Source organism: Antarctobacter heliothermus (assembly GCF_900188425.1).
GTDB classification, from domain to species: Bacteria; Pseudomonadota; Alphaproteobacteria; order Rhodobacterales; family Rhodobacteraceae; genus Antarctobacter; species Antarctobacter heliothermus.
Window position 1 is genome coordinate 54818 of the sequence record NZ_FZON01000001.1, and the last position, 57671, is coordinate 112488.

At 63.0% G+C, this 57671-nt stretch carries 48 protein-coding genes and 1 pseudogene (2 of these 49 running past the window's edge); 28 read left to right on the forward strand and 21 right to left on the reverse strand.

Annotated features, from left to right (window positions below):
• The 6 genes and pseudogenes from CHB90_RS00300 to CHB90_RS00320 all read left to right on the forward strand — a co-directional run.
• Positions 1-482 carry the final stretch of a glycosyltransferase gene (locus CHB90_RS00300; RefSeq protein WP_089275821.1) on the forward strand. Its footprint begins 655 nt before the window's first position, so the window shows 482 of its 1137 coding nt (coding positions 656-1137); the start codon falls outside the window, past its left edge; it ends in the stop codon at positions 480-482.
• Between the two features lie 142 nt (positions 483-624).
• Positions 625-1764: an acyl-CoA dehydrogenase family protein gene (locus CHB90_RS00305; protein WP_089275822.1), complete on the forward strand. Its 1140-nt coding sequence runs from the start codon at positions 625-627 to the stop codon at positions 1762-1764.
• A gap of 119 nt (positions 1765-1883) precedes the next feature.
• Positions 1884-2891: pseudogene (locus tag CHB90_RS27425) on the forward strand (enoyl-CoA hydratase/isomerase family protein); the annotation flags it as partial.
• A gap of 30 nt (positions 2892-2921) precedes the next feature.
• The gene (mmsB, locus tag CHB90_RS27430; RefSeq protein ID WP_342744931.1) at positions 2922-3794 is read left to right on the forward strand and encodes a 3-hydroxyisobutyrate dehydrogenase; all 873 of its coding nucleotides are present in this window, start codon (positions 2922-2924) and stop codon (positions 3792-3794) included.
• A 101-nt stretch (positions 3795-3895) separates the two neighbouring features.
• The gene (locus CHB90_RS26065; protein WP_141135777.1) at positions 3896-4282 is read left to right on the forward strand and encodes a hypothetical protein; all 387 of its coding nucleotides are present in this window, start codon (positions 3896-3898) and stop codon (positions 4280-4282) included.
• Between the two features lie 87 nt (positions 4283-4369).
• Positions 4370-4573 carry a YgaP family membrane protein gene (locus tag CHB90_RS00320; RefSeq protein WP_089275825.1) on the forward strand — a complete coding sequence of 68 codons (204 nt, stop codon included), beginning with the start codon at positions 4370-4372 and terminating at the stop codon, positions 4571-4573.
• A gap of 50 nt (positions 4574-4623) precedes the next feature.
• Here the strand turns inward: CHB90_RS00320 and uvrA are convergent, their stop codons facing one another.
• Entirely contained in the window at positions 4624-7488 is a 2865-nt protein-coding gene (gene uvrA / locus CHB90_RS00325; protein WP_089275826.1) for an excinuclease ABC subunit UvrA, read from the reverse strand.
• Positions 7489-7713: 225 nt separating this feature from the next.
• Here uvrA and CHB90_RS00330 point away from each other — a divergent pair, with 225 nt between their 5' ends.
• Positions 7714-9909 (forward strand): VWA domain-containing protein, encoded by a 2196-nt coding sequence (locus CHB90_RS00330; protein ID WP_170940946.1) that lies wholly within the window; start codon positions 7714-7716, stop codon positions 9907-9909.
• A 144-nt stretch (positions 9910-10053) separates the two neighbouring features.
• A complete protein-coding gene (gene aac(6') / locus CHB90_RS00335) occupies positions 10054-10500 on the forward strand; it encodes an aminoglycoside 6'-N-acetyltransferase (protein WP_089275828.1) in 447 nt (148 codons plus the stop codon).
• A 289-nt stretch (positions 10501-10789) separates the two neighbouring features.
• Here the strand turns inward: aac(6') and CHB90_RS00345 are convergent, their stop codons facing one another.
• From CHB90_RS00345 to CHB90_RS00365, 5 genes are all read right to left on the reverse strand, one after another.
• Entirely contained in the window at positions 10790-11878 is a 1089-nt protein-coding gene (locus CHB90_RS00345) for an ABC transporter ATP-binding protein (protein WP_089275830.1), read from the reverse strand.
• 19 nt (positions 11879-11897) lie between these two features.
• A complete protein-coding gene (gene bglA / locus CHB90_RS00350; RefSeq protein ID WP_089275831.1) occupies positions 11898-13553 on the reverse strand; it encodes a beta-galactosidase BglA in 1656 nt (551 codons plus the stop codon).
• Between the two features lie 107 nt (positions 13554-13660).
• Positions 13661-14995: a carbohydrate ABC transporter permease gene (locus CHB90_RS26900; protein WP_245823096.1), complete on the reverse strand. Its 1335-nt coding sequence runs from the start codon at positions 14993-14995 to the stop codon at positions 13661-13663.
• A gap of 13 nt (positions 14996-15008) precedes the next feature.
• Positions 15009-16028 (reverse strand): carbohydrate ABC transporter permease, encoded by a 1020-nt coding sequence (locus CHB90_RS00360; RefSeq protein WP_089275832.1) that lies wholly within the window; start codon positions 16026-16028, stop codon positions 15009-15011.
• 93 nt (positions 16029-16121) lie between these two features.
• Positions 16122-17387: an ABC transporter substrate-binding protein gene (locus CHB90_RS00365; protein WP_089275833.1), complete on the reverse strand. Its 1266-nt coding sequence runs from the start codon at positions 17385-17387 to the stop codon at positions 16122-16124.
• A 250-nt stretch (positions 17388-17637) separates the two neighbouring features.
• Here CHB90_RS00365 and CHB90_RS00370 point away from each other — a divergent pair, with 250 nt between their 5' ends.
• The 6 genes from CHB90_RS00370 (at position 17638) to CHB90_RS00395 (ending at position 24899) form a co-directional block, all read left to right on the forward strand.
• On the forward strand, positions 17638-18666 hold the full coding sequence (locus tag CHB90_RS00370; protein WP_089275998.1) for a substrate-binding domain-containing protein: 1029 nt from the start codon (positions 17638-17640) through the stop codon (positions 18664-18666).
• A gap of 4 nt (positions 18667-18670) precedes the next feature.
• Positions 18671-19993: a GH1 family beta-glucosidase gene (locus CHB90_RS00375; RefSeq protein ID WP_089275834.1), complete on the forward strand. Its 1323-nt coding sequence runs from the start codon at positions 18671-18673 to the stop codon at positions 19991-19993.
• Between the two features lie 19 nt (positions 19994-20012).
• Positions 20013-20972 (forward strand): glucokinase, encoded by a 960-nt coding sequence (locus CHB90_RS00380; protein WP_089275835.1) that lies wholly within the window; start codon positions 20013-20015, stop codon positions 20970-20972.
• A 111-nt stretch (positions 20973-21083) separates the two neighbouring features.
• Positions 21084-21956 carry a DMT family transporter gene (locus CHB90_RS00385; RefSeq protein WP_089275836.1) on the forward strand — a complete coding sequence of 291 codons (873 nt, stop codon included), beginning with the start codon at positions 21084-21086 and terminating at the stop codon, positions 21954-21956.
• A gap of 171 nt (positions 21957-22127) precedes the next feature.
• Complete coding sequence (eno, locus tag CHB90_RS00390) at positions 22128-23402, forward strand: phosphopyruvate hydratase (protein ID WP_089275837.1); 1275 nt, start codon at positions 22128-22130, stop codon at positions 23400-23402.
• A gap of 177 nt (positions 23403-23579) precedes the next feature.
• On the forward strand, positions 23580-24899 hold the full coding sequence (locus tag CHB90_RS00395) for a sensor histidine kinase (RefSeq protein ID WP_089275838.1): 1320 nt from the start codon (positions 23580-23582) through the stop codon (positions 24897-24899).
• A 3-nt stretch (positions 24900-24902) separates the two neighbouring features.
• On the opposite strand, the gene ccmE is transcribed toward CHB90_RS00395, so the two are convergent.
• Both ccmE and argC read right to left on the reverse strand, forming a co-directional pair.
• Positions 24903-25346, reverse strand: coding sequence for a cytochrome c maturation protein CcmE (ccmE, locus tag CHB90_RS00400; RefSeq protein WP_170940956.1), 444 nt, complete (start codon positions 25344-25346; stop codon positions 24903-24905).
• Between the two features lie 222 nt (positions 25347-25568).
• Positions 25569-26597: an N-acetyl-gamma-glutamyl-phosphate reductase gene (argC, locus tag CHB90_RS00405; protein ID WP_089275840.1), complete on the reverse strand. Its 1029-nt coding sequence runs from the start codon at positions 26595-26597 to the stop codon at positions 25569-25571.
• On the opposite strand from argC, the gene CHB90_RS26070 reads away from it, so the two are divergent.
• Genes CHB90_RS26070 through CHB90_RS00415 form a run of 3 tightly spaced genes read left to right on the forward strand, consistent with a single transcriptional unit; the run spans position 26575 to position 28227 of the window.
• Positions 26575-26805, forward strand: coding sequence for a hypothetical protein (locus CHB90_RS26070; RefSeq protein WP_141135778.1), 231 nt, complete (start codon positions 26575-26577; stop codon positions 26803-26805). The genes argC and CHB90_RS26070 overlap by 23 nt on opposite strands.
• A 31-nt stretch (positions 26806-26836) precedes the next feature.
• The gene (locus tag CHB90_RS00410; RefSeq protein WP_089275841.1) at positions 26837-27580 is read left to right on the forward strand and encodes a DUF3592 domain-containing protein; all 744 of its coding nucleotides are present in this window, start codon (positions 26837-26839) and stop codon (positions 27578-27580) included.
• A gap of 5 nt (positions 27581-27585) precedes the next feature.
• Positions 27586-28227, forward strand: coding sequence for a hypothetical protein (locus CHB90_RS00415; RefSeq protein WP_089275842.1), 642 nt, complete (start codon positions 27586-27588; stop codon positions 28225-28227).
• A 115-nt stretch (positions 28228-28342) separates the two neighbouring features.
• Here the strand turns inward: CHB90_RS00415 and murI are convergent, their stop codons facing one another.
• The 3 genes from murI to CHB90_RS00430 all read right to left on the reverse strand — a co-directional run bounded on the left by murI (position 28343) and on the right by CHB90_RS00430 (position 33611).
• On the reverse strand, positions 28343-29155 hold the full coding sequence (gene murI / locus CHB90_RS00420) for a glutamate racemase (protein ID WP_089275843.1): 813 nt from the start codon (positions 29153-29155) through the stop codon (positions 28343-28345).
• A 32-nt stretch (positions 29156-29187) separates the two neighbouring features.
• Positions 29188-30084 (reverse strand): lysophospholipid acyltransferase family protein, encoded by an 897-nt coding sequence (locus CHB90_RS00425; protein WP_089275844.1) that lies wholly within the window; start codon positions 30082-30084, stop codon positions 29188-29190.
• A gap of 110 nt (positions 30085-30194) precedes the next feature.
• Positions 30195-33611 (reverse strand): indolepyruvate ferredoxin oxidoreductase family protein, encoded by a 3417-nt coding sequence (locus CHB90_RS00430; RefSeq protein WP_089275845.1) that lies wholly within the window; start codon positions 33609-33611, stop codon positions 30195-30197.
• Positions 33612-33776: 165 nt separating this feature from the next.
• On the opposite strand from CHB90_RS00430, the gene CHB90_RS00435 reads away from it, so the two are divergent.
• Positions 33777-34682: a LysR family transcriptional regulator gene (locus CHB90_RS00435; protein ID WP_089275846.1), complete on the forward strand. Its 906-nt coding sequence runs from the start codon at positions 33777-33779 to the stop codon at positions 34680-34682.
• Between the two features lie 218 nt (positions 34683-34900).
• Here CHB90_RS00435 and CHB90_RS27290 read toward each other — a convergent pair whose 3' ends face one another.
• The gene (locus CHB90_RS27290; protein ID WP_281256059.1) at positions 34901-35026 is read right to left on the reverse strand and encodes a hypothetical protein; all 126 of its coding nucleotides are present in this window, start codon (positions 35024-35026) and stop codon (positions 34901-34903) included.
• A 302-nt stretch (positions 35027-35328) separates the two neighbouring features.
• On the opposite strand from CHB90_RS27290, the gene purL reads away from it, so the two are divergent.
• Complete coding sequence (gene purL, locus CHB90_RS00440; RefSeq protein ID WP_089275847.1) at positions 35329-37488, forward strand: phosphoribosylformylglycinamidine synthase subunit PurL; 2160 nt, start codon at positions 35329-35331, stop codon at positions 37486-37488.
• 243 nt (positions 37489-37731) lie between these two features.
• Positions 37732-38418 (forward strand): M48 family metalloprotease, encoded by a 687-nt coding sequence (locus CHB90_RS00445; protein ID WP_089275848.1) that lies wholly within the window; start codon positions 37732-37734, stop codon positions 38416-38418.
• A 4-nt stretch (positions 38419-38422) separates the two neighbouring features.
• Here the strand turns inward: CHB90_RS00445 and CHB90_RS00450 are convergent, their stop codons facing one another.
• A complete protein-coding gene (locus tag CHB90_RS00450) occupies positions 38423-39571 on the reverse strand; it encodes a hypothetical protein (RefSeq protein ID WP_089275849.1) in 1149 nt (382 codons plus the stop codon).
• A gap of 4 nt (positions 39572-39575) precedes the next feature.
• Positions 39576-40355, reverse strand: coding sequence for an SDR family oxidoreductase (locus tag CHB90_RS00455; protein ID WP_089275850.1), 780 nt, complete (start codon positions 40353-40355; stop codon positions 39576-39578).
• A gap of 134 nt (positions 40356-40489) precedes the next feature.
• Between CHB90_RS00455 and CHB90_RS00460 the strand changes: the two genes are divergently transcribed.
• Positions 40490-41500, forward strand: coding sequence for a Hint domain-containing protein (locus tag CHB90_RS00460; protein ID WP_089276000.1), 1011 nt, complete (start codon positions 40490-40492; stop codon positions 41498-41500).
• A gap of 37 nt (positions 41501-41537) precedes the next feature.
• Here CHB90_RS00460 and CHB90_RS00465 read toward each other — a convergent pair whose 3' ends face one another.
• From CHB90_RS00465 to CHB90_RS00475, 3 genes are all read right to left on the reverse strand, one after another.
• Entirely contained in the window at positions 41538-41924 is a 387-nt protein-coding gene (locus tag CHB90_RS00465; protein ID WP_089275851.1) for a nuclear transport factor 2 family protein, read from the reverse strand.
• Positions 41925-42008: 84 nt separating this feature from the next.
• A complete protein-coding gene (locus CHB90_RS00470) occupies positions 42009-42932 on the reverse strand; it encodes an agmatine deiminase family protein (RefSeq protein WP_170940947.1) in 924 nt (307 codons plus the stop codon).
• 13 nt (positions 42933-42945) lie between these two features.
• A complete protein-coding gene (locus CHB90_RS00475; protein WP_089275853.1) occupies positions 42946-43230 on the reverse strand; it encodes a hypothetical protein in 285 nt (94 codons plus the stop codon).
• Between the two features lie 332 nt (positions 43231-43562).
• On the opposite strand from CHB90_RS00475, the gene CHB90_RS00480 reads away from it, so the two are divergent.
• Both CHB90_RS00480 and CHB90_RS00485 read left to right on the forward strand, forming a co-directional pair.
• A complete protein-coding gene (locus CHB90_RS00480; protein ID WP_089275854.1) occupies positions 43563-45161 on the forward strand; it encodes a peptide chain release factor 3 in 1599 nt (532 codons plus the stop codon).
• A gap of 329 nt (positions 45162-45490) precedes the next feature.
• Positions 45491-45907: a hypothetical protein gene (locus tag CHB90_RS00485; RefSeq protein ID WP_089275855.1), complete on the forward strand. Its 417-nt coding sequence runs from the start codon at positions 45491-45493 to the stop codon at positions 45905-45907.
• 67 nt (positions 45908-45974) lie between these two features.
• On the opposite strand, the gene CHB90_RS00490 is transcribed toward CHB90_RS00485, so the two are convergent.
• The 4 genes from CHB90_RS00490 to CHB90_RS00505 all read right to left on the reverse strand — a co-directional run bounded on the left by CHB90_RS00490 (position 45975) and on the right by CHB90_RS00505 (position 51915).
• On the reverse strand, positions 45975-47609 hold the full coding sequence (locus CHB90_RS00490; protein WP_089275856.1) for an OmpA family protein: 1635 nt from the start codon (positions 47607-47609) through the stop codon (positions 45975-45977).
• 234 nt (positions 47610-47843) lie between these two features.
• Positions 47844-49469 (reverse strand): OmpA family protein, encoded by a 1626-nt coding sequence (locus CHB90_RS00495; RefSeq protein ID WP_089275857.1) that lies wholly within the window; start codon positions 49467-49469, stop codon positions 47844-47846.
• A 99-nt stretch (positions 49470-49568) separates the two neighbouring features.
• Positions 49569-50819 (reverse strand): vWA domain-containing protein, encoded by a 1251-nt coding sequence (locus CHB90_RS00500; protein ID WP_089275858.1) that lies wholly within the window; start codon positions 50817-50819, stop codon positions 49569-49571.
• Between the two features lie 187 nt (positions 50820-51006).
• On the reverse strand, positions 51007-51915 hold the full coding sequence (locus CHB90_RS00505) for an AAA family ATPase (protein ID WP_089275859.1): 909 nt from the start codon (positions 51913-51915) through the stop codon (positions 51007-51009).
• A gap of 170 nt (positions 51916-52085) precedes the next feature.
• Between CHB90_RS00505 and CHB90_RS00510 the strand changes: the two genes are divergently transcribed.
• The 5 genes in view from CHB90_RS00510 to CHB90_RS00530 are tightly spaced (at most 52 nt apart) and all read left to right on the forward strand, a layout consistent with a single transcriptional unit that may run on beyond the window.
• Entirely contained in the window at positions 52086-53153 is a 1068-nt protein-coding gene (locus CHB90_RS00510; RefSeq protein ID WP_245823097.1) for a glycosyltransferase family 2 protein, read from the forward strand.
• Positions 53150-53827 carry a sulfotransferase family protein gene (locus tag CHB90_RS00515; protein WP_245823098.1) on the forward strand — a complete coding sequence of 226 codons (678 nt, stop codon included), beginning with the start codon at positions 53150-53152 and terminating at the stop codon, positions 53825-53827. The genes CHB90_RS00510 and CHB90_RS00515 overlap by 4 nt, the downstream gene beginning before the upstream one ends.
• Positions 53827-56184, forward strand: coding sequence for a glycosyltransferase family 2 protein (locus CHB90_RS00520; protein WP_089275861.1), 2358 nt, complete (start codon positions 53827-53829; stop codon positions 56182-56184). The genes CHB90_RS00515 and CHB90_RS00520 overlap by 1 nt, the downstream gene beginning before the upstream one ends.
• A gap of 2 nt (positions 56185-56186) precedes the next feature.
• Complete coding sequence (locus CHB90_RS00525) at positions 56187-56888, forward strand: FkbM family methyltransferase (RefSeq protein ID WP_089275862.1); 702 nt, start codon at positions 56187-56189, stop codon at positions 56886-56888.
• A 52-nt stretch (positions 56889-56940) separates the two neighbouring features.
• On the forward strand, positions 56941-57671 hold the 5' portion of the coding sequence (locus CHB90_RS00530) for a glycosyltransferase family 2 protein (RefSeq protein WP_089275863.1). The gene runs 325 nt beyond the window's last position; 731 of the gene's 1056 nt are visible here — the first part of the coding sequence; the start codon lies at positions 56941-56943; its stop codon lies beyond the right edge, outside the window.

A 57671-nucleotide genomic window follows, 5' to 3' on the forward strand; every position in this document is an offset into this window, starting at 1 on the left:
CCAAAACCCGCGACGCGCACCTGACCTTCATCGGCGACGGCCCCCTGCTGGACGACTGCCGCACGCTGGCCGCCACTTTGGGCGTGGCCGATCAGGTCACCTTCACCGGCGCCCTGCCCCATGACCAGGTCCGCGAGCACTTGTTGACGACCGAAGTCTTTCTACAGCATTCCGTCACCGCCAACGACGGCAACACAGAGGGCCTGCCCACCGCCATACAAGAGGCGCTGGCCTGCGGCTGCATCACAATCTCCACCCGCCACGCCGGTATCCCCGAGGCGGTCGAGGACGGTGTGAACGGCCTGCTGGTCGATGAATGGGACGAAGACGGCTTTGCCGCGCGCATCGCGCAGATCCTCGACACCCCCGACCGCAGCGCCCTGTCCGCCGCCGCCCGCGCCACCGCCGAGGCCAAGTTCGACAATGACGTGGGCCTTGCGCGGGTCGAACAGATCATCCGCGAAACCTGCGCCAACACCTGAGTTACCGCAAACACCGACCGCCATTTCACTGGCCCGCTTTGCAGAATTGCAAAGCGGGCCTGCATCCGCCCCTGTTGCATTACACGCGCCTTCGCGCGACAATCTGAACGAGTGTTCATTTCAGCCGAGGGAGGAGGCCGCGATGGATTTTGCGCTTTCAGAGGAACAGACAGCCATCTTCGACATGGCCCATGCCTTCGGGCAAGAGCGCATCGCGCCCTTCGCCCGCGAATGGGAGGCCGCAGGCACCATCCCCAAGGAACTCTGGCCCGAAATCGCGCAACTGGGATTCGGCGGACTCTACGTCTCCGAAGAAAGCGGCGGCTCCGGCCTGTCACGTCTCGACGCGGCGCTGGTGTTCGAGGCACTCAGCATGGCCTGCCCGTCGGTCGCGGCCTTCCTGTCGATCCACAACATGTGTGCACGCATGATCGACAGCTTTGCCAGCGACGACTTCAAGGCCCGTGTGTTGCCAAAGGTTCTGACCATGGAAACCGTGCTCAGCTACTGCCTGACCGAACCGGGCAGCGGCTCTGACGCCGCCGCCCTGCGCACCCGCGCCACCCGCACCAACGCGGGCTACAGTCTGTCGGGCACCAAGGCGTTCATCTCCGGCGGTGGCTATTCGGACGCCTATGTCGTCATGTGCCGCACCGGCGAAGACGGCCCCAAAGGCATCTCCACCTTCTATGTCGAGGACGGCGCAGAGGGTCTCAGCTTTGGCGCGCTGGAACAAAAGATGGGCTGGAAATCCTCGCCCACGGCACAGGTCCAGTTCGACGATTGCCCGGTTCCGGCAGAAAACATCATCGGCGAAGAGGGCCGCGGCTTTTCCTACGCCATGGCAGGCCTCGACGGCGGCCGCCTCAACATCTCGGCCAGCGCATTGGGTGCGGCGCAAAACGCGCTCGACCTGACGCTGCAATACATGTCCGAACGCAAGGCCTTCGGCAAAACCATCGACCAGTTCCAGGCGCTGCAATTCCGCCTCGCGGAATACGAAACCAAACTGCAAGCCTCGCGCATCTTCCTGCGCCAAGCCGCGTGGAAACTGGACAACAAGGCGCCCGACGCCACCAAATTCTGCGCCATGGCCAAGCTCATGGTCACCGACAATGCCTTTGACGTGGCCAACGGATGTTTGCAGATGTTCGGCGGCTACGGCTACCTCGCCGACTACGGCGTCGAAAAGATCGTCCGCGACCTGCGGGTCCACCAGATCCTCGAAGGCACCAATGAGATCATGCGCCTGATCATCTCGCGCCAGATGCTTGCGTCCTGACCACAACCTGGGGCACCGCGCCCCCCGGTTTCTTCTGGCCAAAAATATCCTCGGGGGTGAATGGACCAAAGGTCCAGAGGGGGCAGACAGCCCCCTGACCCCCTCAAGACAGGCACAACATGACCGATATCCAGATCCGCACTCAAGGCCACGCCGGCCACATCACGCTGACCCGCCCCAAGGCGCTGAACGCGCTGACCTGGGACATGTGTCTCGCGGCGGAAAAGGCGCTGGACGCCTGGGCCAACGATGACGACATCGCGCTGGTGATCATAGATGCAGACGGCGACCGCGCCTTTTGCGCGGGCGGCGACATCGCCGAGATGTACCGCATCGGCATCTCGGGCGACCTCGACTATGGCCGCCGCTTTTGGCGCGACGAATACCGCATGAACGCCAAGCTGGCGGAATACTCCAAACCCATCGTCAGCTTCCTGCACGGCTTTGTCATGGGCGGCGGCGTCGGTCTGGGCGGGCATTGCTCCCATCGGATCGTCTGCGAGAGCACCCAGATCTCCATGCCCGAGGTCGGAATCGGCTTTGTCCCCGACGTGGGCGGCACCTATGTCCTGTCCCGCGCGCCGGGCCGGCTTGGCGAATACCTTGGCCTCACCGCCGCGCGCATGGGGCCGGGCGATGCGATCCACGCCGGCTTTGCCGACCGCTATCACCCGCAGGACGACTGGCCCGCGCTGAAACAGGCACTGATCGACAGTGGCGACATCACGGCCCTGGGCGAGGCCCCCACACCGCCCGACAGCCCGCTGGCCGCGCAACAACCCGAAATCGATACGCTTTTCGGCGGTGAGGCGCTGCGCGATGTGCTCAACACCCTGCGCGCCAGCGACAGCGCCGTGGCCCAGGACGCGCACAAACGCATGTCGCGCAACGCGCCCTTGTCCATGGCCCTGACGCTGGAGATGATCCACCGGCTGCGCACGCCCTCCCTCACCATTCGCAAGGCGCTGGAGCTGGAATACCGCGTCAGCCACCGGATCATGGCACACGGGGACTTCCTCGAAGGCATCCGCGCCGCCATTATCGACAAGGACAAATCGCCCAAATGGCGTCACCCGCTGGATCAGGTGCCCCTGATCGACGTGGCCAAGATGCTGATGCCGCTGGGCAAGGACAGCCTCGATTTCAAGGAGAATACCATGCAGATCGGCTTTATCGGACTGGGCAACATGGGCGCGCCCATGGCCGCCAACCTCGCCAAGGCAGGCCACACCGTCACGGGCTTTGACGTGGCTGGCGCGCAGGCAGAGGGCGTGACACAGGCCAACAGCGCCGCAGAGGCCGCGCAAGGGGCCGAGATCGTCATCACCATGCTCCCCAATGGCGAGATCCTCAAATCCGTCGCGGCAGAGATCCTGCCGGTGATGGACAAGGGCGCCATCCACCTTGACTGCTCCACCGTCGATGTCGCCTCCGCCCGCGCGGTCGCCGAAGAGGCCGCCACCAAGGGCGTCGAGGCGCTGGATGCGCCGGTCTCCGGCGGTGTCGGCGGCGCGTCGGGTGGCACGCTGACCTTCATGGTGGGCGGATCGGACGCCGCCTTTGCCCGCGCCCTGCCCCTGTTCGACATCATGGGACAAAAGGCGGTGCATTGCGGTCCGTCCGGCAACGGTCAGGCGGCCAAGATCTGCAACAACATGATCCTCGGCGTGACCATGATCGCCACCTGTGAGGCCTTTGCCCTCGCCGACAAACTGGGGCTGAGCCGCGAGGCGATGTTTGACGTGGTTTCGACCTCATCGGGTTACAGCTGGTCGATGAACGCCTATTGCCCCGCCCCCGGCGTCGGCCCGCAAAGCCCCGCCGACAACGACTATCAGCCCGGTTTCGCCGCCGACCTGATGCTCAAGGACCTGCGCCTCAGCCAGCAGGCCGCAACCGACGCCGACGCCGACACGCCCTTGGGCGCGGCCGCGATGGAGCTATACAAACAGTTCGTCGAAGACGAAGACGGCAAAGGCCGGGATTTCTCTGCCATGCTGCCGCGTTTCGAAAAACGCGGGCGCGGCTGACACGTCCTTGGCGGCTTTCCGCCCGAACCATGCAGTATTTTCGACGGAACTCCGGGCTGGTGCGTTTCATATAGACAACGCACACATCCCGGAGATTCACGATGAACCGCTCTACCCTCACTTTGCTCCTCAGCGCCGGTCTGCTGTCTGCTTCCCTTGCCAGCCCCGCAATGGCAGACCGTTGCACACCCGGACAATCAAAGAATTCTCGCGCCTGTGCTGCAACCATCCAGCACAAAAAATCCGTTCAGAAGCAGCACCAAAAACAAGTGCAAAAGCAGGTACAAAAGCAAGTCCACAAACAGACCGTGAAATTTCGCAAAGGGCAACGCATTGCGAGCCATCACGCTCAACTGAAAAATCCCGGACGCTACGGCCTGCGAGACGACCGCACCTATGTGGTGGTCGAAAAACAGGTTTACCGGATCGACCCCGACACGCGGGCGGTTCTCAGCATCATCGGGGCCCTCGCACAACTCAGCAACTGAGCCGGGGTGGTTGATCCAGATCATATGCAAAGATGAATATGCGATGATAGTTCACCGTAGGATCAACCATTTCCCTCGGAGGCAACCATGTTTGCAAAAAACGTCGGTCAATCGGACCGCATCATCCGCGCCATTGTCGGCATCGTGGCGATCATCGCCTTTTTCATGATCTCGGGCGGCTGGTCATGGCTGCTGCTGGTCGTGGGCATCGTGATGCTGGCCACCGCCGCACTGGGCACCTGCCCGCCCTATGCCCTGCTGGGCATCAACACCTGCAAACTCAAATCCTGAGCTTGACAACAGCGGGGCCCTCGCCGGGCCCCGCACGCCAACGTCAGACGCTATTCCGCCGCCACCTTGCGCGGCTGCAACATCGGCTTGAGATAATGGCCGGTGTGCGATTCCTCTACCTCGGCCACCTGTTCCGGCGTGCCTTCGGCCACGATCCGCCCGCCACCATCGCCGCCCTCAGGGCCGATGTCGATGATCCAGTCGGCGGTTTTCACCACGTCCAGATTGTGTTCGATCACCACAACCGTATTGCCGCCCTCAACCAGTTCGTGCAGCACTTCCAACAGCTTGCGCACGTCTTCAAAGTGCAGGCCGGTGGTCGGTTCATCCAGGATATACAGCGTGCGCCCGGTGGACCGCTTGGCCAGTTCCTTGGACAGTTTGACGCGCTGCGCCTCGCCACCTGACAGGGTCGTCGCCTGCTGGCCGACCTTGATATAGCCAAGGCCGACACGGGCCAGCGCATCCATCTTGTCCCGGATCGACGGCACCGCCTTGAAAAACTCCTGCGCGTCTTCAACCGTCATGTCAAGAACGCCAGCTATGCTCTTGCCCTTGAACAGAATTTCCAATGTCTCGCGGTTATAGCGCGCGCCTTTGCAGGTCTCACAGGTGACATAGACATCCGGCAGAAAATGCATCTCGATCTTGATGACACCGTCGCCCTGACAGGCCTCACAGCGCCCGCCCTTGACGTTGAACGAAAACCGCCCCGGCTTGTAGCCGCGCGCCTTGGCCTCTGGCAGACCGGCAAACCAGTCGCGGATCGGGGTAAAGGCCCCGGTGTACGTCGCTGGATTCGAACGCGGAGTCCGCCCGATGGGCCGCTGGTCAATGTCGATCACCTTGTCCAGATGTTCCAGCCCCTTGATCGTCTCACAGGGGGCCGGTGTCTGGCGCGCACCGTTCAGCGCCATGCTCGCGGTCTTGAACAGGGTTTCAATGGTCAGGGTGGACTTGCCGCCGCCGGACACCCCGGTCACGCAGACGAATTTGCCCAGCGGGAACTCTGCCGTGACCTCTTTGAGGTTGTTGCCCGTGGCCTTCACCACCTTGAGTTTCTTGCGGTTTCCCTTGCGCCGCTCCGCAGGCACCGCAATCTCTCGCGCGCCGGACAGATATTGCCCGGTCAGGCTGGCCGGGTCGTTCTGGATCTCTTCGGGCGTGCCCTTGGCCACTACCTGCCCGCCATGCACCCCGGCACCGGGGCCAATGTCAAAGACGTAATCCGCCTCGCGGATCGCCTCTTCGTCGTGTTCGACGACGATCACCGTGTTGCCCTGATCGCGCAGGTTTTTCAGCGTATCCAGTAGCCGCGAGTTATCGCGCTGGTGCAGACCAATCGACGGCTCATCCAGCACATACAACACCCCGGTCAGGCCAGAGCCAATCTGGCTGGCCAGTCGGATACGCTGACTCTCACCGCCGGAAAGCGTTCCAGATGAACGACTTAGCGTCAGATATTCCAGTCCGACATTGTTCAGGAACCCCAGTCGTTCACGGATTTCCTTTAGAATGGCCTTTGCGATTTCGTTCTTCTGCTTGGTCAGGCTGGCGGGCACGGTTTCGCACCAGTCAAACGCCTGCTTGATCGACATCTCAACCACCTGACCCACATGCAGATCGGCGATCTTGACCGCCAGCGCCTCTTCCCGCAGGCGGTAGCCGCCGCAGGTGCCGCAGGGCCGGTTGTTCTGATAGCGTTCAAACTCTTCGCGGATCCAGTTGCTGTCGGTCTCGCGATAGCGGCGTTCCATGTTGGGGATCACCCCCTCAAACACGCGGCTGACCTGGTAGATGCGCCCGCCCTCGTCATAGCGGAACTGGATTTCCTCGTCGCCCGAACCGTACAAAAACACCTGCTGCACATGGGCGGGCAGGTCTTTCCAGCGGGCCTTTTTGTCAAACTCGTAATGTTTGGCAATGGCTTCGATGGTTTGCAGGAAATAGGGCGATTTACCCTTGCGCCATGGCGCCAGCGCGCCATCGCTGATCTTCAGCGTCTGGTCCGGCACCACAAGGCGTTCGTCAAAGAACAGCTCCTTGCCCAGACCATCACAGACCGGACAGGCCCCGAAAGGCGCGTTGAAGGAAAACAGCCGGGGTTCGATTTCCGGGATGGTAAAGCCGCTGACCGGACAGGCGAAATTCTCGGAAAAGGTGATCCGCTCCGGCTCGCCCTCATCCTCGCGCGGCGCGGTTTCCAACACGGCAATGCCGTCGGCCAGATCCAGCGCGGTGCGGAACGAATCCGCCAGCCGGGTTCCCATGCCCTCGCGCACCACGATCCGGTCGACAACGACGTCGATGTCATGGCGAAACTTCTTGTCCAGCGTCGGCGGGCTGTCCAGCTCGTGGAATTCCCCGTCCACCTTGACGCGCTGGAACCCCTGCTTGCGCAGCTCCAGGAACTCCTTGCGGTATTCGCCTTTGCGGTCGCGCACGATGGGGGCCAGCAAATAGCCGCGCGTCCCGTCCTGCATGGTCATGACCCGGTCGACCATGTCCTGCACCTGCTGCGCCTCGATGGGCAGGCCGGTGGCCGGACTGTAGGGGGTGCCGACCCGCGCAAACAGCAGACGCATGTAGTCGTAAATCTCTGTCACCGTGCCAACGGTGGACCGCGGGTTCTTGGACGTGGTCTTTTGCTCGATGGAGATCGCCGGCGACAGACCGCTGATATGGTCCACATCCGGCTTTTCCATCATGTCGAGGAACTGCCGCGCGTAGGCGCTCAGCGACTCGACATAGCGGCGCTGGCCCTCGGCGTAGATGGTGTCAAAGGCGAGGCTGGACTTGCCCGACCCGGAAAGCCCGGTGATCACAACCAGTTGATCGCGCGGGATGTCCACGTCGATGGATTTCAGGTTGTGCTCGCGCGCGCCGCGCACCTCGATTTTCTTGAGTTCCGGCATCTCTGACCCCCGGTATTGCAACCCGGCAGTACATAGTCGGATTCCCCGCTGTCGCCAATCGAAAAGCGTGAACGAAATGTGAACATGCCCCGACCGCAACAGAAAACGGCCATCTCCCGCCGCCGCGCCCGCCGAATACCCGCTGCACCAGTCAGGGAAACCTTTCCTTGCCCCGACGCCACACAGGGTGCAGGCTTTGGCCATTACCGCCAAAGGGGGATTTCCATGACACGGTTTCGCCGCGCCGCATTGGCGCTTTGTGTACTGCCCGGCCTTGCCGCCGCGCAGGAGGACGTGAACTCCATCCTGGTGCTGGATGCGTCCGGGTCCATGTGGGGACAGATCGACGGGGTCACCAAGATCGAAATCGCGCAGGGCGTGGTCGGCGATCTGCTGCGCACCCTGCCCCAGACGCAAGCCATCGGCCTGACGGCCTATGGCCACCGCACCAAGGGCGACTGCACCGACATCGAAACGCTGGTGATGCCCGGCGCCGCCAGCCGCGACGCCATCAGCGCCGCCGTGAACAAGCTGCGCCCGCGTGGCAAGACACCGATGACCGATGCCGTCGTCGCCGCCGCCACAGCGCTGAAATACACCGAAGACCCCGCCACCGTGATCCTCGTGTCCGACGGGATCGAGACCTGCAACCCCGACCCCTGCGCCGCCGCCCGCGCGCTGGAAGAGGCGGGCGCACAACTGACCGTACATGTGGTCGGCTTTGACGTCAGCGACCCTGAGGCGCGCCGCCAGATGCAATGCCTTGCGGATGAAACCGGCGGGCAATTCCTGCTGGCCGCCAACGCCAGCGAGTTGGGCGAGGCGCTGGGTCAGGTCACGCAGGCACAGCCGGTCTATCCCACGCTCTTTGTCGCCACCGATGGCGCGGACGGGGGCCGGATCGAGACGCCGCTGATCTGGGACGTGGTCCAGGGTGAGGAACGCGTCGTCGATCTAGAACGCAACGCCAGCTTTTCCAAGGATCTGATGGCGGGCACCTATACCGTGTCCGTGCTGCGCCCCGATGATGAGGCCAGCGTCGAGAAAACCTTTACCGTGGTGGATGCGGGCCAGACCGTGACGCTGGAACTGCCCAGCTCGCTGCCCGATGCCTCTGTCAGCGGACCCGCCTCTGCCGTGGCCGGGGCCACCATCCAGATCGACTGGACCGGACCGGATGCCAAGGGCGATTACCTCTCCGTCGCCAAGGTCGATGTCCGGGGCTATGTCAACTACGTCTACACCCGCGACGGCACCCCCGGCGCGCTGCTGATGCCGCCACAGCCCGGCCCCTATGAACTGCGCTACATCATGGCCGACGGCAAGGTTACGCTGGCCTCACAGCCGATCACCGTGACAGAGGCACAGGCCACGCTGGACGCTGCCGACACCGTGCCGGTCGGCGCAACCCTGCCCGTGACATGGACCGGACCGGACTACAAAGGCGACTATGTCGCCGTCTCCAAACTGGATGAGTCCGGCTACGTCAATTACCGCTACACCCGCGACGGCGACCCGGCAGAGCTGCAAATGCCGCCGGAGGCAGGCCGCTATGAATTGCGCTACTACATGGCGCAGGCCAAGACGGTGCTGGCCACCCGCGCCATCACCGTCAGCGATGTGGCGGCCACACTGGATGTGCCAGACACCGCCCCCGCAGGCGCCGCCATCCCCATCGGCTGGACCGGACCGGACTACAAGGGCGACTATCTCAGCGTCTCCAAACCGGACGACACGGGGTATGAGACCTATACCTACACCCGTGAGGGCACACCGCTGGACCTGACCATGCCCGCCGACCCCGGCACCTATGAGGTCCGCTATGTAATGGCGCAGGGCAAGACGGTTCTGGCCTCGACCACGCTGGAGGTCAGCAGCGTCAGCGCCACGCTGGACGTGGTATCCGAGGCCCGCGCCGGGGCGCCGGTTCTGGTGACATGGGACGGACCGGGGTATCAGCCCGACTTCATCTCCGTGGCCGACGCCGACATGCCCGCCAACAAGTACCACGCCTATACCTATGTGCGTGAGGGCACGCCGCTGCTGCTTCAGATGCCACCAGAGCCCGGCACCTATGAGATCCGATATGTGGCCGCCAGCGAAGGCAGGTCGATCCTTGGCACGACACAGATCACTCTGACAGAAGTCCCCGCCAGCATCGACGCCCCGGACAAGGTTCCAGCTGGTGCGGTTCTGGGCGTCAACTGGGACGGTCCCGACTACAAGGGCGACTTCATCAGCCTCGCCCGTGAGGGAGACCCGGACAAGGACTACAGCGTCTACAAATACACGTCCGAGGACAGCCCGATGGTGCTGAAACTGCCAGAGGGTCCGGGCAAGTACGAACTGCGCTACGTCATGGCCAAGGACAAAAAGGTGCTGGCGCGCAGGCCGATCGAACTGACCTACGAGCCGCAATAAGGCTCCGGTCACGACAATAGGCGGGCAGCTTCCGCATTGGCCTTCGGCGGCCAATGCGGAGGTTGCCGCTGTTTGCAGGGGTCGCTGACGCTGGCGCCTGCATTGCCAATTTGGGCCGCAGGGAACCTTGCCAAGGATCAGGCCATGCCAATTCGGATCGCAACGCAGTTGGATTTACTAAGCTGGGTAGCGCTGCGCGCCCGGCTTTGGAGCGATACGTCGCGCGATCAACACAGGGCCGAAGCCAGAGAGATGCTCGCCAAATCTCCTGCCGACTGCATCGTCTTTCTGGATGTCGGGGATCAAGGCGGTCTCCGTGCCTTTGCCGAGGCGGCGCTGCGCCATGATCACGTCAACGGATGCGAGACCTCACCGGTCGCTTTTCTCGAAGGCATCTTTGTATGCCCGAACTATCAGGGGTCGGGAATTGGCAGAGACTTGCTGGCGTCGGTCCAGACTTGGGCACGCGAACGGGGCTGTTCGGAACTTGCCTCCGACGCCCATATTGCCAATGTGGCAAGTCAGGCGTTTCACCGTGCGTCGGGCTTCGAGGAAACCGACCGCGTCGTCTATTTTCGTAAATTGTTATAGGCGGGTCGCCTTAAATCTCATCGCCCCGGTGGCAAGCGCCGCCTTCAACAAGACCGGTGGATTGCTGCCTTGCCACGGCGCGGTTGGGCAAACCAGTCTGCGCCGTGAAAAACCCGCCTAGGCGGAAGATGTCACAGGCATAACATTCCCGGAACGCGACCGAAACGGCCAAGGCAATTGGGGTTTGCAAAGGGGTATTTTCCTGTCCCCTTTCCTAACGAAAGGTAAAACCGCCTCTGTAACCCATTGATTTTCAATACCCGTCCGGCTGTCCACGCGTGGACACCCCTCATCGATACAGCAGCGACACCCCGTCCGCGAACAGATGCACCTTTTCCGGGGCCGCCCCCAAAGAGATGGTCTTGCCGCGCATCTCATGGTGGATGCCGGGCAGCTTGGCGATCACCGGATCACCTCCCTGCTGCGCCTCGAAATACAGCAGCGTCACCTCTCCCAAAGCCTCGATGATGTTGACCTTGCCGGAGAACACAGCCTCGCCCTTGGCGGCGACAAAATCCTCTGGCCGGATGCCGATGTTGACCTTCAATCCCATGTCCGCCCCGGTGGTCGGATAGTCAGACAGCGCCGTGCCGCCGCCCTCCAGCCGCACGGTTGTCTGCGCCCCCGTGGCGATCACCTCGCCCGGCAGCAGGTTCATCGACGGAGAGCCGATGAACTGCGCCACAAACTCGCTGTTGGGCCGCTCATACAGATCCAGCGGCGCGCCGACCTGCGCGATCCCCTTGTTCGCCAGCACCACGATGCGGGTCGCCAGCGTCATCGCCTCGACCTGATCGTGGGTGACGTAAATCATCGTCCGGTCGGGCATCTGCTCCTTGAGCTGGGCAATCTCGATCCGCGTCGCCACACGCAGCGCGGCGTCCAGGTTCGACAGCGGCTCATCGAACAGATAGACCTTGGGGTCGCGCACGATGGACCGCCCGATGGCTACCCGCTGACGCTGCCCGCCGGACAGCGCCTTCGGCAGACGATCCAGATAGGGGTCCAGTTGCAGCATCTTGGCCGCGCGGTTCACCGCCTCTTCGATTTCTGCCGGGGTTTTCTTGGCCAGCTTGAGCGCAAAGCTCATGTTCTCGCGCACGGTCATGTGCGGGTACAAGGCGTAGCTCTGGAACACCATGGCGATGCCGCGTTGCGCGGGCGGCACGTCATTGACCACCTGACCGTCGATTTCCAGCGTGCCGCCGGTGATCTTTTCCAGCCCGGCAATCATCCGCAACAAGGTGGACTTGCCACACCCCGACGGGCCAACAAAAACGATCAGCTCGCCCTGTTTGATATCAAGGTTGATGTCACGCAGCACTTGTACGGCGCCGCCATACGTCTTTTCGACATCGGTCAGTTTCAGAGTGGCCATGCCCGCTCCCCCGTTTGCTTCATGTGTTCGCGCGCCGCGCCAGCGCGGGCTGCCAAGGTCCAAGATGCAGCTTGCCATCGGGGGCCGCATGGGCGCTGCCCAGCTCCTGCCCGATTTGCTGCCAATCGCCGGAAGGCATATCCATCACCGCCGGATCACCGCTGAGGTTGACCGCGACAAAGACCTCCTCGCCGTCATGGCTGCGGGTGAAATGCACGATGCTGTCGGTGGATTTCACCCGGTCATGTGCGCCCTTGACCAGCGCGGGATGCGCCGTGCGGAACTGGATCGCCTTGCGATAGTGATGCAACAGCGCGCCGGGATCCTTTTCCTGCGCGGACACCGCGTGCGGCAGATGCGCGTGGCTGACCGGCAACCACGGCGTCGCCTCGGAAAAGCCGCCGTTCTGGTTGGAGGGTTCCCAGACCATCGGCGTGCGACAACCATCGCGGCCCTTGAACTCGGGCCAGAACTCGATCCCGTAGGGGTCCTGCAGATCCTCAAACGGCACATCCGCCTCTGGCAGGCCCAGTTCCTCGCCCTGATACAGGCAGACCGACCCGCGCAGGCACATCATCAGCGTGGCAAAGGCCTTTTGCGCCGAGGGCGTCAAGTTCCAGCGTGAGGCATGGCGCATCACGTCATGATTTGAGAACGCCCAGCAAGCCCAGCCATCTGTGACCACGTCATCCACCCGGCCCATGACATGGGCAATGCGTGCCGCGTCGGGTTGGTCGCCGGACAGGAATTCGAACGAATAACACATGTGAACGCGGTCATCGCCAGAGGTGTACTGACCCATGATCTCCAGCCCGCTTTGGGCATCGCCCACCTCGCCCACGGCGGTTGTGTCGGGGTATTCATCCAACAGCGCGCGAAAGCGTTCAAGAAAACCCAGGTTCTCCGGCTGGTTCTTGTCATACAGATGCAGCTGGTGGTTATAGGGGTTCACCCGTGGCGCGATGGAGGCATCGCGCTGGTCGACTGGCAAAGGTGGGTTGTCGCGCAACTGCTGATCATGGAAGTAGAAGTTGATCGTGTCCAGCCGGAACCCGTCCACCCCCCGGTCCAGCCAGAACCGCACGCTGTCCAGCAACGCGTCCTGCACGTCGGGATTGTGAAAGTTCAGATCGGGTTGCGAGGTCAGGAAGTTATGCAGGTAATACTGCTCGCGCCGGGCGTCCCATTGCCAGGCCGACCCGCCAAAGATCGACAGCCAGTTGGTGGGGGGCGTGCCGTCCGGCTTGGGGTCGGCCCAGACGTACCAGTCTGCCTTGGGGTTGTCGCGGCTGGACCGGCTCTCGACAAACCAGGGGTGCTGGTCCGCGGTGTGCGACAGCACCTGATCGATCATCACCCGGACACCCAGTTTATGCGCCGTGTCCACCAGCACGTCGAAATCGGACAAAGTGCCGAACATCGGGTCAACGTCGCAATAATCGCTGACGTCATAGCCGAAATCCTTCATCGGCGAGGTGAAGAAGGGAGAGATCCAGATCGCATCGACGCCAAGGCTGGCGACATAGGGCAGCCGGGCGGTGATGCCGTTGAGATCTCCGACGCCGTCGCCGTTGCTGTCCTGATAGCTGCGCGGATAGATCTGATAGATCACCGCGCCGCGCCACCAATCCTTGTTAGCGGTGAGGGACGTGTGTGTGTTTTCATGCAGGGTCATGGGGTCCGTTTCCCGTCCCGGGCCTGACCCGGGACCTATTGGCCCCGGCGCCCGTTGTCGTTGCGTTATCGTTTTCAGAGGCCCCGGGTCAGGCCCGGGGCGCGTTGTCATTTCACCGAGCCAGCCAGCAGGCCGCGCACGAGGTAGCGTTGCATGGCGAAGAACACGACCAGCGGCACCGCAATCGACACAAAGGCCGCCGTGGCAAGGATTTCCCAGTTGCCGCCACGGGTGCCCAACAGCTCGACGATCTGGTTGGTCATCACGGTCGTCTGCCCGGAGGCATCGATCAGGAACACCTTGGCGACCAGCAGATCGTTCCAGGTCCACAGGAACTGGAAGATCGCAAAGCTGGCCAAAGCGGGAAACGACAGCGGCAGGATGATCTTTGTAAAGATCTGGAACTCTGTCGCGCCGTCCACGCGGGCGTTTTCGATGATGTCGCGCGGCAAGCCGACCATGTAGTTGCGCAGCAGGTAGACCGCCAGCGGCAGGCCAAAGCCGGTATGCGCCAGCCAGACGCCAAGGTAGCCCTTGCCGATGCCAAAGCTGAGGTGCAGCTTGAGCAGCGGGATCAACGCCAATTGCAGTGGCACCACCAGCAGCCCGACGACAAAGGCGATCAGCAGCGCACGACCGGGAAAATCCATCCAGGCCAGCGCATAGGCGGCAAAGGCCGCGACGACGATCGGAATGATGGTGGCCGGGATTGTCACTGTCAGCGTGCTGAGGAACGCCCGACCCATGTCATCGGTGGTCTGCGCACCTTCGGCGGCACCGCTGGACAGGCCAAACCCTACGGCAAGCGCCACGACCAACGCCAGACCCGCCACAACAGGCAGTCCCAGCGCGACGACCGGCGGCTGCGCCGACAGAACAAAGCGCGCAACGCCCCACAGCACCAGACCCGCGCCGACAAACATAAGCAGGCGTTGCACCACGTCCTGCCCCAGAACGGTGTCATAGTTGCGCAGGGTGAATTCGGGCGGGATCTCGGCGCTGACAAAGACGCGGGTGCCGCGGCTGCCGGTTATCTCTTCGGCGCTTTCCAGACGGTAATCGCCATTGGCCTGAATTGTGATCGCGCCGCCGCCGCGCAGTTCTGCGGTGTCGCCGGGTTGAAACGCCGACACGTCCCGCGACGAGATGCCAAAGGTCGAGACCGGCGCAGGCTCTCGCCCCTCGACGGCAAAGAGATTGCCCTCGATCACATAGATACCGCCCTGCTGGACCTGCGCGTCAGGGTCGGCGGTGCGCAGTGTCAGGCTTTGTTCCGTGGGGAACATGGCGTTCCACCAGCCAGAACTGGCAATCTGGTCCGCCGTCCGAAACGACGACACGAACAACCCAACGGTCGGAAACAGCCAGAGCGCCACCAGCAGAACGACCGAAATGTGAACCGCCCAGGTGAGCGAGGATTTATGGCCTGCGATATTGTCCATGTCGTCGCCTCCCTCAGCGCATTTCCTTGCGGGCCTGCCGCACGTTCCAGACAAGGATCGGCGTCACCAGCAACATGATTACCATGGCCGAGGCCGATCCGACGCCCCAGTCCCGCGTCACGAACAGCTGGTTGAACATGTAGTTGGCCAGCACCTGCGTGCCCCATTGGCCGTTGGTCATCGCAAAGACGATGTCAAAGATCTTGAGCACCACCAGCGTGATCGTGGTCCAGACCACCATGATCGTGGGCATGATCTGCGGCACCTTGATCTTGAAGAAAATCTGGAACGGGTTGGCGCCATCGACAATGGCCGCCTCGATGGTTTCCTCTGGAATTCCGCGCAGAGCCGCCGACAGGATCACCATGGCGAACCCGGTCTGAATCCAGACCAGTACCACCATCAGCAGAAAGTTGTTCCAGAACGGCACCGTCAGCCATTGTTGCGGGTCATTGCCGGTCAGCGACACATAGATCGCGTTCAGCACGCCGATCTGTGCGGCATCGGGTGGGCGGGCGTCATAGATCAGCTTCCAGATCACCGCCGCGCCGACAAACGAGATCGCCATCGGCATAAAGATCAGCGATTTCGCAAGATTGCCCCACGATATGCGATCCGTCAGTTGCGCCGCCAGCAGGCCAAAGGCGGTGGACATCGCCGGCACCACGATCAACCACAACATGTTGTTCCACAGCGCCTCCCAAAACTTGGGGTCGCCGGACATCTGGATGTAGTTCCCCAGACCGACGAAATGATAGACCGTCGTCCCGTCCGGCTGTGTCACCCGGTCCGTCAGGGACAGGCGGATGGTCTCGAACACCGGATAGGCCAGATACAGCGACAGCGCGAAAAGCGCGGGGAACAAGAACAACCAGGGCCGGATCATGTTGGCGCGGTTGATGTTGCGACCCGCGTTGGGCCCCTTGGCTGGAAACAGCACCCGGTCAAGGAATTGGTTCGACGCCCAGAAATAGCTCAGACAGGCGCCTACGCCGATCACGATTGTCAAAAGCCCCTGCAATGCCGGATGCATGGCGCCCTCCCCCCATGTGTGCTGCGGTGTCGACCGTTTGGTCTTGGGGCTGTCCCGCAAAGGCGGAACAGCCCGGGATATGCGACTGCGCTGTTACTTCAGCGCGTCCCAGCTGTTCTGGATCGCCTTGGCCACGTCGGCGGCGGGTTTGCCGCCCGCGTAGTCGACCATCCCGGTCCAGAAGCTGCCCGCCCCGACACCGCCCGGCATCAGGTCGGACCCGTCAAACCGAAAGGTGGTGGCGTCCAGCAGAATGCCGTTCATCTTTGCGGTCGGCTCATCCGAGAACTTGGAGGTGTCCACGGTCTTGAGCGGGGTCAGGAAACCGCCAAGCTCCATCCAGATTTCATGCGCCTCGTTGGTTTGCAGAAAGGCGATCAGATCATGGGCGGCCTGACTTTCGTTGGTGATGGCCCAGAGCGTCCCTGCCCCCAACACCGGCTGGCCCAGGTCCTTGCCCTCATAAGCGGGGAAGTAGAAGAAATCGGCGTCCAGCCCCACTTCGGTGCCTTCGGGGAAGAAGGCCGGGATGAACGACGCCTGATGGTGCATCATGCATTGCGGCGGCGCATCGAACAGACCCTTGGGGCTGTCACGGAAATCGGTCGAGGCAACCGCGCCACGACCTCCCGCCACCTTGCCGTCCTCGATGAAAGCGCCGAATGCCTCGATCGCGCCGACGACGGCGGGATCATCAAAAGCGATGTCATTGGCGACCCATTGGTCATAGACCTCGGGCGGTTGGGTGCGCAACATCATGTCCTCGACCCAGTCGGTCGCCGGCCATCCAGTCGCGCCGCCCGATCCCAGACCGATACACCACGGCGTCTCACCGTCCTCGATCATCTGCGCCTCAAGCGCCTTCAGCTCTTCCATGGTGGTCGGGACGTCGTAGCCGAAGTCTTCAAAATTCTCAGGACTGTACCAGACCAGCGATTTCACATCGACCTTGTAGAAAAACCCGAACAGCTTTTCCGCGCCGCCTGCGTCCGCATAGGATCCCAGGCTGACCCAGCTGTCGCCCGCGGCATAGTTTTCGCGGATCCAGTCGGCAGTGCCATCCTTGAGCGGTGTCAGGAACCCGCGCGACGCCATGTCGGACGCCAATCCCGGCTGCGGAAAGACGGCAACATGCGGGGCCGAACCGGCCTCGGCATCGACGACGATCTGCTGCTCAAAGCTGTCAGAGCCGACGTAAGACACATCATGGCCGGACTGCTCTGCAAACGCGCCCAACACAGTTTGGACCGCTTCCTGATCAGGGCCAAGCCAGGGGCCGAAGACGGTCAGCTTTTCGGCGTGGGCAATGCCCGCGCTCAGGGCCAGGGCCGCGACGCTCAGGTAAAACGATGACTTCATTTGTGATCCTCCCAATCCCACGCCATCCCACGCGGGTCATTTCAGTCAGCCGGCGCCTGTCCACTTGATGGATATTCAAAGCGCTTTGGGTGTCAGCACTATCCCCGAGTCGCCCCAAGCTGTCAACATTTCACCCTCTCGTGTCAAAGAAAACAAATGCTGCGGCGCAGCTAGAAAGCCGCCCTTGCCGTCGGATCGGATCGACCTCGCCTCTTGACAAAACCGAAGCGCTTTGGGCGATATGGACGTCATGAACCTCAAACAGCTTTCCCAGCACCTCAACCTGTCGCAGACCACCGTCAGCCGCGCGCTGAACGGCTTTCCCGAGGTCAGCGAAAAGACCCGGGAACGGGTGTTGCAGGCGGCGAAAAAGCTGAATTACAGTCCGAATGCGCGGGCCAAGGGGCTGGCCACGGGGCGCGCGCAGGCGATTGGCCATGTGCTGCCGATCAGCGATCAGCATGAGATGGTGAACCCGATCTTTGGCGACTTCATCGCCGGAGCGGGACAGACGTATGCCAAGGAAGGCTATGAGGTTGTCATCAGCCTTGTCCGCGACACCGAGCAAGAGCAGGCTTATCGGTCGATCCGCAGCCGGGGCAGTGTTGACGGGATCATCGTACACGGGCCGCGCATGGCCGACAGCCGCATCCCGCTGCTGAGCGAATTGGGGATGCCGTTTGTGGTGCATGGCCGTGCATCCGATGTGACCCTGCCCTATTCCTGGCTCGACACCAACAACAGCCGCGCCTTTCGGCGGGCCACCGAATTCCTGCTGGATCTTGGCCATCGCCGCATCGCGCTGATCAACGGGCTGGAGTTCATGGACTTCGCCTTTCGCCGCCGCGAAGCCTATGTCAGTGCGCTGACCGATCGTGGCATCGCCGCCGACCCGGCGCTGATGCGCTCTGACGAAATGACCGAGGTGTTCGGCTATCGCTGCGCCCGCGACATGCTGCGCGATCCCGCCCCCCCGACCGCCTTTCTGGTGTCGTCGATGATCACCGCCATCGGCGTGCGCCGCGCCATCCACGAGGCCGGTTTGCAGATGGGCCGCGACGTGTCCGTGATCACCCATGACGATGATCTGGGATATCTCAAGAACGGCCATGACGTGCCGATCTTTACCGCCACGCGGTCCTCTGTCCGCAGTGCCGGGGCACGGGCGGCGGAAATGCTGCTGCACCTGATCCGCACCCCCGGTGCGCCGCCCCAGACCCAGTTGATGGAGGCCGAATTGATCATCGGCAGCTCCACCGGCCCCGCGATACAAAGGTAGACCCATGCGACACACACGTCCCGATTTCCCTGATGGTTTCCTGTTTGGGGCGGCCACATCCAGCTACCAGATCGAGGGTCACGGCGTTGGCGGCGCGGGCCGCACCCAATGGGATGATTTCGCCGCAACCCCCGGCAATGTTGTCCGGTTCGAGGATGGCGCCCGCGCCTGCGACCACTATCACCGCTACGCCGAGGATCTGGATCTGGTCGCCGCAGCCGGGTTCGACTGTTACCGCTTTTCGCTGAGCTGGGCGCGGGTGATGCCCGAGGGGCGCGGCCCGGTCAACGCAGAGGGGCTGGATTTCTACGACCGGCTGACCGACGCCATGCTGGAACGCGGCATCAAGCCCTGCGCCACGCTGTACCACTGGGAACTGCCCTCTCCCCTGTTGGACTCGGGCGGCTGGCGCAACCGCGACATCGCCGAATGGTTCGCCGATTACACAGAGGTCGTTATGTCCCGCATCGGTGACAGGATGTTCTCTGTCGCCCCGATCAATGAGCCGTGGTGCGTGGCCTGGCTCAGCCATTTTGAGGGCCACCATGCCCCCGGCGTGCGTGACATCCGTGCCGCCGCGCGCGCCATGCATCACGTCCTGCTGGCACATGGCCGCGCGATTGAGACGATGCGCGGTCTGGGCATGGGCAATCTTGGTGGCGTCTTCAACCATGAATGGACCGACCCGGCCGACGACAGCCCCGAGGCGCGCAGCGCCGCCGACCGCTATGACGCGATCTACAACCGCTGGTTTCTTGGCGGCGTCTTCAAGGGGGAATACCCGACGCTGGCGCTGGAGGGGTTGGAGCCGCATTTGCCCACCGGCTGGCAGGACGATTTCAGCACCATACAGGCACCGCTGGACTGGTGCGGGCTGAACTACTACACCCGCAAGCTGATCGCGCCGGCGGGTCAGCCCTGGCCAAACTACCGCGACGTCGAAGGCCCGCTGCCCAAGACCTTTATGGATTGGGAGATCTATCCCGACGGGCTGTACAACTTCCTGACCCGCGCCGCGCGCGAGTATACCGGCGATCTGCCACTGTTTGTCACCGAAAACGGCATGGCCTCACCGGATGTTCTCAAGGGGACCAGCGTCGAAGACCCGGACCGCACCGCCTATCTGGACGCGCATCTGGCCAGCGCCAAACGGGCCATCGCAGAGGGTGTGCCGCTGAATGGCTATTTCATCTGGTCGCTGCTGGACAATTACGAATGGGCCTTGGGATACGAAAAACGGTTTGGGCTGGTTCATGTGGACTTTGACACGCTGGTGCGCACGCCCAAGGCATCGTATCACGCGCTGGCCCACGCCCTGAAGTCCTGATCCCCGAAAGGCCGCCGCCATGACGCAAGAGCTTTCTGTTGTCGCCGACATCGGCGGCACTAACACGCGGGTCGCCCTTTGCCTGAACGGCAAAATCCTTGAGGACACGATCCGCCGCTATCGCAATGCCGAGAACGCGGGCATCGGCCCGATCCTTGACGACTACCTTGGCGCGCAACAGGTGACGCCGGTGGCGGTCTGCGTCGACATGGCCGGTCCGGTGCATGACGGGGTCGGCACGCTGACAAACCTGGATTGGAAGGTCGACGCCGCGTCCCTGAGATCTGATACCGGCGCGGCGCGGGTCGCGGTGCTGAACGACCTTCAGGCGCAGGGCTTTGCGGTGGCGCATCTAGGGCACGACAGCCTGTTGCCGGTCCTGACCGGGCGCGAACCCGCCAAGGACGCAGTGCGGCTGGTGGTCAATGTCGGCACCGGGTTGAACGCGGTGCCGGTCTATTCCCAAGGCGGCCGCACCATGGTGCCTCCGGCGGAGGCGGGTCATATCTCTTTGCTGGCGCGCACCACCGAAGAACTGCGCCTGATTGACTGGATCGCCGAGCGGCACGGTCAGCCGGGTGTCGAGGACATTCTGTCGGGCCGCGGTCTGGAACGGCTGTATGCCTGGGTCTGCCACGACGAAGGCGACGGCGAGCCGCTGGCCGCCGCAGAGATCATGGCCGGGTTTGAGGCGGGTCAGCTGCGGGCGCAGCGCGCCGCCCGCCTGTTCGTCCATTTTCTGGGGCGCTATTCTGGTGATCTTGCCCTTATCACCCTGCCCTTTGGCGGCATCTATCTGGTTGGCGGCGTCACCCGGCACCTTGGCCCGCACCTGCGCGCACTTGGTTTCGCCAAGGCGTTTGCCGACAAGGGCCGGTTCAACGCTTACATGACGCAATTCCCGGTGGATCTGGTAACAGACGACTACGCGGCGCTCAGGGGCTGTGCCGCGCATCTGGCGGAACTGACGACGACGTAAATCCCGGACCGGCCCTTTCCGCTTGCCCACGTTTGACGCGCGGGCGATACCCATGCGGACCTGCCACTCACCGAAAGCTGCCCAGATGCCCCGCTCCGCGCCGGTGCCCGCATGATTTTGCGCGCCATTTCCCTGATGATCCTCTCTATGGCGCTGCTGGCCGGGGCGGATGCGTTTTTCAAGCTTGCCACCCATGCCGCCCCCATCGGGCAGGTCATGACACTGGTCAGCATCGGCGGCACGGCGCTGTTCATCGGGTTGGCCCGGATCATGGGCGTGGCACTGTGGACCCGCGCGGCGCTGCACCCGATGGTGCTGCTGCGCAACCTGTTCGAGATCATTGGCGCAATCGGCATGGTAGTCGGGCTGAAACATATCCCGCTGCCGGTCTTTGCCGCGATCATCCAGGCCGGCCCGCTGGTGGTGACGCTGGGCGCGGCGCTGTTTCTGAAGGAACAGGTGGGCTGGCGGCGCTGGCTGGCGGTCGGCGTCGGCATCGTAGGCATGCTGATGGTGATCCGACCTTTTGGAACCAGCTTTTCCGGGTGGGAGCTGTTTGCGGTCATGGGCATCACCGCCCTGTCGGCGCGCGATCTTGTCACCCGCATGTCACCGCCAGAGATTCCGGCGCTGGCGATTTCCACTTGGGGATTCGGCGCGACGGTGCTGCCCGGTCTGGCGCTCTGGATGCTGGCCACCACCCCCTCCAGCTTTGGGGCCGCCGCGCTCTGGCCGATCTTGGGCGCGGTGCTGGTGACCACCTCGGGCTATCTGGCGATCACCACGGCGATGCGGATGGCGCCTGCGTCCATCGTGGCGCCCTTCCGCTATTCTCGTCTGGTGTTTACCACCGGGCTGGGGATGCTGATCTTTGGCGACCGCCCGGATTTCTGGACCATTGCCGGATCGGCGCTGATCCTTGTGGCCGGGCTGTATACCTTCTTGCGCGAAAGACGACTGGCACGGGCGGCGGCACTGGCCTGATAGCTTGCGGCAGGTCAGTCGTGTCAGCAACAGTCCCGACGGCCCCCAGCCCGTTGCGCTGATAGCGCCACCTTTGGTCACAAAGATTCGTTAGCGCTATCAGTCACGTTTACTTTCCCTCTGCTGCTGCTAAGAGATGGCCAGGACCCACAGCCACGAGGGACAAAACCCATGAGCACCATCATCGATATTCACGCGCGCGAGATCCTTGACAGCCGCGGCAACCCCACCGTCGAAGTGGACGTCACGCTTGAGGACGGCTCGGTCGGCCGCGCCGCTGTGCCCTCAGGCGCCTCCACTGGCGTGCATGAGGCCGTCGAAAAGCGCGATGGCGACAAGGCCCGCTACAAGGGCAAAGGCGTGCTGGAGGCCGTAGCCGCCGTCAACGGTGAGATCGCCGAAGCGATCCTTGGCTTTGACGCCACTGAACAGGTCGCCATCGACCTTGCCATGATCGAACTGGACGGCACCGAGAACAAGGGCCGCCTGGGGGCAAACGCCATTCTGGGCGTCAGCCTGGCCGTGGCCCATGCCGCCGCCGATTTCACCCAGCAACCGTTGTTCCGCTACATCGGCGGCACCTCGGCGCGCACCCTGCCCGTACCGATGATGAACATCATCAACGGCGGCGAGCACGCCGACAACCCGATCGACATTCAGGAATTCATGATCATGCCGGTCGCGGCACAGAACATCCGCGAAGCGGTCCGCATGGGATCCGAGGTGTTCCACACCCTGAAGGGCGAACTGTCGGCGGCGGGCATGTCCACCGGCCTTGGCGACGAAGGCGGCTTTGCCCCGGAACTGAAATCGACCCGTGACGCGTTGGATTTCATCCTGAAGTCCATCGAAAAGGCTGGCTACAAACCGGGTGAGGACATCTATCTGGCCCTCGACTGCGCCGCGACCGAATACTTCAAGGACGGCAAGTACGAGATGAAGGGCGAAGGCAAATCGCTCAGCATCGCGGAAAACGTCGATTATCTGGCCGCCCTCTGCGCCGATTACCCGATCATCTCGATCGAAGACGGCTGTTCCGAGGACGACTGGGAAGGCTGGAAACTGCTGACTGACAAGATCGGCAACAAGATCCAGTTGGTGGGCGACGATCTGTTTGTCACCAACCCCGCGCGCCTTGCCATGGGCATCGAAAAGGGCTGTGCCAACTCCATGTTGGTCAAGGTCAACCAGATCGGCACCCTGACCGAAACGCTGCAGGCGGTCGAGATGGCGCACCGTGCGCGCATGACCAACGTCATGTCGCACCGCTCGGGCGAAACCGAGGATGCGACCATTGCGGACCTCGCCGTTGCCACCAATTGCGGGCAGATCAAGACCGGCTCTCTGGCCCGTTCTGACCGGCTGGCAAAGTACAATCAATTGATCCGAATCGAAGAGATGCTGGAAGACACCGCAACCTATGCGGGCAAGTCAATCCTGCGCTAACTCCTTTTAGTTTCAACACGTTGCAGGAACCGCCCTTTTTTCGGGGCGGTTCTATTCTTTTGGGTAGACGTTTGGCAATCCAAGTGACTGCCTCTCTGAAAACCCGTAGTTTGGCGTGTGTTTTATGAACTGGCGGCTGCCCGTGCAGCCGTCGCAAAAGGTAACGCGCAGAACAATATGGCCCGATCCTTGCCTCAGGACAGTTTCGCAACCCGACTTGCCGACATGCGGCGGGCGGAATACGGCGCAAGCGCAGAGACGGTCGTGCGCTATGGCATCATGCTTGTGGCCGTCGCAGTTCTGGCCCTGAACATGGACGGTCACCTTGCCCTGGCCTGGGGCGCGCTGTACGCGCTGCTGGAAAGCAGTCTGGCGGTGTTGCTCACCCGATCCGAGACAGGCCCGGCATCGTTGCGCTACATGGCCGCGCTGACAGTCTATGGCCTTTCGGGGCTCTGCTTCATGTCCATGCCGCTCTACCTTTTGGCGGCGGATTTCTCGCCCGGGCTGAACTTCACCGGCGCTGTGGGGCTGGTGGGTCTGGCGCTCTATACGCTGCAGCGTCCGCATCGGGAACTTGGGCTGGTCGTCGTAGATTGCTGTACGATCTCGATCCTGGCGCTTGCCCTGGTCATGATCCTGACCCCCCGGCTGCAAAGCGGACTTGAGGTATTCACTGTCGGGTTCATGGCGCTGGCGGTTCTGTTCTACTACATCGGCTCACAGATCTCAGGCTGGAGACTCCAGACAGAGTTGCGCACAGCCCGGCAACGGGCGGCTGCGGCACAACAAGCGCGCACCCTGGGCCAGTTTGTCGGTGGCGTGGCGCATGAATTCAACAACGACCTGACGGTGATCCTTGGCAACCTCGACCTGTTCGAGACACTGCAAAACCCCGACGATCGCGCCGTGGCCATCCGGGAAAGCCGAACTGCGGCGGCGCGTGCGGCGCAGACCGTGCAACACCTCTTGGCCGCCAGCGGACGGACAAGGCTGGTGCCGCTGGACCTGCCGATGGACAGCGCCCTGTTTGATTTTGGAGAGGCGCTGACGGATGTGCTGAAGCCCGACATGACGGTAGAGGTCGTTCCGTCCGCAGATCCGCTGGTGGTGCGGGTGGACAGCGATGCCTTGCGCGCCTGCGTGATCCAACTGGGTCTGAACGCGCAAGAGGCCACCTCCGGGTCGGGCCTGATCCGCATCCGTGCAGAGCGACGCGCCACCGCAGGTGAGCTGGATCCGCCGCCCGATACCTTGCCGCCCTATGTTGCACTGATCATAGAGGATGACGGTCCGGGCGTCAGCGATGAGGCGCTTTCCCTGCTGGCAGAGCCGTTCTATTCGACCAAACCACCGAACGAGGGCCGCGGGTTGGGCCTGTCCGCCGTGGCGGGATTCACCCGCCAGTCCGGAGGCGGGCTGAAACTGGAACACGGCCCGGGCGGCGGATTGCGGGTTGTGCTTTACCTTGCAGAGGCGCGTGGTGACGGCGTCTAGCGCCTAGCTGTCGGGTTCCTGATAGACACCCTGCGCCTTCAGCGCGTCGACAACCTCTTTGGGCATGTAGGTTTCATCGTGCTTGGCAAGGATCTCGGACGCCTCGAACACGCCATCGACATAGCGCCCGGTGCCGACCATACCTTGGTTTTCCTCGAACAGGTCTGGCAACACGCCGGTATAGACCACCGGCACCGTCGCACCGCCATCGGTCACGCTGAACCGGATCTGTTCACCGTCCCCCCGGATCAATGTCCCCTCTTCGACCAGTCCGCCAATGCGGAACACCTCTGCCGGCGAGGGCGGCTCTTCCATGACCTGACTGGGGGAGCGAAAGAAATTGATCCCGTCGCGCATCGCATAGCCGATCAAACCGGTAGAGACGATCAATGCGGCGACGGCCAGAGCAATGATCTGGATCCGGCGTTGTTTCTTGAGGGATTTCATGGCCATGGAGGACCTCTTTCAGAGCGCCGAAAAACTATTCCGACAATATAGGCCCGGCTGCGCCTCTTGGGGAGGGGGGTTGCACAATTTGCCGCGCCCCGGTGGGGTTTGGATGTCCCCGGACCGCAGCCACCCGGTGGGGTTTTCAGGGGCACCGCCCCCTGAAGGCCTGCGTGGCCTGAACGCAAATCGACCTGTGCGCGCAGTACGCGTGCCGCTGGATCAGGGGAAACAGGGGGCCAGCATCAGACCGGCAGTTTCATCCTCACCCAGCATCAGGTTGGCATTCTGCAAGGCCTGACCCGAACTGCCCTTGGTCAGGTTGTCCAGCGCCGCCACCACCAGCGCCCGCCCCGGCCGCCGGTCCCCGGCCACGCCGATGTGGCAGAAATTGGAGCCGCGCACATGGTGGGTCGAGGGCGTCTCGCCAAACGGCAACACCTGGATGAATGGCTCATCCGCATAGGCAGCCGTTAGCGTGGCGTGAATGGCCTGCGGGTCGCCGCGCAGATAGCCGGTGGCCAGAATGCCGCGATTGAACGGGCCAAGGTGCGGGGTGAACTGGATCTGCACCGGGCGCCCGGCAAGGGCCGAAAACTCTTGATCGAACTCCCCCAGATGGCGGTGGGTGCTGCCCACTGCATAGGCGTTGGTGCCTTCGCTCAGTTCCGCGTGCAGCAGGTTTTCCTTCAGCGACCGACCGGCCCCGCTGACGCCGCATTGCAGATCAAGGATGATCTCGTCCAGGTCGATCACTCCGGCGGTGATCAGCGGGCGCAGGATGTATTGCCCCGTCGCCGCGTTGCAGCCGGTTCCGGCCACCAGTCTCGCGGCGCGGATGTCGTCGCGGTAGAATTCGGTCAGGCCATAGACCGCCTCTTTCTGGGTCTCCACCGCCGCATGCGGGTTACCATACCATTTTTCATAGTCCGCCGGATCGCGCAGCCGGAAGTCCGCCGACAGATCGACGATTTTCACCGTTTTCGGCAATTGCGAGATCACCTCCTGGCTGGTCTTGTGCGGCAACGCGCAAAAACACAGGTCGATCTGCGAAAAGTCGATCTGTTCCCATGTCACCAGATCGGGCAGTTCCAGGTGGCGCAGATGCGGAAAGACTTGTGCCATGCTCAGTCCTGCCTTGGAATTGGCGGCCAGCGCCGTGATCTGGCAAGAGGGATGGGTGGCAATCAGCCGGATCAACTCGGCCCCGGTATAGCCGGAGGCGCCGATGATGGCGATGGAATGGGTCATGGGGTCACCTGAAGGGGATGGCGCCCAAGTCAATGGGGGCGCGGATTTTGGTGGAACAGCAAGAGCGGCCGCCGGTCACGGGCGGCAGATGGATCATCGTCGCAGGCGCAAGGCGGGATACGCGATCATGAACAGGCTCCTTTGGGTTTTCGATATAGCGGGCCAGTTTCTTTCGATCAATGAGGAATACCGATGGGCTTTGGCTTGATCGCAGGGGCCGTCCTCGCCAATATGCCGCCATGGCAAAGGTGGCAGACGACAAACCCGTTCCCCTCTGGCGGCTCTTCTGGCGGATGGGCGGCTGGATAACGCTGATCTTTCTCGTGTTTCTTGGCTTCTTGACGCTGTTCAGCGTCCTGTCCCTGAACCTTGCCCACCGCTTTGACACCGAAGGCCGTGAGGCAGAGGCGCTTGTGCTGGACAAGTACCAGACCGTCACCACCGACAGCGATGGCGACCGCGAAATCACCTATTACTTTGTGCTGCAATTCGAAACGAACCGGAACCTGCCGGTAGAGCTGGACCGCTCTGTCGGCTCTGGCATTTACCACAAGACCGCCATCAACACGCGCATTCCCATCTGGTATCTGGAAAGTGAGCCCGACAGGATCGAGGTCAGCCGGGGCGAAAACCGCACCGCTTCGGTCGTGACCCGGTGGATCGCCCTGATCTTTGGCATCGCGGCGCTGGTGGCGATGTGGTTCCCGGCGCGTTGGGCCGTCGCGGCGGTGCGCGCGCGGCGCTATGGCCTGCGGGAAACCGCAACTGTCACCGGGACCAAAGCCACCAACTACCGCGTCAACAACCGCTACCGCTATCGCCTGACATGGGAGGAACCCAGCGGACGGGCGGGCGAAAGCCTGGCCTACAAGGAAGAGCAGCTGGACGGTTTTCGTTCGGGCGACAAGATTACCGTCTATCAAGGCATCAAGCGCGCCTGGTGGTCAGGAGACGTGGGCGAACGCCCCGGAGCGCGGGACTGACCGGCGTGTCCTGGCTGCAATCGCTGTTTGCGGGCGACACCCGCAGTATCACCGGTGCGCTGCTGGTGCTGGCGATCACCTCTCTGGTGGGTGTTCTGGGCTGGCTCAGCAAGATCGTTCTGCAAACCGTGGCGGACTGGCGTCAGCGGCGGCGCGACAGCGACGACCGGCAAGAACACCTCGAAGAGGTTCTGGTCGACATCCTGATCCACGCCGATTTCGACGACCGCAGCGTGGCGGGTATCATCGACACACGCCGCATCACCGCGCTGAAGGACCAGATCGCTTCCGGCCCCTCGGACTATCGCCCCTTTGTGCCGCCAGAAGCCCCCGACCCCACCTTTGCCGACTATCGCGGCGTGCGTCGGCGGCTGGAAATCGAGCTGATGGTGGCCTGCGACCGGTTCTTTGACAATTCGCAGCTGTTCCACGGCTATTACGCGCATCTGGCGAGCGATGAATTTGCCGCCCTCAGTTCAGAGCGCAAGAAACAGGCGTTGGATACGCTGGTGGCCTTGGGAGAAAAGGTGCAGGCCGACTATCAGCGCCTGTCACAGGCGATGGAAACCGCACCAGAGGCACAGCCGATCTACAGCAAGGTCATGGGTGCGTTGCCGCCCCGGCAGGACATCTGGCCCAATGCCTAGGCGGACATCGGGTCAGACGATCGGGGGAAGTGGTCCGTTCATAGACATGGTCTGATCTCCCTCGTCTTTGGATATAGGCCAAACGACCGCAAAAATCAATCCGGGCCGTCCCGGCTCAGGCCGCGTCAAAGCTGATCTTGTGGCGCAGAAACTGCGTCGCATGTTGTGATACCTTCAACGGATTTCCGGTGGTCAGGAACCCGCTTTCGCCGCCACTGCCCAACATACCGGGATGCCGCACAAGGTAGTCCGCCAGCGCGTCGGCCACCAGATTTGCCTGCGAATAGACCGTGACACCGGCCCCCAGCGCATCCTGAAAGATCTCTTGCATCAGCGGGTAATGGGTACAGCCAAGGATGGCGGCCTCTGGCTCTGGCATCTTGCGTTTCAGCGCGTCCACATGGCTGCGCACCAGCGCCTCGGCCAGGATCATGTCGCCCTCTTCGATGGCATCCACCAACCCGCCGCAAGCCTGCGCCTCGACATCGACGCCAATGGCGCGAAAGGCCAGCTCGCGTTGAAATGCGCGGCTGCGCACCGTGGCAGGCGTGGCAAACAACGCCACATGTTTCACAGCCACCTCACGCGGAGGGCTGTTGTCGCCCCACTGGCGTTCTGTCAGCGCCTCAATCAATGGCACAAACACGCCCAGCACGCGCTTGTCCGATGGGATCCAGCTTTCCTGCATCCGGCGCAGCGCGGCGGCGCTGGCGGTGTTGCAGGCAAGGATCACCAGATCACAGCCCGCATCCCACAACCGTTCGGTGGCGGCGCAGGTCAGGTTGTAGACGTCATCCGCATCGCGCACCCCGTAAGGCGCGTGCTTGTTGTCGCCGTAATAGACAAACGGCACGTCCGGCAGACGCTTTGACACCGCGTCAAGAACCGTCAGCCCGCCAAGCCCGCTGTCAAAGATACCCACTGCCATCTGCGCCCTACTCAAACCCTGCGGCGCGTCTGTCAGTGGCGCGCCTTCAGCTTGTCCCTGTGCCTCTCTTCGAACTCGAACCCGTAGTCGTATGACGTCAGGGGAGTCGGAGACAGCTCATACGTCGCTTTGCGCAGGAAATCCATCATCGCCCGCGCGTCTTTTGCGCGCGCGTCGATGTCCGCGCGCGGGATGGGCGCACCGATGCTGACCCGGACTGGTGTGTCCACGCGTTTGCGAAATTCCTTGATCAGCAGCCCCATACGCAGGGTGGTGTGCAGATGGCTGGCCAATTGGAACAGCCGCGAGGTGTGCCCGTCAAAGTAGATAGGAACCACTGTCGCATTGGATTTGGCAATCAGCCGGGCGGTAAACGTCCGCCAGCCCGGATCCATCGGTTTGCCAAAGGGGCGTTCCGCCGTGGCGACAGTGCCGCCGGGGAAGATGCCGATGCACCCGCCCTCCCCCAGATAGCTCATCGCCTCTTTGCGGGTGGCAATGTTCTGCTGCATCGCCTCTTTCGACTCATCGAAATTGACTGGCAGGATGATCTTGTTCAGCTCTTCGGCCTTGCGGAACACGCTGTTGGCCAGAATGCGGAAATCGCCCCGGACGACCGACAGGATGTGCCCCATGATCAACCCGTCAAGGATGCCATAAGGGTGGTTGGCGATCACGATCAGCGGGCCGTCCTTGGGGATGTTGTCCAGCGATCCGCCGATCACATCCAGACCCAGACCGTAGCGCTCAACGATCACTTCCCAGAAATCGCGGCCCCTGGCGACTTCATCTTCATAGCCTTTGGCACGCTTGATCAGGCCGAAACGCCCAGTGGCGTTTTCCATCAGCCTGATCATGGCGCGGCCGCCGCGTGTGCTGGCCGAATAACTGTACGAGATGTCACGGGCAATATGACGCCGATTGGGCATCTGGATTGAATCCTTTCTGGAACTTTCGGGCATTTTACTGCGGTTCGCCCGGTCTGACCAGATTTTGTGACACCATCATGAAGCTTTCGTGACCGGGACCGCTGCGCCCCCTATTCGGCGGCCTCCTTCAGCGGCGCGCCGCCCTGACGCAGGACAGACAGCAACTCTTCGCGCCGTTTGGCGGCCTTGGTCTCATTGGCGGCCTTGACCGGCCCGAAGCCGCGAATTTGCAGCGGCAGTTCGGCCAGTGCTTGCAGCGCCTCCATCGTCTCAGGCCGTGCCTTGGGCAGCCATTCGGCCATGTCGGCCTCATACTGGGCGATCAACGCGCGCTCCATGCGGCGTTCCTCTGTCCGGCCAAACGGGTCGAACGGCGTGCCGCGCAGCCGCTTCATCCGGGCCAGCAGACGGAACCAGCGCAACATGCCTTCACCAAAGCGTTTCTTCACCGGGCGGCCATCGCTGCCGGTCTTTGACAGGATCGGGGGGGCAAGGTGAAACGACATCTCGAAATCGCCGTCAAAGGTCTTTGCCGCCTTGTCGCGAGTGTCCAGCAGCAAGCGGGCGACCTCATATTCGTCCTTGTAGGCCAACAGCTTGTGATAGCTTTTGGCAACCGCCTCTTTCAGCCCTGCGTCCGTGATCCCGTCCACCATCTTGCGATAGCGTTTGGCCAGCCCCTTGCCCTGATAGGCAATCAGGTGATCGGCGCGGAAGGCAATCCGCTCGTCCAGAGTTTTCGGCAAGGACACGACCCCGGGCGTCAGCAACGCCTGCGCGTCTGCCGGGTGTGTCACAGCCCAGCGGCCGATCTCGAACGCGCGTTTGTTGCGGTCCACCGCCGCGCCGTTCAGGTCGACGGCCTGCATGATCGCCTCATGGGACAGCGGGATCAGACCCTGCTGCCAGGCCGCGCCCAGGATCATCATGTTGGAAAAGATCGAGTCGCCCAGCGTCACCCGCGCCAGATCCGAGGCGTCAAAGAACGCCACCCGGTCCTGCAACCGCGCCTCCAGCGCGAGGCGCAACTGGTCGGTCGGCAAGGTAAATTCGGTGTTGCGGGTAAAGTCGCCGGTGATGATCTCGTGGCTGTTGACCACCCCGCCGGTGCGGCCCGTGCTGGTCAGGCCCAGCGTCTTGGACCCGGCAGAGACCACCAGATCGCCGCCGATCAGCGCGTGCGCCTCACCTGTCGCAACGCGGACGGCAGAGATATCCTCGGGCTGCTCGGCAACGCGCAGGTGGATGTGAACGGCGCCGCCTTTTTGCGCAAGGCCCGCCATTTCCATCATGCCAGCACCCTTGCCGTCGATCTGCGCCGCCTGCGCCAGCACCGCGCCAATGGTCACGACGCCGGTGCCACCGACGCCTGTGATGACAATGTTATGCGTGCCGTTAATCGTGGGCAGTTGCGGCGCGGGCAGGTCCGGCAATTCAAGCGAGGCCGTCGGCGCCTTTTTGACCTGCGCGCCTTTCAACGTCACGAACGACGGGCAGAACCCCTTGAGGCAAGAGAAATCCTTGTTGCAGGCGGATTGGTCGATGGCGCGCTTGCGCCCCAGTTCGGTCTCTTCGGGGACAATGGCGACGCAGTTCGACTGCACCCCGCAGTCACCGCAGCCCTCGCAGACGTCGGTGTTGATGAACACGCGCTGATCCGGGTCGGGGAACGTGCCCCGCTTGCGGCGGCGGCGCTTTTCAGCCGCACAGGTCTGGACGTAGATGATGGCGGACACGCCCTCGACCTTGGACATGCGTTTCTGCACCGCGTCCAGTTCAGCACGTTCAAAGGTCTCAACACCGGAGGGCAAGGCGGCCAGGTTGACGTCTTCCTTTTCGTCATAGACCACGGCCAGCGCCTCGACGCCCATGGCCTTGACCTCGGCGGCGATGCGCTGCGGGGTCAGACCGCCCTCGTTCGGTTGACCGCCGGTCATGGCCACCGCATCGTTGAACAGGATCTTGTAGGTGATGTTGGTGCCCGCGGCCAGCGCGGCACGGATCGCCTGCACACCCGAGTGATTGTAGGTGCCGTCGCCAAGGTTCTGGAACACATGGTCGCGCTTGGAAAACGGCGCCTCGCCGATCCAGTTCGCGCCCTCGGCCCCCATGTGGGTAAAGCCAGTGGTCTCCCGGTCCATCCACTGCACCATGTAGTGACAGCCGATGCCCGCGTAGGCGCGGCTGCCCTCTGGCACCTTGGTGGAGGAGTTATGCGGGCACCCGGCGCAGAAATACGGCAGGCGGGCCGCGATTTCCGGCAGGTTGTCGGCGCGGGCGGCCTCGGCGATTTGGGTCAGCCCGGCCTTGATGCGGTCGGTGCCGCGCCCTTCCTCGATCAGGATATCGCCCAGCTTTTGCGCGATCCATGTGGGCTCCAGCGCGCCGCGTGTCGGGAACAGTTCCTCGCGATGCAGACCACCTGCCCCGCCTTTGTACCAGCCGTAGACGCGGCGATGGTTGTCTTCGAAAAGCGCCTCCTTGACCTGAATCTCGATCAGCTTGCGCTTTTCCTCGACGATGACGATCAGATCCAGACCGTCGGCCCAGTCGTGAAAGCCGCGCATGTCCAGCGGAAAGGTCTGGCCGATCTTGTAGGTGGTGAGGCCCAGACGCTCTGCCTCGGCCTCATCGACGCCCAACAGCGCCAGCGCATGTTGCAGGTCGAGCCAGTTCTTGCCCGCCGCGACAAAGCCGATCTTGGCGCCGGGTTTGCCCCACATGCGCTTGTCCATCTTGTTGGCGTGGCTGAATGCCTCCGCCGCAAAGCGTTTGTAGTCGATCATCCGCGTCTCTTGCGCGTGGGGCGTATCGCCCAGCCGGATGTTCAGCCCGCCCTCGGGCATGTCGAAATCGGGTGTCACCAGTTGCACACGGTCGGGTCGGCCATCCACAACAGCCGTCGCCTCGATCGTGTCCTTCATGGTTTTCAGACCAACCCAAAGGCCGGAAAACCGCGACAACGCATAGCCGTAGATGCCGTAGTCCAGGATCTCCTGCACACCAGCCGGAGAAACAACCGGCATGTAGGCATCGACGAGCGCCCATTCGGACTGGTGCAGCACGGTCGAGGATTCGCCAGTGTGGTCATCCCCCATCGCCATCAGCACGCCGCCGTGTTTTGAGGTGCCGGCCATGTTGGCGTGGCGCATCGCGTCGCCGGACCGGTCAATCCCCGGCCCCTTGCCGTACCAAAGCCCAAAGACCCCGTCGAATTTGCCCTCACCGCGCAGTTCGGCCTGCTGGCTGCCCCAGATCGCGGTGGCGGCCAGATCCTCGTTCAGACCCTCCTGAAAGGTGACGTCAGACCCGCGCAACAGCTTTTCCGCGCGGCGCATCTGCAGATCGACCGCGCCCAGCGGTGACCCGCGATAGCCGGTGACATAGCCCGCCGTGTTCACCCCTGCGGCCCGGTCCCGCGCCTTTTGCGACAGCATAAGACGGACCAAAGCCTGAGTGCCGTTCAGGAGCACCGTCGGCTTTTCCAGATCGAAACGGTCGCTCAGGGAAATCTGATGCTGGCTCATGGCGCGCCTCCCAACGCTAAGTTAGATGCAGTTGCGTGCAAATATAGGTCACTATTGCTGACCTGAACAGACAAATCTTTGCAGAATTGACACATCCGCCCCATATGACCCTTAACAAAAAGATATTGTCGTATACTGAGTTCTCAAGGAAACGACCAAGGCACCATGGACTGGGACAAGCTAAGAATATTTCACGCGGTTGCCGATGCAGGCAGCCTGACGCACGCCGGCGACTCGCTACACCTGTCGCAGTCGGCAGTGTCGCGGCAGATTCGTGCGCTTGAGGAATCCCTCAATACCACGCTTTTCCACCGTCATGCACGCGGCCTGATTCTGACAGAACAGGGCGAACTGCTGTTCGACGCGACCACCTCGATGATCAAGCGGATCGACGCCGCGACCGCGCGCATCCGCGACAGTGAGGAAGAGGTGTTTGGTGAGCTTCGGGTGACCACCACGCACGGGTTTGGCGCGCTCTGGCTGGCCCCGCGCCTGTCAAAACTCTATGCTAAGTTCCCGGAGTTGAACATCGACCTGATGCTGGAGGAACGGGTGCTGGACCTGCCCATGCGTGAGGCCGACGTGGCGATCCGCATGAAGGAACCCAGCCAGGCAGACCTGATCCGCAAGAAGTTGATGAGCATTCGAATGCGGCTCTACGCCTCGCCTGACTACCTGAATGCCAATGGCGTGCCGCAGAAGTTGGAAGACATGCGCGGCCACAGGCTGATTTGTCAGAATCCCAATTCGGCACAGGTCTCTGCGGGCATGGCGCTGGTTCAGCACCTGCTGAGCTATGAGTTGCCGGCCACGCTGACCGTGAACAACTATTTCGGAGTGTTGCAGGCGGTGATCTCAAATCTGGGGATCGGTGTCCTGCCTGATTATATCATCGAGGACTTTCCGCACGTCAAACGTGTCCTGCCCGACGTGGAATCGGTCGAGGTTCCGGTTTTCCTTGCCTATCCCGAAGAACTCAGACAATCCAAGCGTGTAACGGCGTTCAGAGACTTCGTTCAAGAGGAAATCATGGCGCACCGGCGGCAGATCCGCGCCATGGGAGACGACTGAGCCCTCCCCCAAGCCTGTCAGACCGAACTGTGGTATGCACATCACGCATATCGGGAATGCTGCACTTGCGGCGTGAAATGGCTTGATCGAGTCGGGAATGCTGACATATTCAGCACATGGATGATGAAACGCGTATTTGCGGATCATCTTTCATACCTCCCTGTTGGACTTCGGCCGAGCTTTGAGCTCGGCCTTTTTTTTGGCCATTCGTGACGGCCTTATGCAGCCACTACATCCTGTGGCATTTTCAGCTGAATCGCCTCGATATACCCGATCCGCGCAACGATCCTCACCACACCCAGATCGGCGATCCGCGTGTCCGGCCCGGCAATTCCTAAATCCAATGGATTTTTCTTCCTGCGCACGCACCGGGCGCGTCGCCCAACAAGGTGCCACGGCCACACTCATGACGCGAACTGTGCGCCGAACAAACGACGTGACGCTGAATCCTGACCGCTGATACATGCCCAAATCCGATAGTCTGCGATGAATTATTGTGCACTTGCGGCATGACATCTAGGCAACATAGCCGACCGGACCGCGTGCGATGGACCGCCACATCAACCCCGGCGGCGCAATCCGCCCCCTTTTCCTGTACCGGCCCTTGGCGTAAAGACCCCTCGACAGAGCAGACGGGGGATTGAGGATGCAGGAACCGGCCATCACAGAGGAACTGATCAAGGCGCACGGGATCAATCCTGACGAATACGCGCAGATCCTCCGCATCCTGAACCGTGAGCCCAGCTTCACGGAACTTGGCATCTTTTCGGCCATGTGGAACGAACACTGTTCCTACAAGTCGTCAAAGCTGCATCTGCGCAAATTGCCCACTAGTGGCCCGCAGGTCATCTGCGGCCCCGGCGAAAACGCGGGCGTCGTGGATATTGGCGACGGTCAAGCCGTGGTCTTCAAGATGGAAAGTCACAACCACCCGTCCTACATCGAACCCTATCAGGGCGCGGCCACCGGCGTCGGCGGCATCCTGCGCGACGTGTTCACCATGGGCGCGCGGCCCATCGCGGCAATGAACTCATTGTCGTTCGGCGAAAAGGATCACCCCAAGACGCGTCAACTGGTACATGGCGTGGTTGAGGGTGTCGGCGGCTACGGCAACGCCTTTGGCGTGCCCACCGTCGGCGGCGAGGTGCGGTTTCACCCCGCCTATAACGGCAACTGCCTTGTGAACGCCTTTGCCGCCGGTCTGGCGGACACGGACAAGATTTTTTACTCTGCCGCCAGCGGCGTTGGCCGCCCGGTCGTTTATCTGGGGGCCAAGACAGGCCGCGACGGCGTCGGCGGCGCGACCATGGCCAGCGCCGAGTTCGATGACAGCATCGAGGAAAAGCGCCCAACCGTTCAGGTGGGCGATCCCTTCACCGAAAAGCGCCTGATGGAGGCGACGCTGGAACTGATGCAGACCGGCGCGGTGATTTCCATTCAGGACATGGGGGCCGCGGGCCTGACCTGCTCGGCTGTGGAAATGGGCGACAAAGGCGGCCTTGGCATTCGGCTGGACCTTGAAAACGTACCTCAGCGCGAAACCAACATGACCGCCTACGAGATGATGCTGTCCGAATCCCAGGAACGCATGCTCATGGTGCTGGACCCCGCCAAAGAGGCCGAGGCCAAGGCGGTGTTTGACAAATGGGATCTCGATTTCGCCATCGTTGGTGAGACCATCGCCGAAGACCGCTTTCTCATCATGCACAACGGCACCTGCGTGGCCGATCTGCCGCTGTCCACGCTGGCCTCCTCTGCCCCCGAATATGACCGCCCGTGGGAGCCGACAGCAGAGGCGGTCCCGCTGGAGGATGTGCCGCAGATTGATCCCATCGACGCACTGCGCGCGTTGGTGCAAAGCCCTAACTACTGCTCGCGCGCCTGGGTTTACGACCAATACGACAGCCAGGTCATGGCCGACACGATGCGCGTGCCCGGCTTTGGCGCCGGTGTGATCCGCGTGCATGGCACCGACAAAAAGATGGCCTTTACCAGCGACGTGACCCCCCGCTATGTGCGCGCCAACCCGGTCGAGGGCGGCAAACAGGCTGTGGCCGAGGCCTATCGCAACCTCTGCGCCGTGGGCGCGCGGCCCTTGGCCACCACCGACAACCTGAACTTTGGCAATCCCGAAAAGCCAGAGATCATGGGCCAGTTCGTGGGCGCGCTGGATGGCATCGGACAGGCCTGCATCGCGCTGGACATGCCGATCGTGTCAGGCAACGTGTCGCTGTACAATGAAACCGACGGTCAGGGCATCCTGCCGACACCAACCATCGGCGCCGTCGGCCTGATCGCGGCGGATGAGGAGCCGATCCTGGGCTATGCCCGCGACGGTCATGTGGCGCTGCTGGTCGGTCAAACAGCGGGCCATCTGGGCCAATCCGCCCTGCTGTACGAAGTGTTCAACCGCGAGGACGGCGACGCGCCCCATGTTGACCTGCCCGCCGAGAAAGCAGCAGGAGAGTTCATTCGCGCCAACCGCGACTGGATCCGCTGCTGCACCGACCTGTCCGATGGCGGGCTGGCGCTGGCGGCCTTTGAGATGGCCGCCGCCTCTGACGTCGGCGTACAGATCGACAGCGACGACTCCGCCACCCTGTTCGGTGAGGATCAGGGCCGCTACCTGATCGCCTGCAACTTTGACTCCGCCGAGGCGCTGATGATCGCCGCCGGACAGGCGGGCGTGCATCTCACCTCGGTCGGTCGTTTCACGGGCGAAAGCGTGCGCTTTGGCCGGTCCGAGGCCCCGCTCGAAGACCTCAAGACCTTGAGCAAAGACGCGCTGGCCGGGCACTTCGCCTGACCGCCGCAACAGCTTTGCTTCGGAGCCGCCGTCGTCTGAGACCAATGGGACGGGGACGGGACGTGGGGACAAGCGGAATTGCCGAGGGGCCCCGGTTTACCGGGGAGACGGTCCATTCCGCTTGGCGCCGCGGCGCGGCCCTGTCACGCAGGGATCAGATGAGAGCGGCTCCGATGCTTTGCTTTGGTGAGCCAGAGTTTTCTTCCCCTTTCCTAGACGCCCCCCGCGCCCCATATTCCAATCATGTTCAAACTCACCCCGATCCTGCTCGCCCTTCTCTACGGCCTCGTCTACTACCGCTTCTCCGCATGGCGGACAGCGAAAGAACTGGACGTCAAGTCCACCGAACTGGCTGATCCCCGTCTCAAGCGGCTGACAGACCGCATGGCCGCCGCGCTGGATCTACCGCGCATCCGGGTGAACATCTACGAAATCGACCCGATCAACGGGCTGGCCGCGCCAGACGGACGCATCTTCATCACACGCGGGTTTTACCGCAAGTATCAGCAGGGTGAGGTCTCGGCAGAGGAAATGGCCAGCGTGATCGCGCATGAACTGGGCCATGTGGCGCTGGGGCATTCCCGGCGGCGGATGATCGACTTTTCAGGCCAGAACGCGCTGCGCACCGCGCTGGCCATGGTGCTCAGCCGCTTTTTGCCCGGCGTCGGCGTCATGATCGCCAACGGGTTGGCCTCACTGCTGGCAGCACGGCTGTCGCGGTCGGATGAGTATGAGGCCGATGCCTACGCAGCGGCCCTGCTGGTCAAGGCGGGCGTCGGCGTCGGCCCGCAAAAGACGCTGTTCGGCAAGCTGGAAGAGCTGACCCAAAGCCGCTCTGGCGCTGTGCCCGCATGGTTGATGTCTCACCCCAAGACGGCGGAACGGATAAAGGCGCTGGAGGCGTTGGAGGCGCGCTGGGAGCAGGCGTGAGCGGTCACGCCTGCGCTGGCAACAGATCGAACGCGGCCTCTGCCACGTCCTGCCCGTTGACCTGAACGATCACGCCATGCTGCCCCGGGTGTAGCGTATAGGTGGTGGCGTTTCCCTTCAGGACATGGCGTTTGGTCAACCGCAGGGGCGTGCCCGGAACCACCTTGCCAGTCTTCAGCTTGAACACCTTTTCCGCTGGGCCCTTGGGCCGGAAAAACCGTAGCCGATAATCCACCAGCACCGGCAAAGCGTCATCCGCTTCCAACGCCACGACAAACTCCAACGCCTCGCCAATCCGCACCGTCGTGGGCATCGCCACTATCCGCGCGGTGACATGGCCGGGGCGATAGCCCAGCAGGTCCAGCGCCCCCGGCTCCCCCCGTTTGACCGCCGTGCGCAGCGCGTGGCGCGTCAACCAGTCCATCTCTCGTCCGTCCTGCCGGCCCTGCCCCTGCCAATCGCGCAACCGGCCCACGACCCTGTCCGGCATTACCTTGGACAGGTCATTCATGTGATTGGCCACCGACCGTGTGACATAGCGCGTCGGGTCACTGTGCAGCACATCCAGAAAGCGCAGCGGCACCGCCGGGTCCAGCGTGATGTTCGCCGCCCAAGGAAGGCGCGGGCGCGTGCCCTCACTCACCAAGCGCCGAACGTGATAGTTGTCGTCCCGCGCCCAATCGTCCAACCGCGCCAGCGTCTGACCCGGCCAGCGGTTCAGGAAGGGGCGGATGTAGAACTCCATCGAGAACCGTTTCGTGGCCTCATAAATGAGGTCCAGCGCCCGGTCCCGGTGATCCTCCAGCCCGTGTCGCACCGCCAGAATGCCCGGCACCGCATGGATGAACCGCCCGAAATCATCGTCTTTCAACGAGGGGTCCAGCGGATCGGGCAAAGCCGCCTCCAGCACCTCCGCCATCGCCGGGAACGCGCTTGGCAATTGCGCCTCAACACAGGTCGCGATCCAGTCGAGCCTCTGGAGCAACCCGCGCCCCTCCAGCCCGGCCAAGGCGTCGGCGTGAAAGCGCGCGGTATCGAACCCGGGCAGCACTGCGTAATCCTGCGCAAGATCGCGCAGGGTGTCGGCATTGAATAGCTGGTCGGCAAGGGAAAACCCCGCACCGCCGCCCTGCCCGTCCGGACCGCGCGCCATCTGCCTACATCGTCATATTGCTGGCGCCGCCATCCAGCAGGATGTTCTGGCCCACGATGAATCCCGCGTGCTGCGAGCACAGGAACGCACACATCTTGCCAAACTCCTCACGGGTGCCATAGCGTCCGGCGGGGATGGTGCTGAACCGCTCGGCGCGGGCCTCGTCCAGAGTGATGCCCTTGGCCTTGACCACCGCGCCGTCCAGCGCATTGGCGCGGTCTGTGGCATGGATGCCCGGCAGCAGGTTATTGACGATCACACCCTTGGGCGCGACCTGCCGCGAGGTGCCCGCCACATAGCCGGTCAGTCCGGTGCGGGCCGAGTTTGACAGGCCCAGCACACCCACCGGGGCCTTGACCGATACGGAAGTAATGTTGACCACCCGGCCCCATCCCTTGTCGATCATCAGCGGCATCAGGGTCGTCATCAGCGCAATCGGCGTCAGCATGTTGGCGTCCAGCGCCTTGATAAAATCCTCACGCCCCCAGTCGAACCACATCCCCGGAGGCGGGCCGCCCGCGTTGTTCACAAGGATGTCGACGTCGCCCGCCTGTTCCAGCACCTTGGCGCGGCCCTCCTCGGACACGATGTCCGCCGCCACCGTCGTGATCGAGACACCGAAGCGGTCGCGCAACTCCTGCGCGGTTTCTTCCAGTGCGTCCCTGCCGCGCGCGTTCATGACGAGGTCCACGCCCGCCTCTGCCAGCGCCTCGGCGCAGCCGCGCCCCAATCCCTTGCTTGACGCGCAGACCAGCGCCCGCTTGCCGCGAATACCCAGATCCATGTTCTGCTCCCTTTTGGTATTGTTAACCCAATGCCGACAAAACGTCGGAGATACGACTATTTGAAGTCACATTATGCTGGCATACAATGGCCAACTCTGGCTATCCAGACACCCATCCCGATTGCGAAAGCTTCATGCCCCAGTCAGACACCGCCCGCGCCACGCAAAGCCTGCAAGTCTATCGCGCTGACATGCTGCGGGTGGTGAACGGGGCCAACATGGGCGATGCCATTGGATTCGCGGATGAACTTGTCCATGACGATGTCTACCGCCTGTCGCCGCTGGCCGTGTTGAAACCGCTGGGCGTGGTCACCGGGGCCACGCCGCCGTTCCGCGTCGCACAGGGCAGCGTGTTGGGCGCGGCCGGGTCCGATCTGCATCTGGATTGCTGCCTGACCTTCATGTCCGGCGACGGCCAGACGACAGAGGCACTGGTGCTGGTCGAGGTTGACGCCGATGGCAACGCGGCAGAGGTGTATCTGCTGCCGCTGGCCCCGATGACGTCCCGCGCGGATTACGTTCTGGTCGGCGTGGATGTCGAGGCTGCATTGCCCCGATACGCGCAGGTCGCCTGTGTGTCCTTTACCGCCGGGACGATGATAACGCTGGCCGATGGCGCGCAGCGTGCGGTCGAGGAACTGTCCGTCGGCGACCGCATCCTGACCCGCGACGACGGCCCCCAGCCGATCCGCTGGCTGGGCCATCAAACGGTGCGCGCAGTCGGGGCTTTTGCGCCCATCTGCATCCGTGAGGGCGTGTTGAACAACACCCGTGACCTGCTGGTCTCCCCCGATCACCGGCTGTTCATCTACCAGCGCCGCGACCATCTGGGCGCGGGCCGGTCTGAATTGCTGGTGCGCGCGCGCCATCTGGTGAACGGCGACACCGTGGCCCGGCGCAAGGGGGGGTTCGTGGACTACTACCAGATGCTGTTCGACACCCACCAGATCATCTACGCCGAGGGCATTGCCGCCGAATCCATGCTGGTCGATACCCGCACCCGCGCTGCCCTGCCCAAAGATCTGGAACTGTCCGATCTGCTGCCCGGCCACCGCCGCAGCGATCCCCGCGCGCTGGAGGTCGAGGAGCACCTGCTGGCGCGCCCCGACGCGGCAGACGTCCTGCGCAAAAGCTCGGGCGGCTGAACAGACCACGCCGTCCAGCCAGACCCGACAGGCCGGATCACATGTTGTAATAAAACGCCTCACGCACAATTTTGCCGCCACCGACCGTGTAGATGGCAACCTCGTGCATATCGCTGACCTCGCCGCTTTCGCGATGCTTGGCCTTCATCTCGAAGATCACGGCAAAGCTGCTGTCGCCATGCAGGAACGGTCCGCTGACCGTACTCTCAAGCACCTCGAAATTGGACGACCACCAGGCGTGTTTGCCTTTGATCCCGTCGATGCCGTGGGTTTCGGGACTGTCCATCCCCGGCATGGCCATCGCCTCGACCGAGACGGCGTCGGCGGCATACAGCTTGTCAAGGATTTCCAGCTCGTGCCCTTCGCGGCACCCGGCGACAAGTGCGTCGGCGATTTCTTTCAATGTGACTTCGATAAATGTCATGACAGCCCCCAAAACAGCCCAATATGTTCACGGTACGTTCACTCTCTCATGATTTTGTGAGTCTGGCAAGATTGGGGGCCCGTCTCAGGCAGGCGCGGCAAAAATCGTTGCGGTCAGACAATGCAGCGCACCACCCAGTCCCTCTGTCATCGCCGGAATCGGCACCGGATTGAATCCCGCCTCGCGCAGGGCCTGTTCGCGCGCGGCGGCCAGCGGGTCGGGTTGATCGAAAACCGGCAGCAAAAGGCAGCGGCCCAGCTGAATCCAGTTCATCGGGCTGTTGAAGACATCCGCCGCCGCGCAGGGCAAGGGCAGGATGTCGATTTCGGGGCAAAGCTCGGTCAGGCGGGCGCGCATCTCCGTGCTGACCTCCCGCGCCTCGGGCGTATCGTCCCGTTTGCAGATGGCACAAAGACGCGGCCCCAGAAAGCGCAGCATGCAATCCGCATGGGCGCTGATATCATCGGGAAACGGCGTCAGGAATTGCCAGTGGTCCAGTCCCAGTTGCCGCCCGGTTTCCATCAGCGGCGCGGCTTCGGTCAGGGCGTTTTCCAGCAGCACATCGGTGGTGGAAAACCCCAGACCGCCCGGCCCACCGACAAGGTTGCCGCCAGCGACATGATGGTCGGTCACATCCTTGGCACCGGGCAGGATCGTCTCGAAAAGCGCCAGATCGTGCTTGCGCGTCCCCTCGGGGCGGGTGGGCCGGACAAGGTGCATCCGGTCCCCCTGCGCCACCGAAATGGGCGCATGGTCACGCAGCCAGGGGCTGTCAAAGGCCCCCGCGACAATGCCGAAATGTCCGGGATGGCAAGTGGTGTCTACAAAGGCCCGCGCGCCCGCCGGGTCAGGCGTGATCAGGATCACGCCGCAATGGCGGGCCGCCGCGCGCGCAACGCTCTCCAGCGTATCGCGCACGTCAAAGCCCCAGAACGGCACGCATAGCGCATCCGGCACCGCGTAATCCGGCACCAGCCTGCGTGCCGCCCCCTGCCCGCTGCGCGACACGCGCCCGCCGAGTTCAGTCGCGCGACCGGGTCCGGTTGATGCGGATGCCGCTGGGCGTCCTGATCTGGCCACCGTCAATGCGCGCCCCGGTGATCAGACCCTTGCGGTCGCCAACCCGGCCCGGCACGCGGATCTTGTCGCTGCGATCTATGCGGATCTGCATGCGCCCCTGCGTTCGGCCGGGTATACGGTCGGGCAGTTTGTCCTGCGCCACGGCGGGCAGCGCGCTGAGAGGCACCGAAACAAAGACGCAAAGCGCACGGTTCAACCTCGAAGTGATGCGTGAACTGTCGGACATTAAAAGACCTCCTCTTGAAATGGTAAGGGCAGAATACCCCCGGGCGGTCAATTGGCCAAGTCAGGCCTGCCATACCGCCCAATTCGGCGGAGAAACACCACCCTGACCCACAGCACCGCGACACGGACAGCTATAGCGACCCGCAACAGACCGGCGGAGCAAATCCGTGCTGCCGCCTGTACACGCCATCGACTGGAAACGCGCGCCTTGCGCTTCTTCTTGGTCCATAAACTCCCCTTTTCCCGCCCCTTCCGACCACACACCCCATCCATGACATCCGCACCGGGCCTGCATGGATTGTGCATCGCCCCGATCCGCTGTAATTCGCGCTTATGTTGGACAACCGCCCCCCCCTGCCACCCGAGATCGCCCGCCGCCGGACCTTTGCGATCATTTCGCACCCGGACGCCGGCAAGACGACCTTGACCGAAAAATTCCTGTTGTTTGGCGGCGCCATTCAGATGGCTGGACAGGTGCGCGCCAAGGGAGAGGCGCGGCGCACACGGTCGGATTTCATGCAGATGGAAAAGGACCGGGGCATCTCTGTCTCGGCCTCGGCCATGTCGTTCGATTTTGGAAAGTTCCGGTTCAATCTGGTCGACACGCCCGGCCACTCGGATTTCTCCGAAGACACCTACCGGACGCTGACCGCCGTGGACGCCGCCGTGATGGTGATCGACGGCGCGAAAGGCGTGGAAAGCCAGACCCGCAAGCTGTTCGAGGTGTGCCGCCTGCGCGACCTGCCGATCCTGACATTTTGCAACAAGATGGACCGCGAGGCGCGCGACACCTTCGACATCATTGACGAGATCCAGGAAAACCTGGCCATCGACGTGACGCCCGCGTCCTGGCCCATCGGCATGGGCCGCGATTTTCTGGGCTGTTACGACATGCTCAACGACCGGCTGGAACTGATGGACCGTGCCGACCGCAACAAGGTGGCCGAAACCATCACGCTGGAGGGGCTGGACGATCCCCGAATGGCGGATCACATTCCCCCCGCCCTGCTGGAACAGTTGCGCGAAGAGGTCGAGATGGCGCGCGAACTGCTGCCAACGCTCAACCCGCAATCCGTGCTGGAGGGGCACATGACGCCGATCTGGTTCGGCTCTGCGATCAACTCTTTCGGCGTCAAGGAACTGATGGACGGCATTGGCACCTACGGCCCCGAACCGCAGGTGCAAAAGGCCAGCCCGCGCGCGATTGCGCCAGAGGAAACAAAGGTCGCCGGTTTCGTGTTCAAGGTGCAGGCCAACATGGACCCCAAGCACCGCGACCGCGTCGCCTTTGTCCGCATGGCCTCGGGACATTTCACCCGCGGGATGAAGCTGACCCATGTGCGGACCAAGAAACCCATGGCGATCTCCAACCCAGTGCTGTTCCTTGCCTCGGACCGCGAACTGGCCGAAGAAGCCTGGGCGGGCGACATCATCGGCATTCCCAACCACGGACAGTTGCGCATCGGCGACACGCTGACAGAGGGTGAGATGCTCAAGGTCGCGGGCATCCCGTCCTTTGCGCCGGAACTGTTGCAAACGGTGCGCGCGGGCGACCCGATGAAGGCCAAGCACCTTGAAAAGGCGCTGATGCAATTCGCCGAAGAGGGTGCCGCCAAGGTGTTCAAACCGATGATCGGCTCCGGCTTTATCGTCGGCGTCGTGGGGGCCTTGCAGTTCGAGGTGCTGGGCAGCCGGATCGAGCTGGAATACGGCCTGCCGGTGCGTTTTGACGTGTCGCAGTTCACCTCTGCCCGCTGGGTGCATGGGGCCAAGGACGCGGTGGAAAAGTTCATCAACGCCAACAAGCAGCACATCAGCTACGACCACGACGGCGACGTGGTCTATCTGACGCGACTGCAATGGGACATCGACCGGATCGAACGCGACTACCCGGATGTGACCCTGTCCGCGACCAAGGAAATGATGGTGTAACTTTCGCGTCCCATCGCGAAAGTTACGGTGGGCAAGGTGTCTTTCCGAAGGAAAGGCAACCGCCCACACCCCTCCACTCTGGACGCCACCCTCTCCCGCGTCCCATCGCGAAAGTGACAGGGGGCAAGGTGTCTTTCCGAAGGAAAGGCAACCGCCCACCCCTCTCCACTCCAGACACCCACCCCCTCCCGGGTCCCATCGCGAAAGTGACAGCCGCCCTTGTCCGACACCCAAAGGTCACCGGGCAGAAACGCGCCGGTTCGCGTCGTTGCACTGGCGCTACGGACCACTGCGCTCTACCTTGCCGCAACCATCCAGTCGGAGGTCTTATGCGCACCCTGCCCCTGCTTGCCCTTCTTGTCACCGCCTCACCCGCCCTCGCCAATCCCTGGGATCTGATCGAGGCGATCGAATACAAGGAGACCGAGACTGAAACCTCGTGGTCGGTGGCCAAGACGATCCCTGCGGATCTGCGTGCCATGGCCGAGGGGTTTGAGATCACCGGCTATTACGTCCCGGTAGAGGCACAGGCCTATGTCTCCAGCTTTCTGCTGGTCCCCGACCCCGCCGATTGCCCGTTTTGCGGCGAGAACGGCTATGGCCCCTCCCTTGAGGTCAAAATGAAACGCGCCGTGCCTGACATGCCCGAGGCGACAAAGATCACCCTGCGCGGCACGCTGCACATTGATGACAGCCCGGAAACCTATCGCGCGGTCTATGTGACAGAGGGCGTGTTGATCGACTGACAGCCACTCCGACGAAAACAAACCCCCGGCGCCAACGGCACCGGGGGCAAGTCTGGCTGTCAATGGTTCAAAGTTCGGTCAGCAGCGGCGTGATGCGGCGCACGGCAGCGCGGCGATTGGCCTGTTCGGCGGCTTGGGTGACGATCAGCAGATCGCCCTCACCATAGCCCTGCAAGACGATGTTTTCCGGCGGGACGCCGAAATACTCGATCAACGCCAGCGCCACCGATTCCGCGCGCCGGTCCGACAGCGACAGGTTGTGCGCCTCATGTCCGCGCGCATCGGTGTGGCCCTCGATCAGGAACACCTCACGCGGGTCGGCGGCAATCGCCTCCAGCATGGCATAGCCCAGTGCGGCCAGTTCCTCGGCCTCTTCGGGACGGATCGCGGCGGAGTTCGAGGCAAAGTGGATCGTGTCGATGTTGATCCCCGGCGCCATCTTGCGCACCGCGTCGATATCCCGAACCTGCGCGAGCGAGAAATGACGCCCCGCCTCGACACTGGTTTCCCCGCCCAGCGCGCCGCTCATATCGCTGTTGCTCTGATAGGCGACGACAGTGGACGCCGGGGCATCCGGCAACTGGTTGACGACCACCTGATCGGTCTGCCTGGTATCGTCGAACAGCACCACCTCTGTCCCGTCCGGTGCAATGGTCGACCGGCGCAGCACGCGACCGTCCGGGGCGCGCAGGGTTTCGACCTCGCTGCCATCCTCATAGGCCATGACATTGCGGGTCGACCCGTCCTTGAACTGGTAGACCTGCACATTGGTGCCGGGGCGGTTCAGCAGCACGTCATCGTTGCGCAGCACCCGCATGACGCCATTGTTTTCGACCACCATGCGATCGCCGCTGTTGGTCACGACGCGGTCGCCGGTTGTCAGCACCTTGCCCATATCGACACGTCGATAGTCCAACGTGCCGGTCTTGATCCCGACCTGTCCCAGCACGGCACCGAAATCCTGCGAGGATCGGCGGATCTCCTGGTCTGTCAGCGTGCGATCCAGCACCTTGACAGCCCCGGCGGCCAGCCCGACGGCGGCGGCCACCTTGGCCACGTCACGCAGCGCGACGATGTCGGCCTGTCTCTGGCTGGACCCACGGTCGATATTGCCGGTGGGCAGGCGCACCACCTTGCCGGGGCGCGGGCCAACCTTGATGGTCCCGCCATTGCGACCGACAAGTTCGCCTGCCAATTGCTTGCGCAGATCGTCGATATTCACTGCACCCGGTTTGACCACGATCCTGCCATTTGGGTTCACTTTGATGGCGGGCTGGCGCACCTTTGGCGGCACGGCAATCTGAACGTCGGGCACCCGTATACCCGGAGCGACCTTGACGTTCGGCACCCGGATGGTCGGGGTCTTGTCCCTGGGCGTCACGATCCGGACGTTCGGCACCTTGACCTGCGGCGTCACCTGCTTGTGCGGCACCACATGCACAGGGCGCGTAGCCTTTTTCGGCGGCTGGGTGACGATCACCTGCGGCACGAACACCTTTTTCTTGGGCTGTTGTACAACGACCTTGGGCGGAGTCCGCTTGGCGGGCACCCGCTTTACGGTGCCCTTGAAGGCATCGGGGCATTTGATGCCCAGCGCCGGGTTGCACAACTGCTTGAGATCAAAGTTCTGGGCGCTTGCGGGCGCGGAGAAGGACGCCGCCAGCACGCTGAACGCGGCCGTGGCATAAAGGAGGCGTTTCATCGGCAATTCCTTTCCCAAAGGGTTTGGACGGACATCTTGAAATTCTTGAACGTCAGGCGCGGCAGCAGCCCCAGCAGAATGACAACAGACCGGAGCCAGCCCGGCACACGTCTTGACGCAGCGTCATGAAACGCTTTTCCGCGCTTTCCGACAACGGAGGTATTCCCGACCACAAACGCAAAACGCCCCCGGTGGGGGTCCACCGGGGTCGCCAGTCATGTTTTTGATCGGTGATTACCGCACCGAAAGCAGCGTCGTGATGCGGCGCACGGCGGCGCGGCGGTTGGCACGCTCGGCCACATCGGTCGGCACCAGAAGGTCGCCCTCACCGTAGCCTTGCAACACCATGTTTTCGGGCGGCACCTCGAAATACTCGGTCAGGGCAAGCGCGACCGATTCCGCGCGCCGGTCCGACAGGGCAAGGTTGTAGGCATAGCTGCCCACCGCGTCCGTGTGCCCCTCGATCAGGAACACCTCTGCCGGGTTGCGCTCGATGGCGTCGCGCATCGCATTGCCCAGCGCGGCCAGTTCCTCGGCCTCATCGACGCGGATCGCGGCCGAGTTGGTCTCAAACTGGATGGTGTCCACGGTGATCTCGGGCACCAGATGGCGCACGGCGTCGATGTTGCGTACCTGCGCCAGCGAAAAGCTGCGGTTCACTCCCGGCGCGCCATTGGCGGCCAGCGCCCGGGCCAGAGCATCTTCTTCGATGTCGCGATAGTCGACCCTGTTGCGCTCCTGCGCGCGCGGCAAATCGCTGATCTCGACATCCGGGCTGGCCTGCGTGTCATCGAACAGAACCACGTCCGTCCCATCCGGCAGACGGCGCACCCGGCGCAGAACCCGACCGTCGGCGGCGCGGATGGTCTCGACCTCAGTGCCGTCCTCGTAGGTCAGACGCGTGCGGGTCGATCCGTCGTCAAAGCGCCGCGTCTCGACCTCGGCCCCCGGACGGCGCAACAACACGTCGTCGTTGCGAATGACACGGAACTGCCCACCCTGTTCGACCACCACGCGGTCGCCAGAGTTGGACACCACGCGGTCATCCTTGTCGAGGATCTCCGACAGCGCCACGGCCCCCAGACCGATGATTGCAATCTTGGCCAAGGGGTCAAGACCGTCGTCATCGTCCTTCTTTGCCTTGTCCCTGTTCTTTACCTTGCCGGACAGATCAGTTTGAAAGTCCTCGCTCGACCGGCGCACGTCATCGCGGTCAACGGTTTCCTCAACCAGTTCCCCCGCATCGGGCGGGTTCTCTGCCGCAGCAGCGGGCGGCGCGCCAAGCTGACGGCGCAATGCCTCAATCTGCGCCAGCGGGTCAGGCTTTGCAACCTCGGCTCTGGGGGTCTCTGCCGCCGGTGCGGGCGGGGCATCGGCCCGTTGCGCCGGGGCCTCCGGTTCCGGGGCCCGCGGGGTTTCGGCCTGCTTGGGCGGCGCGTCCGGCGCCGGGGCGGGCGCGGTCACTGCCGGAGCTTCGGGCACTTCGGCCACGGGCGAGTCCGACTTGGGGGTATCGGCCTGCGCGGGCTTTTCGGCCTGTTCGGGCTTGTCCGCCTTGTCCGCTTTCTTTGCCTTCTTCGGCTTCTTCAGCGCGTCGTCCAATGCGTCCTTGGGTTTGGCCTGCTGCTCTGGCTCTGCGGCGGGCGCTGCTGGCTCTGCGCTGTCGACGGCCTTCAACGCCTCGTCCACCTGGTCGCAATCCACGCCCTTGGGCGCGGCCCCCGGAATGGCACACAACTTCTGCAACATCTTCAGCTTTTCAGGATCGTCAGGCTGCGCGCCCGACTGCGCCCCCGCGGCTGTACCAATCACAAGAGTCAGAACGCTGGCCAACGCAGTCGCATTGCGGATGGGGGTCATGGTGGTCTCCTTCCCGTTTGCCCGAAAGGGGCTTGGTCAGGATAACGCGCCGGACGGCACATAGGTTGCACAATATCGCGCCCCCCGGCCGCGACCCGCCTATAGCATGCGCATCAGCCGCGCCTTTTCGCCGATGTCATCGGGGCGCGAAATCGCCACCGCCAGATCCTCCAGCGAAGCAATGGAATGCCCGGCCCGGAAACTGTCCACATGGGGCAGCATGGCGCGGATGCCCGTGGCCTTGGGCGCAAACCCGTCCCAGCGCAGCAGCGGGTTCAACCAGATCAGACGGCGCGCCGACAGATGCAGCCGCTCCATCTCTTTTTCCAGCGCCCCGGCATCGTCCCGGTCCAACCCGTCGGTGATCAACAACACCACCGCCCCCTGCCCCATGACCCGGCGCGACCAGTCGCGGTTGAAGGCATGCAGACAGGACCCGATCCGCGTGCCGCCCTCCCAATCCCGTGCCTCGGCCCCGGCGGATTTCAGCGCCGCGTCCACGTCGCGCGTCGCCAGATGGCGCGAGATATTGGTCAGCCGGGTGCCAAAGGTAAAGGCATGCACCTTGGCCCAGCCCTGCCCCTTTTCATTCGCCACAGCATGCAGAAAATGCAGCACCATCCGGCTGTATTGGCTCATGGAGCCGGAAATGTCGCAAATCACCACCAGATTGGGCCAGCGCAGGCGCGGCTTGGCCTTGGCCAGCGACTGGATCTCTCCGCCCTTGCGCAGTGCATCGCGAATCGTGCGCCTTGCATCGAAATGGCGCCCCATATGCGAGGCCATGCGGCGGCGCGACGCGATGGGTTTGACCGGCAGGGTCAGCCGCGCCAACATCCGCTTGGCCTGCGCGATCTCTTCGGTCGACATCTGCTCGAAATCCAGACTGCGCAGTTTTTCCTCCGCCGACATGGTAAATGAGGCGTCAATCTCGATCTGGGTGCCGTCTTCTTCCTGCTCGGACTCAGGCACCTCGGGCATCTGATCGCCCAAAAGGGCCTGCGCCGCGCGCTTTTCGGCGGCCACGGCAGAGCGCTCCTCCTGCACACCACGGATGGCGGGCAGCATCATCGACATCATGTGCTCAAGGAATCGCGGATCACGCCAGTACAGGCGAAAGATCTGTGCAAAAACGACCCGATGCTCTGGCCGGTTTACGAAACAGGCGTGCAGCGTCCAGTAGAAATCCATCCGCTCGGTAAAGCCTGCCACCTCTACCGCGCGAATGGCATCGATGACTCGGCCCGGTCCGACCGGCAACCCGGCGCGACGCAGGGCGCGGGCAAAATGGATGATGTTCTGCGCGAGGCGCGGGTTTTCGGGAATCGTGATGGGCGCGTATTCAACCATGACAGATCCAGTGGGGGCGCTGCCCCCACACCCCCGGAGTATTTTTGCAAAGAAGAAGCTCCTGGGCGGCATTGCTCCGTCCCACCGCTTCTTCTTTGTTCAAATACCTCCGGGGGAGTCGCGCCTTGTGCGGCGGGGGCAGCGCCCCCTCCCCGGGTTCAAACAACGTGCCGCAAGTGATCATCGCTCAGGCCGCCTCAATCGTGGCCTTGGCGTCATCAAGGATGCGCTTGGCCTCTGACCCCTGGATTTTCTGGATGTCGTCCTGGTATTTCAGAATAGCCCCCAACGTGTCGCTGATCACCTCTGGCGACAGGTCGACCACGTCGAGCGCCAACAGGCATTTGGCCCAGTCGATGGTTTCCGCCACACCCGGTTTCTTGAACAGATCCTCGGTCCGCAGTTCCTGCACAAAGGCCACGATCTGCCGGCTCAGGGTTTCGGCCACTTGCGGTTCGCGCGCATTGAGAATCTCAACCTCGCGGTCAAAGCCGGGGTAGTCGACCCAGTGATAGAGGCACCGACGTTTCAGCGCGTCATGCACTTCGCGCGTGCGGTTGGATGTCAGGATCACGATGGGCGGCTCTGGTGCCTTGATGGTGCCGATCTCGGGGATGGTGACCTGAAAATCGCTCAATGCTTCCAGCAGGAAAGCCTCGAACGGCTCATCGGTCCGGTCCAGTTCGTCGATCAGCAGGATCGGGGCGCCGTTCTCATCTGGGCGCATGGCCTGCAACAGCGGCCGTTCGATCAGGAAATCGGGGCCAAAGAGTTCGCGGTTCAGCATGTCGCGGTCGGCGCTGCCCTGGGCCTCGGCGGTGCGGATGGCGATCATCTGTGCCGGAAAGTTCCATTCATAGACCGCCGAGGACGCATCCAGCCCCTCGTAGCATTGCAGCCGGATCAGCCGGCGGCCCAGCGCGGCAGCCAGCGCCTTGGCGATCTCGGTCTTGCCGACACCGGCCTCGCCTTCCAGGAACAGCGGGCGGCCAAGGCGCAGCGCAAGAAAAACCACCGTGGCCAGCGCGCGACCGCAGACATAGCCGGTCTGGCCAAGGGTTTCTTGTACCTCATCAATGGATGCGGGAATGGTCATGGCAGTCCTCCTGCCCCTCCTTTCCCAAGCGCAGGCGCACCCGTCAATACGACAGAAGTCACGCTTGCCGCCTCTTGACGCCGGTACGGATTGACGGGGTGTCCACACAATGTCATGATTCGGGGTATAAAAGTCGGGACCTAACCCGGCCATCAGGCAGACGAGCAGACATGGTAGACACTGAGGCGGGCGCCACGCGGCGCATCACCGCTGTAACCTGCGTCAAGAACGAGGGCCCGTTCCTGTTGGAATGGATGGCCTTTCATCGCCTGCTCGGCGTGACCGATTTCCTGTTCTATTCCAACGACTGCACCGACGGAACCGATACCTTGCTGGACGCGCTGGCCGCCGATCCGCGCCCCGAAACCGGGCGGGTGGTGCATCTGCCCAACCCTGCCGAGGGCCGCAACTATCAGATGGAGGCGTTGAAGGCCGCCGCCAGACAGCCCGTTGTGCAACAGGCCGATTGGGTCTGGATTGCCGATGTGGATGAATTCCTGAACATCCACGCAGGCGACCACACCATCCCGGCGCTGATCGCGGCCTGCGGCAACCCGCAGGTCATTTCGGTCACATTCCAGTTCTTTGCCAATGACGGTGTGACCGACTATGTCGACCGTCCGGTGATCGCCCAGTTTACCCGCTCGCACAATCCGGATCTGTGGTGCGCGGAAACGGCGATCGAGGTCAAAAGCCTCGTCCGGGGGGATTTCCCGCTGCAATACTTCGGCGCACACCGGCCGTTTTTCCGCAAGTCACTGGCAGAGGACAAACACCCGCATTGGACCGATGGGTCCGGCCGCAAGGTACCGGGCAAGTTCCTGACCGCCGCCAACCCGCGCCGCATCCGCAAGTTTCCGGCGGCATGCGCGCGCGCGCATGCCACGCTGAACCACTATGCGCTGCGCTCCCTCGACAGCTACCTGGTCAAGAACGACCGGGGCGATGTCAACCGCGAGGGCCGCGCCTTTGACGACACCTATTGGCGCGAACGCAACGATGCCGGTTATGAGGATCGCTCGATCCATCGCTATCTGCCGCAGCTCACCGACGCGCTGGAGACGCTAAAGGCTGACCCGGACATCAACCGCCTGCACGGCGATTGCGTGCGCCTGCACCGCGAAAAGCGCGACGCCCTGATGCTGCAGCCCGCCTATGCCGTCATGTATGCCCATCTGGCCTCCCTGCCCTCCTTGCCCCCCGGTGAGGCGGAATTGATCGAGGCGCTGGGGCTATGAGCGCGCTGAACGTGAAACTGGTCAACCTCGGCCTGCCCAAGACGGGCACCACCACCCTGCATCACGCCTTGACGCAAGCGGGATGGCGGGCGGCGGATCACAAGGTCCGGCGCATCCATGACCCCACCCCCGGCAAGGGCGGCACCTATATCGCGCGCCAACTGTACAACGGCTATTTTGAGACCGGCGATCCGTTCCGGCACCTCGACGGGCTGTATGACGCACTGACCGAAATCAGCGCGCTCAACCCGTCTGCAACGCTTTGGCCGCAGTGTGACTATGCGATGATCAAGGCCATGCGCCTTGCGCGTCCCGACATGCTGTTTGTCGCCACATGGCGTCCGGCGGCAGAGACATCGGATTCCATGCGGCGCTGGAACAACCTGGGTGAGGACCGCCTGCCCGCCGGGCACATTCCCGGACTGCCAGAGGGCTACGGCGCGACAGACCCCCAGCGCATCCGCTGGATCGAGGGGCACTACGCCATGCTGCGCGACCTCTTCGGGGACGATCCGCGCTATCTGGAACTGCCGGTGGGCGCGGAGGATGCGCGCGACCGGCTTGCGGCACATGTGAAGATGGACATGCCCTGGTGGGGCAGACTGAACGAGAACCCCGAAACGGGGCCGTCAGGCAGGAACGACAAGGCCGAAACGGCCAAAGGGGCAGCGTGATGCGGATCTATGTACATATCGGGCCGGACGGTCCGTCAAGCGACCGGATACAACGGGTTCTGGATGCCAAACGCGGACGGCTAAAGGATGAGAACGTGCTGTATGCCCGCTCTCCGGGGGCCAGAAACCACACCCGCCTGTTCATGGCGGTCAGCGACCCGGACCGCGCCGATGTGCTGCGGTTCAATCGCGGCATGATGCTGCCGGAGAAACAGCAGTCGCTGCGCGACGAACTGGCCCACCAACTGGCGCAAGAGATCGCGCGCGACACGCCCGAGGTGCTGATCCTCTCGGTGCATCAGTTGGGCACCTCGCTTTGCGACCGCTCTGAACTGGAACGCCTGCGGGTGCTGCTGGCCCCGCTGTCGGACGACATCCGCATCGTCGCGTGGCTGGACGAACCCGCCCGCGCGCTGGTCGCGCGCTATGGCGCTCAGGTGCTGGACGGGCGTGCCCGGGGGCTGGGCCTTGAACTGAACCTAGCAGAGGTGGATGACTTCTGGGAGGCGGCTATAGACACACGCCCCGACACCTCACCGCTGGACGGCATGTTCCCAGAAGTGCAAGGCGCGAACTTCTGGCTGGATTACAAACGCCTGCAATCCGAATGGGAGGCCGTGTTTGGCGCCGGATCGGTCCAGTTCCGCTCTCTCAACCGAGATACGCTGTGGTCCGAGGACGCGACGGACGAGATCTGCGCCGCCTTCGGCATCGACGCACAGATTGGCAAGGCCGAGGCCGAAGAGTTGCCGCGCCTACCCTCTGCCCCGTGGCTGACCCGCGCGCGCCAGTTCAACGACGCGGTGCTGCGCCTGCTGGACCGGCAGGACATCCTGCTGCCGCGCCCGCTGTGGCGCAAGCTGCTGGGAGAGATCAAGGTGCCCGGCGGCGCGATCCTTGCCGGATCGCTCTCGGCGCTGTCCATGAGGTTTGAGGACGACATCGCCGCGCTTTGCGCCGAACACGACGCGATGCGGCTTGACGACATGGAGGCCGATCCGATCTGCGGCGACTGGGTCGAGGCCGATCCGTCACGCGGCTTTCGCGCCACGCAGTACCTCATGGCGTTCCGCTGGCGCATCGCGCAGGGCGACAAGGACGAGCGAGAGGCACGCGCCATAGAACTGGCGCATCTGAAGGGCGAGCCGATGGATGTGCCAGACGCGCCCGCCCTGACCGACAGCGCCGAGGACGCCCTGCCCGCGCAGGCCAAGCAGAACTTTGTCCGCCTTCAGGGCTCTCCCTACGCACCGCACAACAAGCTGGGTCGCGTGAATGAGGAGGAACTGGCCGCCGCCTTTGCCCCCGCGCCGCGCCGCGTGCTGCCGCAGGGATCGACCGGCAACGTCATTGTTGGCTGCATGAAAAACGAAGGCCCCTACATCCTGGAGTGGATCGCCTATCACCGCGCCGTGGGGTTCGACAATTTCCTGATCTACACCAACGGCTGTTCCGATGGTACGGCAGAGATCCTTGACCGCCTGCAAGAGCTTGGCGTGCTTCAACACCGCGACAACAACGGTTGGTCCGGCAAATCCCCCCAGCAACACGCGCTGGACGCCGCGCTGGAAGAGCCGGTGATCCAGAACGCCGCTTGGATCGCCCATATCGACGTGGACGAGTTCGTGAACATCCGCTGCGGCAATGGCACGCTGGCGGATATGTTCGACCGGGTGCCCGACGCCACCAATGTCGCCATGACCTGGCGGCTGTTTGGCCACAACGGTGTGCGCCGCTTTCAGGACCGTCTGGTGATCGAACAATTCGACACCTGCGCGCCGAAATACTGCCCCAAGCCGCACACGGTCTGGGGCTTCAAAACCCTGTTCCGCAACATCGGGGCATATGAAAAGATCTCTTGCCACCGGCCCAACAAGCTGGCCGAGGGGTTCGAGGACAAGGTGAAATGGGTCAACGGATCTGGCCGCGACATGACCGATGCGGCGATCCGCAACGGTTGGCGCAGTTCCAAACGCACCATCGGCTACGACCTGATCCAGCTGAACCACTACGCCTTGCGCTCTGCCGAAAGTTTCCTGATCAAACGCCAGAGGGGTCGCGCCCTGCATGTGGATCGCAATATCGGGCTGAACTACTGGATTCGCATGGATTGGTCGGTCCACCGCGACATCACCATCAAGCGCAACATCCCCCGTGTGCGCGCCGAATACGATCGGCTGCTGCGCGACGATGCTCTGCGCGCCGCCCACCACCGGGCGCTGGAATGGCACCGAGCCAAGGCGGCGGAACTGCACGGGATGCCAGAGTTTGCAGACCTCTACCGGCAGGCGTTGGCGCTGGACCTGACAGAAACTGAACGGGTGGCCTATGCGCTGGCCCTGGACATGGAGACGTGACGATGGACGGCGCATCCCCGGCACCCCGCGACCCTTTCCTGCATTCACGCGGGCTGAAGATCCCAAAGCATCCGCAAATCACGCGCGGGCGTATGCGCGGCGCGCTGAAACAGGGCATCTATGAACGCAAGGAATGCGACGCCGTCATGCGCGTGGTGCGCGAGGGCGACCGCGTGCTCGAACTGGGCGGCGGCATCGGCTACATGTCGACGCTGCTGTCGGTCAAGAAAAAGGTCGCCCGCGTGGTCAGCTATGAGGCCAATCCGGCGCTGATCCCCTACATCCGCTCCGTGCATGAGGCCAATGGCGTCACCAACGTCGATCTGCGCAACGCGCTCTTGGCCCCCGAACTGGGCGATCCTGTGCCGTTTTATGTCCGGCAGAACTTTCTCGGCTCCTCGATGGACCGCGACGCCGACCCCGACACGGTGATCGAAGAGGTCAAGGTCATGCAACACGCCATCAACCCGGTGCTACAGGCCGAAACGCCGGATGTGCTGGTCTGCGATATCGAAGGGGCGGAGGCGCATCTGCTGCCCGCCGCCGACTGGTCGGGCCTGCGCGCAGCGGTGATCGAACTGCACCCGCAGTGGATTGGCCAAAGCGGCGTTCAGGCGGTGTTCGACTGCATGCACCGCGCCGGTCTGACCTATTTCCCCAAGGCGTCCGAGGCCAAGGTCGTGACTTTCCGCAAAGGTTGGTAATGACGCGAAACGATTTTTCGACGAAAAATCGCCTCACCCTCGGGGGCAATCCATGACCATCACCGCCGTCCTGTGTGTCCGCAATGAGGGCGCGTTCCTGCTTGACTGGCTGGCGCATCACCTGACCTGCGGCGTAACCCATGTGGTTGCGCTGTCGAACGATTGCCAGGACGGCACCGACACCCTGCTGGACCGGCTGGCGCAGGTTATTCCGCTGACCCATATCCGCAACGATGGTCCCTACGACGAGCGCGGCATCCAGTTCACCGGCCTGAAACGCGCGGATCAGACCGACGCCGTGCGCAACGCCGACTGGCTGATCTCGCTGGACATCGACGAATACGTCAACGTCCACACCGGCGACCACACCCTGCCCGCCCTGATCGCCGCCCTGCCCAATGCAACCGCCATCACCCTGACCTGGCGGCTGTTCGGCAACGCCGACATCATCCGCTACACCGACCGACCCGTGACGCAGCAATTCACCATGGCCGCGCCTGTGATCATGCACTGGCCGTGGCGTGCGGCGATGTTCAAGACGCTCTACCGCAATGACGGCACCTATTCGAAACTGGGCGTCCACCGCCCGCGCGCCCCCGTTCCGGCACAGGTAGACACGGCCCACTGGTTCGACGGTGAGGGCCGCGAGCTGGACGCACAATTCCGCACCCGCCGGATATTCTCGCAATACGGCCGCTCCAACTATGCGTTAGCGCAACTCAACCATTACGCCCTTGGCGCGATGGAAAGCTATGTGCTCAAATCCGACCGGGGCCGCGCGGT

What these genes read in the sequence shown, in the direction of transcription:
- CHB90_RS00490 (WP_089275856.1), bottom strand. Translation starts at nt 47,609, where the DNA reads ATGAAACGCCTCCTTTATGCCACGGCCGCGTTCAGCGTGCTGGCGGCG.
- CHB90_RS00305 (WP_089275822.1), top strand. Translation starts at nt 625, where the DNA reads ATGGATTTTGCGCTTTCAGAGGAACAGACAGCCATCTTCGACATGGCC.
- CHB90_RS00515 (WP_245823098.1), top strand. Translation starts at nt 53,150, where the DNA reads ATGAGCGCGCTGAACGTGAAACTGGTCAACCTCGGCCTGCCCAAGACG.
- CHB90_RS00495 (WP_089275857.1), bottom strand. Translation starts at nt 49,469, where the DNA reads ATGACCCCCATCCGCAATGCGACTGCGTTGGCCAGCGTTCTGACTCTT.
- CHB90_RS00455 (WP_089275850.1), bottom strand. Translation starts at nt 40,355, where the DNA reads ATGGATCTGGGTATTCGCGGCAAGCGGGCGCTGGTCTGCGCGTCAAGC.
- CHB90_RS00450 (WP_089275849.1), bottom strand. Translation starts at nt 39,571, where the DNA reads ATGGCGCGCGGTCCGGACGGGCAGGGCGGCGGTGCGGGGTTTTCCCTT.
- CHB90_RS00395 (WP_089275838.1), top strand. Translation starts at nt 23,580, where the DNA reads ATGGCCCGATCCTTGCCTCAGGACAGTTTCGCAACCCGACTTGCCGAC.
- CHB90_RS00480 (WP_089275854.1), top strand. Translation starts at nt 43,563, where the DNA reads ATGTTGGACAACCGCCCCCCCCTGCCACCCGAGATCGCCCGCCGCCGG.
- CHB90_RS00435 (WP_089275846.1), top strand. Translation starts at nt 33,777, where the DNA reads ATGGACTGGGACAAGCTAAGAATATTTCACGCGGTTGCCGATGCAGGC.
- CHB90_RS00445 (WP_089275848.1), top strand. Translation starts at nt 37,732, where the DNA reads ATGTTCAAACTCACCCCGATCCTGCTCGCCCTTCTCTACGGCCTCGTC.
- CHB90_RS00475 (WP_089275853.1), bottom strand. Translation starts at nt 43,230, where the DNA reads ATGTCCGACAGTTCACGCATCACTTCGAGGTTGAACCGTGCGCTTTGC.
- CHB90_RS00375 (WP_089275834.1), top strand. Translation starts at nt 18,671, where the DNA reads ATGCGACACACACGTCCCGATTTCCCTGATGGTTTCCTGTTTGGGGCG.
- CHB90_RS26070 (WP_141135778.1), top strand. Translation starts at nt 26,575, where the DNA reads ATGATGGCGATGGAATGGGTCATGGGGTCACCTGAAGGGGATGGCGCC.
- CHB90_RS00425 (WP_089275844.1), bottom strand. Translation starts at nt 30,084, where the DNA reads ATGCCCAATCGGCGTCATATTGCCCGTGACATCTCGTACAGTTATTCG.
- argC (WP_089275840.1), bottom strand. Translation starts at nt 26,597, where the DNA reads ATGACCCATTCCATCGCCATCATCGGCGCCTCCGGCTATACCGGGGCC.
- CHB90_RS00320 (WP_089275825.1), top strand. Translation starts at nt 4,370, where the DNA reads ATGTTTGCAAAAAACGTCGGTCAATCGGACCGCATCATCCGCGCCATT.
- CHB90_RS00460 (WP_089276000.1), top strand. Translation starts at nt 40,490, where the DNA reads ATGCCCCAGTCAGACACCGCCCGCGCCACGCAAAGCCTGCAAGTCTAT.
- CHB90_RS00505 (WP_089275859.1), bottom strand. Translation starts at nt 51,915, where the DNA reads ATGACCATTCCCGCATCCATTGATGAGGTACAAGAAACCCTTGGCCAG.
- CHB90_RS00525 (WP_089275862.1), top strand. Translation starts at nt 56,187, where the DNA reads ATGGACGGCGCATCCCCGGCACCCCGCGACCCTTTCCTGCATTCACGC.
- CHB90_RS00485 (WP_089275855.1), top strand. Translation starts at nt 45,491, where the DNA reads ATGCGCACCCTGCCCCTGCTTGCCCTTCTTGTCACCGCCTCACCCGCC.
- CHB90_RS00380 (WP_089275835.1), top strand. Translation starts at nt 20,013, where the DNA reads ATGACGCAAGAGCTTTCTGTTGTCGCCGACATCGGCGGCACTAACACG.
- CHB90_RS26065 (WP_141135777.1), top strand. Translation starts at nt 3,896, where the DNA reads ATGAACCGCTCTACCCTCACTTTGCTCCTCAGCGCCGGTCTGCTGTCT.
- CHB90_RS00430 (WP_089275845.1), bottom strand. Translation starts at nt 33,611, where the DNA reads ATGAGCCAGCATCAGATTTCCCTGAGCGACCGTTTCGATCTGGAAAAG.
- CHB90_RS00385 (WP_089275836.1), top strand. Translation starts at nt 21,084, where the DNA reads ATGATTTTGCGCGCCATTTCCCTGATGATCCTCTCTATGGCGCTGCTG.
- CHB90_RS00365 (WP_089275833.1), bottom strand. Translation starts at nt 17,387, where the DNA reads ATGAAGTCATCGTTTTACCTGAGCGTCGCGGCCCTGGCCCTGAGCGCG.
- CHB90_RS00520 (WP_089275861.1), top strand. Translation starts at nt 53,827, where the DNA reads ATGCGGATCTATGTACATATCGGGCCGGACGGTCCGTCAAGCGACCGG.
- CHB90_RS00500 (WP_089275858.1), bottom strand. Translation starts at nt 50,819, where the DNA reads ATGGTTGAATACGCGCCCATCACGATTCCCGAAAACCCGCGCCTCGCG.
- CHB90_RS00510 (WP_245823097.1), top strand. Translation starts at nt 52,086, where the DNA reads ATGGTAGACACTGAGGCGGGCGCCACGCGGCGCATCACCGCTGTAACC.
- CHB90_RS00345 (WP_089275830.1), bottom strand. Translation starts at nt 11,878, where the DNA reads ATGGCCACTCTGAAACTGACCGATGTCGAAAAGACGTATGGCGGCGCC.
- CHB90_RS00410 (WP_089275841.1), top strand. Translation starts at nt 26,837, where the DNA reads ATGGCAAAGGTGGCAGACGACAAACCCGTTCCCCTCTGGCGGCTCTTC.
- ccmE (WP_170940956.1), bottom strand. Translation starts at nt 25,346, where the DNA reads ATGAAATCCCTCAAGAAACAACGCCGGATCCAGATCATTGCTCTGGCC.
- uvrA (WP_089275826.1), bottom strand. Translation starts at nt 7,488, where the DNA reads ATGCCGGAACTCAAGAAAATCGAGGTGCGCGGCGCGCGCGAGCACAAC.
- mmsB (WP_342744931.1), top strand. Translation starts at nt 2,922, where the DNA reads ATGCAGATCGGCTTTATCGGACTGGGCAACATGGGCGCGCCCATGGCC.
- CHB90_RS00360 (WP_089275832.1), bottom strand. Translation starts at nt 16,028, where the DNA reads ATGCATCCGGCATTGCAGGGGCTTTTGACAATCGTGATCGGCGTAGGC.
- CHB90_RS00330 (WP_170940946.1), top strand. Translation starts at nt 7,714, where the DNA reads ATGACACGGTTTCGCCGCGCCGCATTGGCGCTTTGTGTACTGCCCGGC.
- bglA (WP_089275831.1), bottom strand. Translation starts at nt 13,553, where the DNA reads ATGACCCTGCATGAAAACACACACACGTCCCTCACCGCTAACAAGGAT.
- CHB90_RS26900 (WP_245823096.1), bottom strand. Translation starts at nt 14,995, where the DNA reads ATGGACAATATCGCAGGCCATAAATCCTCGCTCACCTGGGCGGTTCAC.
- eno (WP_089275837.1), top strand. Translation starts at nt 22,128, where the DNA reads ATGAGCACCATCATCGATATTCACGCGCGCGAGATCCTTGACAGCCGC.
- CHB90_RS00465 (WP_089275851.1), bottom strand. Translation starts at nt 41,924, where the DNA reads ATGACATTTATCGAAGTCACATTGAAAGAAATCGCCGACGCACTTGTC.
- CHB90_RS00370 (WP_089275998.1), top strand. Translation starts at nt 17,638, where the DNA reads ATGAACCTCAAACAGCTTTCCCAGCACCTCAACCTGTCGCAGACCACC.
- murI (WP_089275843.1), bottom strand. Translation starts at nt 29,155, where the DNA reads ATGGCAGTGGGTATCTTTGACAGCGGGCTTGGCGGGCTGACGGTTCTT.
- purL (WP_089275847.1), top strand. Translation starts at nt 35,329, where the DNA reads ATGCAGGAACCGGCCATCACAGAGGAACTGATCAAGGCGCACGGGATC.